General features: G+C 62.7%; 53 protein-coding genes, 2 tRNA genes and 2 pseudogenes (1 of these 57 running past the window's edge). 34 read left to right on the top strand and 23 right to left on the bottom strand.

Annotated features, from left to right (window positions below; genetic code table 11):
• The 7 genes from gltB to BLS13_RS17295 all read right to left on the bottom strand — a co-directional run.
• A protein-coding gene (gltB, locus tag BLS13_RS17325) for a glutamate synthase large subunit (protein ID WP_093453998.1) crosses the window boundary here: on the bottom strand, positions 1–1817 show its 5' end (the start). The gene continues 2719 nt to the left of window position 1, outside the view; only the first 1817 of its 4536 coding nucleotides appear in the window; it begins with the start codon at positions 1815–1817; the stop codon falls past the left edge of the window.
• Positions 1818–1843: 26 nt separating this feature from the next.
• On the bottom strand, positions 1844–2320 hold the full coding sequence (locus BLS13_RS17320) for a hypothetical protein (protein WP_093453996.1): 477 nt from the start codon (positions 2318–2320) through the stop codon (positions 1844–1846).
• A complete protein-coding gene (locus tag BLS13_RS17315; RefSeq protein WP_093453995.1) occupies positions 2317–2616 on the bottom strand; it encodes a nucleotidyltransferase domain-containing protein in 300 nt (99 codons plus the stop codon). Before BLS13_RS17315 ends, BLS13_RS17320 begins: the two co-directional genes overlap by 4 nt.
• A 136-nt stretch (positions 2617–2752) precedes the next feature.
• Complete coding sequence (locus BLS13_RS17310) at positions 2753–3244, bottom strand: hypothetical protein (protein WP_093453993.1); 492 nt, start codon at positions 3242–3244, stop codon at positions 2753–2755.
• Positions 3244–4683, bottom strand: coding sequence for an NAD(P)-dependent oxidoreductase (locus BLS13_RS17305; RefSeq protein WP_093454040.1), 1440 nt, complete (start codon positions 4681–4683; stop codon positions 3244–3246). Before BLS13_RS17305 ends, BLS13_RS17310 begins: the two co-directional genes overlap by 1 nt.
• 161 nt (positions 4684–4844) lie before the next feature.
• Entirely contained in the window at positions 4845–5642 is a 798-nt protein-coding gene (locus BLS13_RS17300; RefSeq protein ID WP_093453992.1) for an undecaprenyl-diphosphate phosphatase, read from the bottom strand.
• Between the two features lie 3 nt (positions 5643–5645).
• Complete coding sequence (locus BLS13_RS17295) at positions 5646–6587, bottom strand: complex I NDUFA9 subunit family protein (protein ID WP_093454039.1); 942 nt, start codon at positions 6585–6587, stop codon at positions 5646–5648.
• A gap of 100 nt (positions 6588–6687) precedes the next feature.
• Here BLS13_RS17295 and BLS13_RS17290 point away from each other — a divergent pair.
• The 4 genes and pseudogenes from BLS13_RS17290 to BLS13_RS21255 all read left to right on the top strand — a co-directional run bounded on the left by BLS13_RS17290 (position 6688) and on the right by BLS13_RS21255 (position 7606).
• Positions 6688–6774: transfer RNA gene (locus BLS13_RS17290), tRNA-Leu, on the top strand.
• Positions 6775–7103: 329 nt separating this feature from the next.
• Positions 7104–7280 (top strand): annotated as a pseudogene (locus BLS13_RS21265) (Arm DNA-binding domain-containing protein); the annotation flags it as partial.
• On the top strand, positions 7243–7515 hold the full coding sequence (locus BLS13_RS21260; RefSeq protein WP_371128222.1) for a tyrosine-type recombinase/integrase: 273 nt from the start codon (positions 7243–7245) through the stop codon (positions 7513–7515). The pseudogene BLS13_RS21265 and the gene BLS13_RS21260, both read left to right, overlap by 38 nt.
• The gene (locus BLS13_RS21255; protein ID WP_093453990.1) at positions 7487–7606 is read left to right on the top strand and encodes a helix-turn-helix domain-containing protein; all 120 of its coding nucleotides are present in this window, start codon (positions 7487–7489) and stop codon (positions 7604–7606) included. The genes BLS13_RS21260 and BLS13_RS21255 overlap by 29 nt, the downstream gene beginning before the upstream one ends.
• Here the strand turns inward: BLS13_RS21255 and BLS13_RS21120 are convergent.
• Together BLS13_RS21120 and BLS13_RS21250 are read right to left on the bottom strand one after the other, a co-directional pair.
• Entirely contained in the window at positions 7603–7938 is a 336-nt protein-coding gene (locus BLS13_RS21120) for a type IV toxin-antitoxin system AbiEi family antitoxin domain-containing protein (RefSeq protein ID WP_256325950.1), read from the bottom strand. The two genes, BLS13_RS21255 and BLS13_RS21120, sit on opposite strands and share 4 nt — an antisense overlap.
• Positions 7939–7963: 25 nt before the next feature.
• A pseudogene (locus tag BLS13_RS21250) lies at positions 7964–8122 on the bottom strand (type IV toxin-antitoxin system AbiEi family antitoxin domain-containing protein); the annotation flags it as partial.
• A gap of 80 nt (positions 8123–8202) precedes the next feature.
• Between BLS13_RS21250 and BLS13_RS21245 the strand changes: the two are divergent.
• Both BLS13_RS21245 and BLS13_RS17265 read left to right on the top strand, forming a co-directional pair.
• Positions 8203–8535: a helix-turn-helix transcriptional regulator gene (locus tag BLS13_RS21245; RefSeq protein WP_371128221.1), complete on the top strand. Its 333-nt coding sequence runs from the start codon at positions 8203–8205 to the stop codon at positions 8533–8535.
• Positions 8532–9785 carry a type II toxin-antitoxin system HipA family toxin gene (locus BLS13_RS17265; RefSeq protein WP_093453987.1) on the top strand — a complete coding sequence of 418 codons (1254 nt, stop codon included), beginning with the start codon at positions 8532–8534 and terminating at the stop codon, positions 9783–9785. The genes BLS13_RS21245 and BLS13_RS17265 overlap by 4 nt, the downstream gene beginning before the upstream one ends.
• Positions 9786–10325: 540 nt before the next feature.
• On the opposite strand, the gene BLS13_RS17260 is transcribed toward BLS13_RS17265, so the two are convergent.
• Positions 10326–10838 carry a VOC family protein gene (locus BLS13_RS17260; RefSeq protein ID WP_093453986.1) on the bottom strand — a complete coding sequence of 171 codons (513 nt, stop codon included), beginning with the start codon at positions 10836–10838 and terminating at the stop codon, positions 10326–10328.
• 188 nt (positions 10839–11026) lie between these two features.
• Here BLS13_RS17260 and BLS13_RS17255 point away from each other — a divergent pair, with 188 nt between their 5' ends.
• The gene (locus BLS13_RS17255; RefSeq protein ID WP_093453984.1) at positions 11027–11488 is read left to right on the top strand and encodes a cupin domain-containing protein; all 462 of its coding nucleotides are present in this window, start codon (positions 11027–11029) and stop codon (positions 11486–11488) included.
• 119 nt (positions 11489–11607) lie between these two features.
• Here the strand turns inward: BLS13_RS17255 and BLS13_RS17250 are convergent, their stop codons facing one another.
• On the bottom strand, positions 11608–12147 hold the full coding sequence (locus BLS13_RS17250; protein WP_256325949.1) for a TetR/AcrR family transcriptional regulator: 540 nt from the start codon (positions 12145–12147) through the stop codon (positions 11608–11610).
• A gap of 173 nt (positions 12148–12320) precedes the next feature.
• Here BLS13_RS17250 and BLS13_RS17245 point away from each other — a divergent pair, with 173 nt between their 5' ends.
• The 9 genes from BLS13_RS17245 (at position 12321) to BLS13_RS17205 (ending at position 24463) form a co-directional block, all read left to right on the top strand.
• Positions 12321–13610 carry a cytochrome P450 gene (locus tag BLS13_RS17245; RefSeq protein WP_093453981.1) on the top strand — a complete coding sequence of 430 codons (1290 nt, stop codon included), beginning with the start codon at positions 12321–12323 and terminating at the stop codon, positions 13608–13610.
• 654 nt (positions 13611–14264) lie between these two features.
• A complete protein-coding gene (locus tag BLS13_RS17240; RefSeq protein ID WP_176943656.1) occupies positions 14265–14909 on the top strand; it encodes a TetR/AcrR family transcriptional regulator in 645 nt (214 codons plus the stop codon).
• 203 nt (positions 14910–15112) lie between these two features.
• A complete protein-coding gene (locus BLS13_RS17235) occupies positions 15113–16918 on the top strand; it encodes a flavin-containing monooxygenase (protein ID WP_093453978.1) in 1806 nt (601 codons plus the stop codon).
• A gap of 206 nt (positions 16919–17124) precedes the next feature.
• On the top strand, positions 17125–17730 hold the full coding sequence (locus BLS13_RS17230; RefSeq protein ID WP_093453977.1) for a TetR/AcrR family transcriptional regulator: 606 nt from the start codon (positions 17125–17127) through the stop codon (positions 17728–17730).
• Entirely contained in the window at positions 17730–19145 is a 1416-nt protein-coding gene (locus BLS13_RS17225; protein ID WP_176943655.1) for an efflux transporter outer membrane subunit, read from the top strand. The genes BLS13_RS17230 and BLS13_RS17225 overlap by 1 nt, the downstream gene beginning before the upstream one ends.
• Before the next feature lie 2 nt (positions 19146–19147).
• Positions 19148–20227: an efflux RND transporter periplasmic adaptor subunit gene (locus BLS13_RS17220; RefSeq protein WP_256325948.1), complete on the top strand. Its 1080-nt coding sequence runs from the start codon at positions 19148–19150 to the stop codon at positions 20225–20227.
• A complete protein-coding gene (locus BLS13_RS17215) occupies positions 20224–23313 on the top strand; it encodes an efflux RND transporter permease subunit (protein WP_093453972.1) in 3090 nt (1029 codons plus the stop codon). Before BLS13_RS17220 ends, BLS13_RS17215 begins: the two co-directional genes overlap by 4 nt.
• 61 nt (positions 23314–23374) lie before the next feature.
• Entirely contained in the window at positions 23375–24205 is an 831-nt protein-coding gene (locus BLS13_RS17210) for an HTD2 family dehydratase (RefSeq protein WP_093453970.1), read from the top strand.
• Positions 24206–24386: 181 nt separating this feature from the next.
• Positions 24387–24463 (top strand) — tRNA-Arg (locus BLS13_RS17205).
• 55 nt (positions 24464–24518) lie between these two features.
• On the opposite strand, the gene BLS13_RS17200 is transcribed toward BLS13_RS17205, so the two are convergent.
• From BLS13_RS17200 to BLS13_RS17190, 3 genes are read right to left on the bottom strand one after another with little or no spacing between them, the layout of a single operon-like run.
• Positions 24519–25067 (bottom strand): hypothetical protein, encoded by a 549-nt coding sequence (locus tag BLS13_RS17200; protein ID WP_143011998.1) that lies wholly within the window; start codon positions 25065–25067, stop codon positions 24519–24521.
• Positions 25068–25092: 25 nt separating this feature from the next.
• Complete coding sequence (locus BLS13_RS17195) at positions 25093–25758, bottom strand: hypothetical protein (protein ID WP_143011997.1); 666 nt, start codon at positions 25756–25758, stop codon at positions 25093–25095.
• Positions 25759–25783: 25 nt separating this feature from the next.
• On the bottom strand, positions 25784–26194 hold the full coding sequence (locus BLS13_RS17190; protein WP_176943654.1) for a hypothetical protein: 411 nt from the start codon (positions 26192–26194) through the stop codon (positions 25784–25786).
• A gap of 345 nt (positions 26195–26539) precedes the next feature.
• Here BLS13_RS17190 and BLS13_RS17185 point away from each other — a divergent pair, with 345 nt between their 5' ends.
• From BLS13_RS17185 to BLS13_RS17165, 5 genes are all read left to right on the top strand, one after another.
• Positions 26540–27424 (top strand): SMP-30/gluconolactonase/LRE family protein, encoded by an 885-nt coding sequence (locus BLS13_RS17185; protein WP_093453966.1) that lies wholly within the window; start codon positions 26540–26542, stop codon positions 27422–27424.
• 238 nt (positions 27425–27662) lie between these two features.
• On the top strand, positions 27663–30041 hold the full coding sequence (locus tag BLS13_RS17180) for a TonB-dependent receptor (RefSeq protein ID WP_093453965.1): 2379 nt from the start codon (positions 27663–27665) through the stop codon (positions 30039–30041).
• Positions 30042–30098: 57 nt separating this feature from the next.
• Complete coding sequence (locus BLS13_RS17175; RefSeq protein WP_256325947.1) at positions 30099–31421, top strand: aromatic ring-hydroxylating oxygenase subunit alpha; 1323 nt, start codon at positions 30099–30101, stop codon at positions 31419–31421.
• Between the two features lie 2 nt (positions 31422–31423).
• Positions 31424–33085 carry an FAD-dependent oxidoreductase gene (locus tag BLS13_RS17170; RefSeq protein ID WP_256325946.1) on the top strand — a complete coding sequence of 554 codons (1662 nt, stop codon included), beginning with the start codon at positions 31424–31426 and terminating at the stop codon, positions 33083–33085.
• Positions 33086–33177: 92 nt separating this feature from the next.
• A complete protein-coding gene (locus tag BLS13_RS17165) occupies positions 33178–33864 on the top strand; it encodes a FadR/GntR family transcriptional regulator (protein WP_176943653.1) in 687 nt (228 codons plus the stop codon).
• 40 nt (positions 33865–33904) lie between these two features.
• On the opposite strand, the gene BLS13_RS17160 is transcribed toward BLS13_RS17165, so the two are convergent.
• Both BLS13_RS17160 and BLS13_RS17155 read right to left on the bottom strand, forming a co-directional pair.
• A complete protein-coding gene (locus BLS13_RS17160; protein WP_093453961.1) occupies positions 33905–34711 on the bottom strand; it encodes an SDR family oxidoreductase in 807 nt (268 codons plus the stop codon).
• 197 nt (positions 34712–34908) lie between these two features.
• Positions 34909–35328 (bottom strand): DUF2383 domain-containing protein, encoded by a 420-nt coding sequence (locus BLS13_RS17155; protein ID WP_176943652.1) that lies wholly within the window; start codon positions 35326–35328, stop codon positions 34909–34911.
• 269 nt (positions 35329–35597) lie between these two features.
• Here BLS13_RS17155 and BLS13_RS17150 point away from each other — a divergent pair, with 269 nt between their 5' ends.
• The 3 genes from BLS13_RS17150 (at position 35598) to BLS13_RS17140 (ending at position 38182) form a co-directional block, all read left to right on the top strand.
• Positions 35598–36572, top strand: a complete 975-nt coding sequence (locus tag BLS13_RS17150) for an ABC transporter ATP-binding protein (protein WP_093453959.1) — start codon at positions 35598–35600, stop codon at positions 36570–36572.
• Positions 36569–37330, top strand: a complete 762-nt coding sequence (locus tag BLS13_RS17145) for an ABC transporter permease (protein ID WP_093453957.1) — start codon at positions 36569–36571, stop codon at positions 37328–37330. The genes BLS13_RS17150 and BLS13_RS17145 overlap by 4 nt, the downstream gene beginning before the upstream one ends.
• Positions 37331–37486: 156 nt before the next feature.
• The gene (locus BLS13_RS17140; protein WP_093453955.1) at positions 37487–38182 is read left to right on the top strand and encodes a CAP domain-containing protein; all 696 of its coding nucleotides are present in this window, start codon (positions 37487–37489) and stop codon (positions 38180–38182) included.
• A gap of 19 nt (positions 38183–38201) precedes the next feature.
• Here BLS13_RS17140 and BLS13_RS17135 read toward each other — a convergent pair whose 3' ends face one another.
• Together BLS13_RS17135 and BLS13_RS20775 are read right to left on the bottom strand one after the other, a co-directional pair.
• Positions 38202–38960, bottom strand: coding sequence for a proteasome-type protease (locus tag BLS13_RS17135; RefSeq protein WP_093453954.1), 759 nt, complete (start codon positions 38958–38960; stop codon positions 38202–38204).
• 133 nt (positions 38961–39093) lie between these two features.
• Positions 39094–39258 (bottom strand): DUF5818 domain-containing protein, encoded by a 165-nt coding sequence (locus BLS13_RS20775; protein ID WP_156083961.1) that lies wholly within the window; start codon positions 39256–39258, stop codon positions 39094–39096.
• Positions 39259–39953: 695 nt separating this feature from the next.
• Here BLS13_RS20775 and BLS13_RS17130 point away from each other — a divergent pair.
• The 3 genes from BLS13_RS17130 to BLS13_RS17120 all read left to right on the top strand — a co-directional run bounded on the left by BLS13_RS17130 (position 39954) and on the right by BLS13_RS17120 (position 42997).
• A complete protein-coding gene (locus BLS13_RS17130) occupies positions 39954–41816 on the top strand; it encodes a M3 family oligoendopeptidase (RefSeq protein ID WP_093453952.1) in 1863 nt (620 codons plus the stop codon).
• Positions 41817–41917: 101 nt separating this feature from the next.
• Positions 41918–42160 (top strand): DUF2171 domain-containing protein, encoded by a 243-nt coding sequence (locus BLS13_RS17125; protein ID WP_093453951.1) that lies wholly within the window; start codon positions 41918–41920, stop codon positions 42158–42160.
• Positions 42161–42292: 132 nt separating this feature from the next.
• A complete protein-coding gene (locus BLS13_RS17120; RefSeq protein ID WP_093454034.1) occupies positions 42293–42997 on the top strand; it encodes a glutathione S-transferase N-terminal domain-containing protein in 705 nt (234 codons plus the stop codon).
• A 178-nt stretch (positions 42998–43175) separates the two neighbouring features.
• On the opposite strand, the gene BLS13_RS17115 is transcribed toward BLS13_RS17120, so the two are convergent.
• Together BLS13_RS17115 and BLS13_RS17110 are read right to left on the bottom strand one after the other, a co-directional pair.
• A complete protein-coding gene (locus BLS13_RS17115) occupies positions 43176–43937 on the bottom strand; it encodes an SDR family NAD(P)-dependent oxidoreductase (protein WP_093453949.1) in 762 nt (253 codons plus the stop codon).
• A 166-nt stretch (positions 43938–44103) separates the two neighbouring features.
• Entirely contained in the window at positions 44104–45288 is a 1185-nt protein-coding gene (locus BLS13_RS17110) for an acetyl-CoA C-acyltransferase (RefSeq protein WP_093454033.1), read from the bottom strand.
• Positions 45289–45418: 130 nt separating this feature from the next.
• Between BLS13_RS17110 and BLS13_RS17105 the strand changes: the two genes are divergently transcribed.
• The 5 genes from BLS13_RS17105 (at position 45419) to BLS13_RS17085 (ending at position 52528) form a co-directional block, all read left to right on the top strand.
• Complete coding sequence (locus BLS13_RS17105; RefSeq protein WP_093453948.1) at positions 45419–46075, top strand: TetR/AcrR family transcriptional regulator; 657 nt, start codon at positions 45419–45421, stop codon at positions 46073–46075.
• A 128-nt stretch (positions 46076–46203) separates the two neighbouring features.
• The gene (locus tag BLS13_RS17100; protein ID WP_093453946.1) at positions 46204–47571 is read left to right on the top strand and encodes a TolC family protein; all 1368 of its coding nucleotides are present in this window, start codon (positions 46204–46206) and stop codon (positions 47569–47571) included.
• Between the two features lie 140 nt (positions 47572–47711).
• Positions 47712–48506 carry an efflux RND transporter periplasmic adaptor subunit gene (locus tag BLS13_RS20770; RefSeq protein ID WP_176943651.1) on the top strand — a complete coding sequence of 265 codons (795 nt, stop codon included), beginning with the start codon at positions 47712–47714 and terminating at the stop codon, positions 48504–48506.
• A gap of 8 nt (positions 48507–48514) precedes the next feature.
• Positions 48515–51592 (top strand): efflux RND transporter permease subunit, encoded by a 3078-nt coding sequence (locus BLS13_RS17090; protein ID WP_093453943.1) that lies wholly within the window; start codon positions 48515–48517, stop codon positions 51590–51592.
• Positions 51593–51655: 63 nt separating this feature from the next.
• Complete coding sequence (locus BLS13_RS17085) at positions 51656–52528, top strand: KPN_02809 family neutral zinc metallopeptidase (RefSeq protein ID WP_093453942.1); 873 nt, start codon at positions 51656–51658, stop codon at positions 52526–52528.
• 54 nt (positions 52529–52582) lie between these two features.
• On the opposite strand, the gene BLS13_RS17080 is transcribed toward BLS13_RS17085, so the two are convergent.
• Positions 52583–53023, bottom strand: a complete 441-nt coding sequence (locus BLS13_RS17080) for a hypothetical protein (RefSeq protein WP_093453940.1) — start codon at positions 53021–53023, stop codon at positions 52583–52585.
• Between the two features lie 481 nt (positions 53024–53504).
• Between BLS13_RS17080 and BLS13_RS17075 the strand changes: the two genes are divergently transcribed.
• Together BLS13_RS17075 and BLS13_RS17070 are read left to right on the top strand one after the other, a co-directional pair.
• Positions 53505–54080: a DUF4331 family protein gene (locus BLS13_RS17075; RefSeq protein WP_176943650.1), complete on the top strand. Its 576-nt coding sequence runs from the start codon at positions 53505–53507 to the stop codon at positions 54078–54080.
• Positions 54080–54787 (top strand): DUF4331 family protein, encoded by a 708-nt coding sequence (locus tag BLS13_RS17070; protein WP_093453937.1) that lies wholly within the window; start codon positions 54080–54082, stop codon positions 54785–54787. Before BLS13_RS17075 ends, BLS13_RS17070 begins: the two co-directional genes overlap by 1 nt.
• 4 nt (positions 54788–54791) lie before the next feature.
• On the opposite strand, the gene BLS13_RS17065 is transcribed toward BLS13_RS17070, so the two are convergent.
• Positions 54792–56051, bottom strand: a complete 1260-nt coding sequence (locus BLS13_RS17065; protein ID WP_176943649.1) for a HupE/UreJ family protein — start codon at positions 56049–56051, stop codon at positions 54792–54794.
• Complete coding sequence (locus tag BLS13_RS20765; protein ID WP_176943648.1) at positions 56048–57514, bottom strand: tetratricopeptide repeat protein; 1467 nt, start codon at positions 57512–57514, stop codon at positions 56048–56050. Before BLS13_RS20765 ends, BLS13_RS17065 begins: the two co-directional genes overlap by 4 nt.
• Between the last annotated feature and the right edge of the window lie 157 nt (positions 57515–57671).

Here is a 57671-nt window from a genome sequence, read left to right as displayed (position 1 = left end):
CCATTGGCGTCGAAGGTGCAATCGATCTCGGCGGTCTGCGACCCATAATAGGCCTTGAGCGTATGCCAGTCGCGGCTGTGCAGCACCGGACTGTCGAGCATCAGCACGCCGGTCTGCTGCGCCCCGGTGTCGAGGATGTTGGCGAGGTTGCCGAACCGCGTCGTCAGGCTCATCACGCGGGTTTCGCGCAAGCTGTCGATCGGCGGGTTGGTGACCTGACTGAAATTCTGGCGGAAGAAATGGCTGATCAGGCGCGGCTTGTCCGAAATAACGGCCAGAGGCGCGTCATCGCCCATCGATCCGATCGCTTCCTTGGCATCCTCGATCTGCGGGGACAGGATCAGCTCCATATCCTCCATCGTTTGCCCCGCCGCGACCTGACGGCGCAGCAGCTCAGCCCGCTCCCAGCGCGGCACCATGTCCTCGGCCGGTGCCGGCAGATCGCGCAGATGGATGAAGTCCTTCACCCATTCGGCATAAGGCTGTTCGGCGGCGATCCGATCCTTGATCTCCTCATCGCTGTAGAGCTTGCCCTCCTCCAGATCGATCGCGATCATCTGGCCCGGGCCCATCCGGCCCTTGGCGACGATGGTGCTTTCGGGCACCACCACCATGCCGGTTTCGGAGCCGACGATCAGCAGATTGTCCGCCGTCCGCGTCGTGCGCAGCGGCCGCAGCGCGTTGCGATCGACCCCGGCCACCACCCAGCGGCCATCGGTCATCGCGAGCGCCGCCGGCCCGTCCCACGGCTCCATCACCGAGGCGAGATAGCTATACATCGCGCGGCGCGGCGCGGGCATGTCGGTGCTGTTCTGCCAGGCTTCGGGCACCAGCATCAGCTTGGCGGTCGGCGCGTCGCGGCCCGAACGGCAGATCGCCTCGAACACCGCGTCGAGCGCGGCCGTGTCCGACGCGCCGGCCGGGATCAATGGCTTGATCTCTTCCGAATGCTCGCCGAAGGCGAGGCTCGCCATCTTGATCTCGTGGCTCTTCATCCAGTTCTTGTTGCCGCGGATCGTGTTGATTTCGCCGTTATGCGCGAGGTTGCGGAACGGCTGCGCCAGCCACCATTGCGGAAAGGTGTTGGTCGAATAGCGCTGATGGAAGATCGCGACCCGGCTGACGAAGCGCTCGTCCTTGAGATCGGGGTAGAAGACCGACAATTCCTCGGCGAGGAACAGTCCCTTGTAGATGATCGAGCGCGCCGACAACGAACAGATATAGAAACCCTGGATCTGCGCCGCGACCACCTTGCGCTCGATGCGCCGGCGGATGAGGTAAAGATTCTTCTCAAACTCCTCGATCGACATCTGATCGGGCATCGGCCCGGCGATCATGATCTGCTCGATCTCGGGCCGCGTCAGCAAGGCCTTCTCGCCGATCACCGATACGTCGACCGGCACCTGCCGCCAGCCATAGATGGTATAGCCGAAATCGATAATCTCGCTCTCGACGATCGTCCGGCACGTCTCCTGCGCGCTGAGATCGGTGCGCGGCAGGAAGATCATGCCCACCGCGAGCCGGTTCGGCCGCGGCTTATGCCCGGCATATTCGATCGCATCGTCGAAGAAGCGCGCTGGCAGATCGACATGGATGCCGGCGCCATCGCCGGTCTTGCCATCGGCATCGACCGCGCCGCGATGCCACACCGCCTTCAGCGCATCGATCGCCGCGGCGACCACACGCCGCGAGGCCTTGCCGTCTGTGGCAGCCACGAGGCCGACGCCGCAGGCATCGCCTTCATATTCGGGGCGATACATGCCCTCGCGGGCGAGGCGTTCGTGCTCGGGGGTGGGGAATGCGAAATCGTCGGTCATGTCAGGAGACCTTTCGTGCGAATATGTCATTGGGATGCGAGCCCCTTTTGCTGAAGCCACGCATCGAAGGCGGTGAGGATCCCGTGCAATAAAGGCATCAGCCCCCAGCACTCATTCAACCGGCGGACCTGTTCGCCCTCATCGACCGGATATTCATGCGCAAGCCGATTACGCAGCCTGACGGCGACCATCCACTCTTCCGCCTTGTCGAGCAGCGCGCGCTTTTCGAGCCAGTCACCGATATCGCGATGGGTCAGAGATGTCGCGTCCACACCCTCCCAACTCGCACTCGCCCGTGCAAGCCGCGCGATCAGATCCTGCAACTGTTCGAAACGCTTGATGAACGCAACCGCAGCGGTGCGCTCGATCAGCGGCAAGGCCGATACGTCCGCACCCTGATACGGCATGACTCCACCCAGCATCGGCATCAGTTCCGTCGCACCGGCCGCAACGCGCCGGCAACGCAGCAACGCCTGCGCGATGACCAGTTCGACATCGCTCATGACAGCAACACCGCCTCACGCGCGACCATTTGCGCGAACGCCGACGGTGGGCTGCCGCGAACCATGAACAGAAGATCGACCTTACGCTCGTCGATCCGCGCAAACAGCGCATCAAGGAACCGCGATTCATGCACGATATCCTGCTGTCCGTCTTCGACCTCGACGATCAGATCGATATCGCCGCCACGTTTGCTGTCATCGACCCGGCTGCCGAACAGGCGAACGACGGCATCCGGCCCGAACGCTTCGCGCGCGGCGGCGTTGATCGCGTCGACCTCATCCGGCTTCAGCCGCATTGGCAGTTGTCCTTTCTGGCCGGCACTGTCCAAATGCCGCCGATGCCGATGGTGTGACGGCCATATTCAGATCTGCACATGTCCTCGCCGGCGAAGCACTCATGCTCGGATTCCATGCCTGACAAATAGGAGCTGCTCACTTGGCGGCTCCTTTCCCAACCTGCTCAAAAGCGGCCGCGAGCGCTTCTGTCGCAGCCTTTTTCAAGAGCGGCTCCGTCTTGGCCTGCATTATGGGCCCAACTTTCATCATCAGCGGCATTATTGCGGCGCGATCACGGTTCAGAAATGCCTGTTTGGCGGCTTGGAGTTCCTGGGGTGTCAGAGCTGCCTGATAAGAAGAGGCCAGGTTCTCAGCCCATTCCGGACCATAGCGATCGACGACTTTGCCGGTTTCGTCGCGGATGAGAGAAGCCGCCTTCTCTTGTCCAATCTGCTTTACGATAATGGCGGCTGTCGTGGATTGCGAAATCGCCGCCAACACCATCGCGCGCATCTGCTCTCGCGGCGCCATCGACGCAGAAACTTCATGAGCTAAGTCTGCCGTCGTAGGATTAGGTTTTTCGTCTGTAGCTGCAAGCGACGGAGCGCCTGCCACAAAAAGCAGCGAACCGATCAGAATAAATCGCATCACGCCGCCACCTTCTGCTTCGCCTTGGCCTTCAGATAGGCATACATCCGATCGGCCACGTCGCGCCCGTCGCGGATCGCCCACACCACCAGCGAAGCGCCGCGCACGATATCGCCCGCCGCGAACACGCCGTCGAGGCTGGTCTGCATCGTCTTGTGATCGACCCTGAGCGTTCCCCAGCGCGTCACCGACAGTTCGGGCGCGCCGAACATGCCGGGCAGATCCTCGGGATCGAAGCCCAAAGCCTTGATCACCAGATCGGCATCGAGCCGGAATTCGGTGCCGGGATCGGGCTCGGGCGCGCGCCTGCCCGAGGCATCGGGCTGGCCGAGCCGCATCTTGATCGCGCGCACGCCGCTCACGCCTTCGGTGCCATCGAACGCTTCAGGCGCGGACAGCCAGACGAATTCGACGCCCTCCTCTTCCGCATTCTTGGTTTCGCGTTGCGAGCCCGGCATATTGGCGCGGTCGCGGCGATAGAGGCACTTCACCGATGTCGCGCCCTGCCGCACGGCGGTGCGCACGCAATCCATCGCGGTGTCGCCGCCGCCGATCACGACGACATTCTTGCCCTCGGCATTGAGCGAACCATCGTCGAACGCGGCCACGGCGTCACCGAAGCCCTTGCGGTTCGATGCGGTCAGATAGACCAGCGCATCGATCACCCCCGGCGCGCCGACGCCGGGCGCCTTGATCGCACGCGGCTTATACACGCCGGTTGCGATCAGCAGCGCGTCATGCTTTGCGCGCAGCTGCTCGAGCGTCGCATCCTTGCCGACCTCGAAACCGTGATGGAAGACGATGCCGGCGTCCTTCAGCCGATCGACCCGCCGCATCACGACGGGCTTTTCGAGCTTGAACCCCGGAATGCCATAGGTCAGCAGCCCGCCCGCGCGATCGTGCCGATCATAGATGTGCACCTCATAACCGCGCGCGCGCATCAACTCCGCGGTGGTGAGCCCCGCCGGCCCTGCCCCGATCACGCCGACCGACTGGCCGCGCGCCGGGCCGACCTTGACCGGCTCGACCCAGCCCTGCTCCCACGCCGTATCGGTGATATATTTCTCGACCGATCCGATCGTGACCGCGCCGTGCCCCGAAAATTCGATGACGCAATTGCCCTCGCACAGCCGGTCCTGCGGGCAGATGCGGCCGCAAATCTCGGGCATCGTCGAGGTGGCGTTGGACAGCTCATAGGCCTCGCGCAGCCGCCCCTCGGTGGTCAGCTTCAGCCAGTCCGGAATATGGTTGTGCAACGGGCAATGCGTCGAGCAATAAGGCACGCCGCATTGCGAGCAGCGCGACGCCTGCTCCTCGGCCTTGGCATCGGCATAGCGGGCGGAGATTTCGCCGAAATCGTCGGTGCGCGCATCGGGCGCGCGCTTGGCAGGATAGTCCTGCCCCAGCCCCACGAATTTCAGCATCGGTTCGTTCGCCATCGAAATGCCCTCCGTCATGGAGGATATTTCACGAAAAACGCCCGGAGTCACGCGCTTTCAGCAATATAGGTAAGCTATAATGACCTATATGTTGCGCCGCCCACCGTAAGTCGTTGCCAAATAACGATGAGCCGCAAATCAATGGTTCCGTATCGGACCTATCACATGAGCAGCCATAGCATCGCAACCCCGCCGACGATGATTCGATACCAGGCAAACGGCGCGAATCCGTGGCGCATCACCACATTCATGAACCAGCGAATCACCAGCATTGCGACAAGGAACGAAACGAGAAATCCGATCGCGATATCGGATAGCTGGCTGTCGCCCAGATTGTGCCGCGCCTTCCATAGCGCCAGCGCCGTCGCACCCAGCATCGTCGGAACCGCCAGGAAAAAACTGTACTCCGCTGCCGTCTTGCGTTCGACGCCAAGCGCCAGCGCGCCCATGATCGTCGCACCCGACCGGCTAACCCCTGGGATCATCGCAAGGCACTGAAACACACCGATCCCGAACGCCGTGTTCAGCGGCATCGCCTCCACACTGTGCACCGAAAAGCGGCGCGCCATTCGTTCGATCATCAGAATGGCGACGCCGCCGACGATCAGCGCGACCGCCACCACCATGGGCTGGGTGAGCAATGCCTTGATCATGCGATAGGCAATCGCGCCGACCAGGGCGGCGGGCAGAAAGCCGATCAGCACGTTGCAGGTGAAGCGGATCGCCTGCTTATCACGCGCAAACAAGCCTGCCAGAACGGCGGCAAACTTGTGACGATAGAGTACGACCACCGCCAGGATCGCGCCGAGCTGGATCACGATATCGAAGGTTTCGCTTCCTTCGGGCACCTTCATGATCTCGCCGGCGAGGATCAGGTGCCCGGTCGACGACACCGGCAAAAACTCGGTCACCCCCTCGACGACGCCGAGGAGGATCACCGACAGCAACGACATAGCCATCGCTTATTGCACCGCCGATTTCGTGTTCACGGTGAAACGGCCGTGCAGGCGATATTGCACCAGCCAGGCGGGCGCGACGGCCTCCATCGGCGTCGGCGCGATCCCGAACGCCTCCAGCCCGGCCGCGCCCGGCGCCACGACGTTGTCGGTCAGCAGCATCTGCCACTGATCGCCGGTGATCGGCGCGCCCGGCACAAAGGATCCGATCGCCGCGATGATCGCGCCTACCGCATCGGGCACGGGCACGAAATTGGGTTTGCGCCCTGTCGCTTTGGCGATCCACTCGTTCAGCCCCTGCATCGTCACGACCTCGGGCCCGCCGAGCTCGAAGGTATTGCGCGCATAAAGGTCGGGCTCGAGTGCCGCCGCCGCGATAGCCTTGGCGACATCGGATGCCCACACCGGCTGCAGCTTCGCGTTCCCGCGCAACACCGGCACGAACGGCATCATCTGCATCTTGGCAAAGCGATTGATGAAGCCGTCTTCCTGCCCGAAGATCACCGAGGGCCGCACGATCGTCGCCGCGGGGAATGCGCTTTTCACCGCCGCTTCGCCGGCCGCCTTGCTGCGGCCATAAGCCGAACCCGATTCGGCATCGGCGCCGATCGCCGACACCTGCACGAAGGTGGTCGACCCCGCCGCCTTCGCCGCCTTGGCGACATTGGCCGCGCCGACATGATGGATCCGATCGAAATCGCCCTTCAATATACCGACGAGATTGACGACGCTGTCCGATCCATGGACCGCCCTGGCCACGCTGGCCGGCTTGGTCACGTCGGCCGCCACGAACTGCGTCTGCCCCAGCCCGCCCAGCGGCTTCAGGAACCATGCGTCGGAAGGGTCGCGCTCGGCGATGCGCACGCGAGCCCCCGCCTTCAGCAGTTCCTGCGCGACATAACGGCCCAGAAATCCGCCACCGCCAAACAATGTCACCAGCCGGCCCATCGCCAAATCCTTCATATTTTCGATGAAGCCGCATTGCCCTGCACGGAAGCGGTTGACAAGACACAAGCCTCGCCGCTATCCGCCCGGCCTCACTCCTGATGCCCAGGTGGTGGAATTGGTAGACGCGCTGGCTTCAGGTGCCAGTGACCGCAAGGTCGTGGAGGTTCGAGTCCTCTTCTGGGCACCATTTGTTCTCCTGGGCACGTCCAGGGACATCCAGCAAGCGGCTGGTTTCACAGCATTTTTTCGGTGAGAATCGCCGGCAACCGTCCGGGGCGATCCACCCGAATCCGGCACAAGACCACCACATTTGTTGGTGTTTTTGTTGGTGCTGGATCGACCCGGCAAAGCTGGGACCAACACGATGCTGACTCACATCCAAATCACTTCCGCCAAGCCCACGGCGAAGCCCTTTAACCTCTCGGATTCGCAGGGCCTTTTCCTGACCGTCCAGCCAACGGCTCGAAACTATGGCGGCTTAGCTATCGCTACCTCGGTCGGCAGAAGACCCTTCACCTCGGACCCTGGCCCGAGGTGAGCCTGGCCGACGCCCGCGTTCGCCGGGACGAGGCACGCAAGCAGATCGCGGCCGGGCTGGATCCCGCCCAGGAGAAGACTCACGGCGATTGCGCTCAGGTTGTCACCGCATCTTTTCGTGCGGCCAGGCGAACTGCGCCAAGCCGAATGGACTGAATTCGACATCAGTGGTGCAATCTGGTCGCTGCCACCCGAGAAGATGAAGATGCGCCGGCCGCATCGGGTGCCGCTTTCGCGCCAGGTGCTCGCCATGCTGGAGGAGTTGCGTCCGCTTACGGGAGACGGCCGATTCCTCTTTCCGTCATTTCGGTCGCCCCGGCAGTGCATGTCCGAGAACACCATAAATGCTGCGCTGAGGCGCCTTGGTTATCGGCCGTTCGACCCTGTATGAGCTTATCCAATCCGGCGAGATCGAAACCGTCAAGATCGGGCGATCCACGTTCATCCCCTACCGATGCATCAAGCGATTGGTAGAGCGCTAGCAGGTGAGAGCTTCCAGATAAGGCCGCATGATACGCCATGCGCCGCCGGCGATGGCCGCTTGCGCGATCACGCCCGGGGTCGCTCTGCGCTGGGCAAGGGCCGCGCGCAGCCCCTCCACCGCAATGGAGCGTTCGACCAGCCTGGAGTTTCGAAACAGATCGGCGAGCGTTTTCGGAACCGAGTAGACCGGGACGCTAACGCCCGAGATCATGTGATGCTCGACGCCTTGATGGAGATATTTCTCGCTGAGCCGGATAATCCGCGTGGGAGGATAGAAAGCGACGGGCGACCAGTCTCCGCGGCCGATCGCAACCCACACTCTGCGCGGCATCAATCGGCGCGTCCGGGCGCTGATAAAGTCCACGCGCGACCCGCTCGATCTCGCCGGCCTTCACCGCACGCGCGATCGTTTCCGAGGCTATTCCGGCGCTGCGAAGTTCCCGAGCACGCAGAAGGGCGCTGCATTGGAGCAAGCGCGTCAGGCGATCACGCTGGTTCGCGGTGTCGGTGGCCATGTGACAATTCCTATGATAAAATTAAAATATATCAAGGTTTTGTCACATGGCTTTTCCCGGGCTGATTTCGTAGAGTTGCCATGAAATTCCCGATCGGGAATAATTCGGCCCTTCGAAGATCCGTTCGTCAGAAAATTTCCCGATCGGGAATAATTGCCTTGTTTAGGCGGGCGGGATCGATTATATTCCCGCTCGGGAAAATGGATAGCAACGCACTCGGCAGGATCGTTCGGGAAGAACGGAAGGCGCAAGGGTTGCGGCAGCAAGAGCTCGCCGCAGCTTGCGGTGTCGGAGTGCGCTTCATCGTCGACCTGGAGGCAGGCAAGCCGACGCTGCAATTGGGCAAGGCATTGCAGGTTCTTGCGGCCCTCGGCTGCGATGTTTCCATTGCAACGCCGGCACGCATCAAATGAGCAAGCAGCTTTCCATATGGTGGGGCGGTAAGGTCGCCGGATTCCTGCACCTCAACGACTATGGCGACATGGGGTTCAGCTACGCACCCGAATGGCTCGAAGACACCGATGCACCAGCGCTGTCTTTCTCGTTGCCAAAGCAGGTGGAGCCGTTCAGCAGACGGGTATGTCATTCCTTCTTCGGCGGTATTCTGCCGGAAGAGGGGCAGCGTAGCGCCATCGCCAGGGCATTAGGCGTTTCGGCCGGGAATGAATTCCAGTTGCTGGAGCATCTCGGCGGCGAAATCGCCGGCGCACTGATGCTGTTACCGGAAGGTCAGCTCCCACCAGCACCTGCGAGCGGAGCGCCCGACATTCTTGATGATGAGCATTTGCTGCAACTACTGCAGCATCTGCCGATGAGACCCATGCTCGCTGGTGAAGGCGGTCTGCGCCTATCCCTGGCGGGCGCGCAGTCCAAGCTGCCCGTCCTGCTGATCGACGATCATATCGCGCTCCCGGCACCGGGGCAGCCCACCAGCCATATTCTCAAGCCACCGATCGCGCGGTTCGAGCAGACGACCGAGAACGAATATTACTGCATGACCTTGGCCCGAGAGATCGGGCTGGACGTGGCATCGGTCACCATGCGGCGGGTCCGGGATCAATCCTTCCTGCTGATCGAGCGTTACGACCGAACTCGGGACGCCGACGGCCGATTGGTTCGCCTTCATCAGGAAGATTTTGCCCAGGCGTTGGGCGTCCCGTCACAGCGCAAATATGCCAGCGAAGGCGGCCCCACGTTCAAGGACAGCTTCGCTCTGCTACGCCAGGCCGCCACCCGCCCCGCGCGCGACATATTGAAGATGGCGGATGCGGCCATCTTCAATTTGATCATCGGCAATGCCGATGCGCACGCCAAGAATTTCAGCCTGCTGCACATCGATGGGGCAATCCGGCTGGCGCCGCTCTATGACCTACTTTCCACGGTCCCCTATCGCGATCTGTCGCCCAAGCTGGCGATGAAAATTGCGAAGAAGGCGACGCTGGAAGAGATCGAATCGCGCCACTGGGATCAGTTCGCGGAGGACGTCAACATAGGTGCCCCTTATCTTCGGCGTCGCATACGGCAGTTGTGCGAAGCGACCTTGGCGCAATTGGATGCGCCCGACAGCAGCCTGAAACAGAGGCTGCCAGGCAGTGAGAACTTTGCCAGGTTTGCCGATCTGATTGCTGATCGAGCCAGGCGCTTGCTCATCAAGGCGGGATGACTCGGCCAGCCTCTGGGCTTGGGTCGAGACGCCCCGAGCGTTCGGATTTTAGGTTATTGTGCTGCGCGGAAATTAGGTTTTCGTGCCGATCAACGCCTGGAGCGAATCACGCGGCTGACGGACTCAATTTCGCGCTTGAACATGCTCCGAGGGACTCGAACCTCCGAAGCAAAAAGTCCCAGGGTATCGATTATGGTATCGACCCACACCAATCATAGTAAAATATTGAATTATAATGATAAATATGCCATTTTCGAGTCCCTCTTCTACCATTTTCTTCTTAAAGCCTTGAAAATGCTTTAAGAACTGCAAGTGACAAACAGCCTAATGCTCCGAAGGTACAAAAGGTAGTACAAACGCCTGTGTCCTGAGTTCTCGTGACTGGGAACGAGCTAAAACACTCGCCGAGGCCCAACCCTTCGATGCTCCCGGCGCCATGGCGCGCCACCAGGCCGACGGCAGATCACCCCCGAAGTATCACCTCGGCATCGGATCAAAATAATCATTTGAGAAAATGCACGTGCTCCCGGTTTCCTGGAATCACAATGGTCGCGCGGGCGCCGGCCAGCCCGGTACGTTCTGAGGCATGTGGGGCATCCTCACGGTGTCAGGGTCGGGGAAATAGAGATATTCGAGGTAGTGGCCGAGGTCCTCTCGAGCGTCGAGATAGCGAGCCATGGTGCCCATCACGGTCAGGGAAAGCGCCAATTTCAATCCGTTGGCCTGACCCTCCGCCAATTTTGACTGCATCTCCTTCTCGGTCTCGACGTGGATACCCATGTGGTGGAACTTCATGGCGAAGCCTCTGTCCGTCGGCAGCCATTCCCGCCAAAGCGCGTCCGCGCCACCCTTCGGCTGGATGAGTTCCAGCCAGATCGGCCCGACCCAGGCGTGGGCATTATGCAGAACGACGTTGGAGCCATCATCGAGGGACATCGTCTGTGGGTTCGGGCGCCAGAACTGGTTGACGCCGAAGCGCCGGCCCATCACCCGGCACGCCTCGTCGATGTCGTTGGTGACATAGGCATGCTGGAGTACATCGCCCAGGATCATGGATGCCTCTCCTTTTCGGCTTTTCCCAGCCTACAGGATCGAGCGGGGACCGTACAATCCCGAAGGCCTGAATGAACTGGGTATCGGAAGAATTGCGCGCGGCAGAAGGGTGAAGTGCGCCGCGCTGGACGAATGGCGTCTTCCCGTACATCCTGCCGCGATAAACGGCTGAACAGGGAGATGGGCCTATGCGCCGTATAGTTGTCGGCAAGGACGCCAGCGGCCGTTCCTGCGTGCTGGAGGCGAGCGAGGTAAAGCCGGCTGAGGTGCGCGGTTCGCTGCGGATCTCCGCGACCGCACTCTTCGCCATAGCGCAAAGCCCGCCGCCGCCCTGCGATCCGGGAACCAGCCATTATGGGCCCAGGAGCGTCGGGCCCGGCCACTTCAATATGGTCCTGATCGAACACGCCGCCTACGATCCGGCGACCGAGCCAGCCCCCACGCCGGACCTGCACTGGCGCGACACGATCGATATCGTCCATGTGCTGGAGGGAGGGGGTGCCATGCTGTTGGGCGACGGCGAGTTTCCCCTCGGCATCGGCGACACGATCTACATGCCCGGAAGCGACCACAAGTTCCTGCCCGGCCCGCGCGGCGCAAAGCTGATTGCCTTTTCGGTCGGGACGCCGCCTGCCCTCGGAATTCCTTGACGATACACTCGACCGGTCAGGGCTCGGCAATTTAACCATCCTGCGCACCGAACCTGATCCGACCGTCGATCACGGAATTACGGCCCGTGGCTTGCGCGCAATCGTTGCCACCTTCTGGCTCACGCACCTTCGGCGGGGGCTCGCGACGCGATAGACGTCATCACGAGGCGATGAATGATCTCGGCAACGGCATCAGGGAGCCAGTTGCCCCTGTCCTGCCGCAGCCACCATGAGATCGTTTCCACGATCAGGCTGGTCGTGCAGATCGTGCCCAACTCGGCCGGCAGCCAGCTGTTCGTTGGCGCCGGGCCCGTGACCTTCCGTGTGACGCGCAGCCACTCGGCGCGCATGGTCTCGCCGGCACCGCCGTTGAGCAGCACCGACCAAAGCGTGCGGTGATCCTCGACGTAAAGACAAAGGGCCAGGATCGAGCCGCGATCGTCGCCCGATTCCTTGATGGGCACGGTCAGCGCGACCAGCCGGGCAATCTGATCCGCGGCAACATCGTCGAGCAGCGCTTCCTTGCCGCCATAGTGGCGAAAGAACGTAGCATAATGGACGCCCGCCTCGGCGCAGATATCGCGCACCGTCAGTTGCTCGAACGTCGTACGCTCGAGCAGCCGGAACAGCGCCTCGCGCAGCGCAGTGCCCGAGCGCACGGCACGCGCATCCTTCGGGGTTGACCCGCCCGCCGCCGACATACTATGCGCTATGGTGTCGCACAAATCCGGAGATGGTGTCGTCGTCGCGTTCATCGTTGCAGTGAAAGCAGCAGCAGGGCCTTGATGGCAAGCCAATTAACGATCCGGACAACGCAATCGGAGTGAGAGACATGCAGGCACTGGCTGATCGCGATTATTACACCGATTACGACATCCTGAAGGATCCTTACGGCTATTTCGCCGCGGCGCGCGCGCAGGGGCCCATCTACAAGCCGGCCGGCCAAGACTATTACATCGTCACCGGCTTCGAGGAAGCGCTGGCGATCATGCGCAACCATGATGCGTTCTCGGCAATCATCAATCTGCAAGGCGCCGGCATGCCGCTGCCCTTCACCCCAGAAGGCTCCGACATCAACGACCAGATCAGCGCGCACCGCAAGGAGTTCGTCGGCTGGGATCTGGTCTCCAACATGGACGACGATCGCCACACCAAGCTGCGGGCGCTGATCAACACGCTGTTCGTCCCGTCGCGACTCAAGGCGAGCGAGGAATTCATCAACCGCTATTGCGACGACATGGTGGGCAAGGCCGTCGCTGACGGCAAGGTCGAGCTGATCAAAGAGATCGCCACGCCGTTCGTGACGATGGTCGTGGCGGATCTGCTCGGGGTGCCGATGGAAGACCGCAAGATCTTCATGGACGCCATCGCCGCCGCACCGCCGCCGGGTAGCATCGACGGCAAAAAGACGGGCGATCCGGAGCATAGCCCGTTTACGGTGATGGCCAAGTACTTCTGGGAGTATATCGCCGACCGCCGCGCCAATCCGCAAAAGGATATCCTCACCGAATTTGCCTTCGCCAAATATAACGATGGCTCCATCCCGGAGCCGTCCGATCTCGTCCAGCTTGGCATGTTCATGTTCGGCGCGGGCCAGGATACGAGCGCCAAGCTGCTGGGAACCGCGGTCAAGTTCCTCATTTCCCAACCCGGCCTCCAGGACCGGCTGCGCGCCGACCCCAAGCTGATCCCCGATTTCCTTGAAGAGGTGCTGCGCCTCGAAGGCTCGACCAAGCAGGAAGGCCGGCTCGCACGCAAGGACGCCGTGGTAGGCGGCATCCACATCCCGGCGGGATCGAAGATCATGATCTCGATCTCGGGCGCCAACCGCGATCCGCGCCGCTGGGAAAGTCCGGACGAACTCAAGCTTGGCCGCCCCAAGATCGCGGAACACGTCGCTTTCGGACGCGGCAAGCACACCTGCGCCGGCGCCCCGCTGGCGCGCGCCGAAGTGCGGATCATCATGGAGAAGCTGCTGGCGTCGACGTCCAGGATCGATATCGACCTGGAGCAGCACCCCGACGGCGTGGCGAATTTGACCTATGAGCAGAGCTACATCATCCACGGCCTTTCCGCGCTGCACCTGAAGCTGACCCCGCCGACCGGCACTTCTCCTTCATAGGTGATGCGCGCATTGGGTGATCGGCCGGCCGGCTGCGGCCGATACACCGCGAATGGTTCAGGCCGGTGTCGTCTGCGCCTATATTCTCGTCAACGGAGCCAGGGCCTGCGATAAGGATGCCTGCTCGACATGCTGCTCCAGCGTAATCCGGGATCACCGCGTATAGGTGATCCCGGATTACGACGCGGTGCCGGAATGGCGGGTGGCGACCTTAAGACCATCGATATAGCGGGCCATCTCGGCATCCCGCCGGCCAGGCCGCGCCGTGTAGCTCATCTATGCACATCAAGTCGTTGGTTCGCATCGGCTGCCACGCGGTCGCCAAGCCGCTCCGCGACCGTCGCGGCCGAGTGTCCGCCGCACGCTCGATCAGGCGGGCATCTGGGACAATTGTGCCCATGCAAGCCTCAGGTAGGGGCGCTTAAGAGATGACACCGGTGCAAAGGATCATTCGTTTCATCGGGTGCGCCGCGACATAACAAGAACAACGCGGCCCGCGGGGGGCTTCGCTTTCAAGCCCAACGATGGCTTTCCATGCAAATCGGAAAATGCTCGCGCCGAAATCGGCGGATTGGCCCGCCTATATAAATAGGGCGTATTAAATTAATTGCATCGACTCTACTTTTTTGCGATCAACGTCTCATGCATGGGCAATTGAAATTCGAGCGTGAGTCGGCACCAAGCGAAGGGCTGCGCTCGCGGAAAAAAGCCAAGACGCGCGAGGTGATCGAGGATGCCGCGCTCACCCTTTTTGCCGAACAAGGCTACGACACCACGACTCTCGAGCAAATCGCGGAACGCGCCGATATATCGACGGCGACCTTCTTCCATTATTTTCGCGGCAAGGCCGACGTCGTTCTCAGCGGATATGCCTACCAGATGGCACCGCTGTGTCAGGCGATCCTCGAGCGCCCCTCTTTGGAAAACGATCTGACCGCGGTACGGAACGCGCTTCTGGAGACGTGGATCGCCAACGTCGATCTCGAACGGACTGCCCGCACGGTGCGTGCCGTTGCAAGTTCAGCCATCTTGCAAGGAATGAGCCATCAGATTGGCCTCTCCTGGCTTGCCGCCATCAGCCAGGCATTGGCTGGCCGCCAGGGTCGGAGCGTCGTGCCTGAGCGGTGCGTTTTGGTGGCGCATGTGGTCCTTGCCGTCTTTGCCGACGCGATTGAAAGGTGGATTGCCAGCGAATGTCGCGCGGATCTGACGACGGAGATCAAGAAAAGTTTCGATTTCATGACCGGGGTGAGCGTGGATTGGTCCAGGCCTGACGGAGCGCAGCCCGCAAATGGCTAGACGCGCGACATCATGGACAAAGAAACCGGATCAGAGCCTCGAGCATGGATTTGAAGGGCCGAATGCGAGGCTGAGGCTGATCGGACGGTCGAAGTCGGGAGCCGGCAAGCCAGCTGTCGCTGACGGCTTTCCACACCGCAAATAACACCAATGCATCTGCACCAGCAGACATTGCTGATACCAGATACCAGGAGAGAATTCACATGCCCCAAGCTGTAGCCGGTTTTGATTTCGACCCTGCCGCTCTGAGAAAGAAGTATGACGAGGAGCGCGACAAGCGCCTCAAGTTACGCCCTGAAGGCCTCGCGCAATTCGTCGCGACCAAGGGTGAGTTCGAACATTACAAGACGGATCCCTACGTCAAGTTCGAGGAACGCGAACCGAAGGCGGAAGACGTCGATGTCGTTATCATTGGCGGGGGGTTTGCCGGTATGCTCGCAGCCGTCCGGCTGATCGAGAAGGGCATCGACAACATCCGCATCTTCGAGCGCGGCGGCGATTTCGGCGGGACGTGGTACTGGAATCGCTATCCCGGCGCAGCTTGCGACGTCGAATCCTACAGCTACCTGCCGCTGCTCGAGGAAATGGGCTATATGCCCAGCGCGAAATACGCGAAGGCGCCCGAGATTCTCGAATATTCCCGGAGCATAGCCAGGAAATACGGCCTCTACGAACGGGGCTACCTTCAGACCAGGATCGAGGAGGCGCGCTACGACGCAGCGACTTCGCGCTGGAACATTTCGACGGATCGGGGCGACCGGATCACCGCGAAATTCGTCATCATTGCATCCGGTCACTATCGCGAACCGAAGCTCCCGGGCATCCCCGGGATCGAGACGTTCAAGCAGCACAGTTTTCACACCAGCCGCTGGGACTATGATTATACCGGCGGGAGCCCGGACAGTCCGATGGTCAACCTCAAGGACAAAGTCGTCGGCATCATCGGCACCGGTGCCACCGCAATCCAGTGCGTCCCCCATCTCGCGAAATCGGCGAAGCACTTATACGTGTTCCAGCGCACGCCCTCCTCGGTGGAAGCTCGTAACGACCATCCTACCGACCCGGAATGGTTCAAGTCCCAAAAACCCGGCTGGCATGAGGAGCGGATGCTCAATTTCGTGCTGGTTACCCGCGGCCTTGCCGAAGTGGATTTGATCCAGGATGGCTGGAGCAAGATGACCACGCTCGTCAAGGAACTGGCGAGGCCCAATATGACCGCTGCCGACTTCGCGGAGATTGCTCAGACGGCCAACTACATGATCATGGAGGATGTGCGCGCGCGCGTCGATGAAGTCGTGAAGGATCCCGCCACCGCCGAAGGTTTGAAGCCGTGGTACAACTGGCTGTGCAAGCGGCCATGCTATCACGATGATTATCTTGCGTCCTTCAACCGGCCGAACGTGACCCTGGTCGATACGCAGGGGCGCGGGGTCGAACGTGTTTTAGAAGACGCCGTTTTCGCCAACGGCCAGGAATTCAAGCTGGATTGCCTCGTCTACGCAACCGGCTTCGATCTCTCTCCTTATGAAAAGGGCACGGCGATTCCGGTCATCGGTCGCGATGGTGCAACGATGGCCGAAAAATGGAAGGACGGCGCCATGACCATGCATGGCATCCATGTCCATGGCTTCCCCAACTTCTTCATTTCGGGAACGCGGCAAGGCTCATGGGACAATAACTTCCCCTACTCGCAGGAGATGGTCGCGACCCATGTTGCCTACATCATCCGCGAAGCGCTCGACCGCCATCTCGATGAGGTCGAGGTAACGGCCGAGGCGGAAGCCGAATGGGTGGCGTACCACGAATCGAAAGGCGCGCAGTGGATGACCATGTGGCGCGATTGCACGCCCAGCTATTTCAACAGCGAAGGCATGAACAACCAGTCCAACCTGCGCGACGGCAATTTTGGCGGCGGCGTTCTCGAATTTCGCGATACCCTGAAGAGCTGGCGAGAATCCGGCGAACTTCCGGGGATGATACAAAAGCGGAAGCCGGAAGGCGACGCCTGAGGCGTACCCACCGGCGTTTGGCCTGGGAGTCGCTGAGACATCAAAAGGTCGCTTAGCCTCCAGCGTCATACCGGCGAAGGCCGGTATGACGCGAGTGGCCTTGCGCCGCATCACTATGCGAATGGCGGGATACGTAGCTTTTTCGAACAAGCCTCTGGACATGAACCGGCCGATAAGCGTACCCACGGGTACTGAAAAGGCGGCCCATGCGCATCAAGACCGAAGCAAAGCGTCGCGAGATCCTGGATGCGGCGGCGGTCGAATTCCGTCAGCGCGGCTATCACGAGACCACGATTTCGCATGTCGCCACGCGCATGCGCAGTTCGAAAGCCACCATTTACAACTATTTCCGATCTAAGGGCGATTTGTTCGGCTCGATGCTGGCGCAGGCAGCAGCGCCGGTGACCGAAACGCTGCTTCAGACCCTCAATACGGAAATGCCGCTGCCTGACAGACTGGCTGCATTCGCCCGCGCCTATCTCCGGTTGCATTGCAGCGAACGATCGATAGCCGTCCAGCGGCTCATTCTCGTAGAGAAGACGGAGCTGCGGTCTATCACTCAGCCATTATTGAATAATTCCGAGATCAATATATGGCCGTACCTGACGGAAATATTGCGCGATGCCCAAGGACGGGAATTGTTGCAATGCGGAAATTGTGAGGAAATGGCTAGGCATTTGCGGGCGCTCCTCTACGGAAACCTGCCGACGCGGTTGTTGTTTGGCGAACGCGATAGCTTCACCGACGTGGAAATGGATGCCTCGGCCGATTCGGCGGTACGCATGTTTCTCGCAGCTTATGGATCCCGATGATGGCGCGTTTCGTCCTGCCGCTGCTGTCTGCGTCGTTGCTCGCCGGCTGCGTATCCAATCGCCTGCCAGAACCCCAGGTCGCCGTTCCGGCCCGTTTTGAAACGCCGCAGCCGGCCCCTGTCCCCGCTTCCGCGCTGCCGATCGATCGCTGGTGGCAGGCGTTCAACGATCCGCAACTGACGGCGCTGATTGACCAATCCTTGGTGTCGGCGCCCGACGCGCGCACCGCATTTGCCCGACTGCGCGAGGCGGAGGCCGTACGCCGCGGCGCGCTGACCCCCTATGATCTGCAAGGCAATCCGAACGGTTCGATCAGCCACGGCGACACAAGCATCGATGGCCTGCCGGCGGCCGAAGCGACGGCCCTGGGCGCCGGCAAGGCCGATGTCGCCAGCGGCGCCTTCAATATCAGCTGGGAGGTCGATCTGTTCGGCCGCCGCGCCGCCGCCAAGCGCACTGCCGACGCCGATTTGGCCGCGATCCGCTTCGACTATGAAGCGACGCGCCTCAGCCTCGCCGCCAGCGTTGCATCGCAATTGTTCGGCACGCGCGGACTGGCGGCACAAATCGCCGAAGCCGAACAAACCCTGCGGATCGCCGAGGATCTCGCCCGCGTCGGCCGGTTGCGGGTCTCGAGCGGAATCGGATCGGAATCGGATTCGGCGCGGCTCGACACCCAATTGGCCAATGCGCAGTCCGATCTGCTGAACCTGCGCGCGCGCTTCGCCAATGCCCGCCGGACATTGCTCGTTCTTCTCGGCCGCGGGACCGATCCGCTCGAGAGCCTGTCCATCGACACCGCGCTGCCGGTGCCGCCTCGCCCACCCACGCTGACACCGGGCGAGGTGATGGCCCGCCGCCCCGATGTCCGCGAGGCCGAACAGCGGCTGCAATCGGCGGCAGGGACGCTGCGGCTGAACCAGCTCGCCTTGTTCCCCCGCCTCACTTTGCAGCCCGGCGCTTCGATCACGCGCGTGCTGAACCCTCTCGGCTATACCGAAACCGCCTGGACGCTGGCCGCCGGCCTGTTCGTCCCCGTGCTCGATCGCGCGCGGCTGCTGGCGCAGATCGGCGTGCAGACAGCACGGGACGAACAGGCGGTGATCGCCTATGAACATGCCGTGCAATCCGCTTATGGCGATGCCGAAAAGAGCCTGACCAGCCTCAGCGCGGATCTCGAACGGCTCGATCGGCTGAATTTCGCCGAGCAACGCGCGGGCTTCGCCTTCAGCGCGCAGCAGCGCGGCTACAAGGCCGGCTTCGTCAGCCTCGATACCTTGTTGCAAACCGAACAGGCGTGGCGCGCCGCGCGCATCGCGCTGGTCGCCGTCAAGACCGATACGCTCACCGATGCCGTTACCGCGTTCAAGGCGCTGGGCGGCGGCTGGGCCCCTGATCAGATCAAAGGGAACTGACCTTGCGCCACATCCTTCTTCCGCTGCTGGCGTTTCCGCTCCTGCTGGCTGGCTGCTCCAGCCAGAACAAGCAGGATGCCGATGCGACGCGCGCAGCATCGGCGCCGCGTGCCGTCAGCGCGGCCCTGGTCACAGCCCGGTCGATGAGCAACGATCTCGCGCTTTCCGGCGTGCTGGTGTCGCGCGAGGAGGCCGCGGTCGCGAGCCAGCTTTCCGGCTATCCGGTGGCGCAGGTGTTCGTCGATCAGGACGATCAGGTCCGCAAGGGACAGCCCCTCGCCCGCCTCGACGATATATTGCTGCGCGCCGATATTGCCCAGCAGCGCGCGGTACTGGCCCAACAGCGCATCGCATCCGACAAGGCCCGCGCGGAGGCCGCTCGCGTCGCGGGTCTCGAGCAATCAGGCATCCTGTCGGCAGAAGCGATTGCCGAACGCGGCCTGGCCGCCCGCACCGCCGAGGCAAATGTCGCGCAGGCCAAGGCGGCGCTCCAGTCGCTGATGGTCAAGCAGGATCTGATGACGATCCGCGCGCCGGTCGCCGGCCGGGTCCTGTCGCGCGCCGTCCGGCCCGGCGACATCGCCGCGCCTGCCACGATCATGTTCCGGATCGAACGCGACAATCTGGTCGAGGTCGATGCCGAAGTCCCGGAACGATCGATGCCGCTCATCCGCCCCGGCATGCGCGCTACGGTGATCCTGGCATCCGGCCGCGAGGTTTCGGCCAGGGTGCGGCTGGTAAGCGCCGAGATTGATCCGCAGACCAAGCTCGGGCGAACGCGCGTACTGATGGCCCCCGATCGCGATCTGCGCCCCGGCGGCTTTGCCAATGTGCGGCTTGCGGTGGCGCAGCACGACACACCCGCTGTCCCGGAAGCCGCAATCCGCTACGATGCATCGGGGGCAAGCCTGATGGCGCTCGACAAGGCCGATCGCGTCCACGTCACGCCGGTCAAGGTCGGGATACGTTCGGGCGGATGGATCGCGCTCGAGGCCGGCCCCTCGGTCGGCACCCGCATCCTCACCGGCGGCCAGGGCTTCGTGCTCGAAGGCGATACGGTGAAACCGCAGGTGGCCCGATGACGATCCGCGTCTCCGCCTGGGCGATCCGCAACCCCACGCCTGTCGTCCTGATCATCATTGCACTGACCCTGGCGGGGCTGGTCTCATATTTGAAGCTGCCCATCAAACAATATCCGAACGTGGAATTTCCGATCGTCCTGGTATCGGTGACGCAAAGCGGAGCGGCGCCGGCGGAGGTGGAATCGCAGATCACCCGCCCGATCGAGGATGCGCTCGCGGGCATTGCGGGGCTGCGCCACATATCGTCGACCGTGTCGTTGGGGACGTCGAGCACGACCGCCGAGTTCGAACTCGGAACCGACCTGCAGAAGGCGACCGACGACGTCCGCACCGCCGTGGAGCAGGCGCGTGTGCAGCTGCCCGCAGGGATCGATCCCCCGACGACACGGCGGCTCGATATCGCCGCGCTGCCGATCACGACCTATGCGATATCGGCGCCGGCGATGACGACGGCCCAACTCTCCTGGTTCGTCGACAACACCGTCGCCCGCGCGCTGCAGGCGCAATCCGGCGTATCGCAGGTCGCCCGGGTCGGCGGCATATCCCGCGAGATCAACGTCACGCTCGATCCGGCCCGGCTCGCGGCGTTTAAGATCACCGCGGCGCAGGTCAACACCGCGCTTACCGCGACCAACCTCAACGACACCGGCGGCCGCGCCAATCTCGGCGGCGCGGAACAGACAATCCGCGTACTCGGCGAAGCCACTGACGTCGCCGCGATCGCCGCCACCACGATCCCGATCGCGACCGGCGGTTATGTCCGGCTCAGCGACATCGCCACGATCGACGATGGCGCCAGCGAGCAACGCTCGTTCGCGCGCCTTGACGGCCGGCCCGTCGTCGCGTTCCAGGTCAGCAAGACCAAGGCCGCCAGCGATGTCAGCACCGAAGATCGGGTGAAGAAGGCCGTCGCCGCGCTCGAGGCCGCGAATCCCGGCATCACCTTCACCAAGATCGTCTCCACCGTCGATTATACGCGCCGCAATTTCGCCGCGACGATGCAGGTGCTGATCGAGGGCATGCTGCTTGCCGCATTGATCGTCTATCTGTTCCTGCGAAGCTGGCGCGCGACGATCATCGCCGCACTCGCCATGCCTTTGTCGTTGGTGCCGACGTTCGCGGCCATGGTGATGTTCGGCTTCAGCCTCAACAACGTCACCCTGCTGGGCCTGACCCTGGTGATCGGCATCCTGGTCGATGACGCGATCGTCGAAATCGAGAATATCGAGAAGCGGATCGAAGCGGGCGCCAGCCCCTATCGCGCGGCGCTGATCGGTGCCGACTCGATCGGCCTCGCGGTGATCGCGACCACCGCCACCATCGTCGCCGTGTTCGCGCCCGTATCGTTCATGCCCGGCGAAATGGGGCAGTTCTTCCGCGAATTCGGCCTCACAGTCTCGATGGCGGTGCTGTTCTCGCTGGTGGTCGCCCGCTTCCTCACGCCTGTGCTCGCCGCTTATTTCCTGACGGCGAAACCATCGCAGCCGCATCGGCCGGTGCCGCGCTTCTATGAAAAGGCGCTCGACTGGAATCTGGCGCATCCCTGGCCGGCGCTGGGCGTGGGCACGGCGATGCTGGCCGGATCGCTGGCGCTGGCGACGACCTTGCCGACCGGCTTCAATCCGATCGGCAACACCGGTATCGCCTATCTGTCGGTCGAAGGTCCGCAGGGCGCGACGCTGGCACAGATGGAACGCGCCATTGATCAGGTCACGAAATCGATCGAGGCGCAGCCGGACGTCGAACGCGTCTTTGCGCAGGTCGGTGCGGAAGGGTCGCTCTTCTCAGGCCATATGACCGTGATCCTCAAGCATCAGCGCTCGATGACCACAGATCAATTCCAGCGATCGCTGACCGGCCTGCTGCGGGCCGTACCCGATGTCCGTATCGCCACCGAAGGCGGCGGATTGGGCCAAGTCGGTCTGGAGGTCGTGCTGACGGGCAATGACAGCGCCGCGCTGGCGCACGCGCAGCTCGAACTGGTGCGCCAGATGCGGGGCCTTCCGCAGGTTCTCGAACCCCGCCCCGCCCCGCCGCCGGCCGCTCCCGAACTGGTGATCCGCCCGCGGCCCGGCGAAGCCGCCCGCCTGCAGGTTTCGGCACGGACGATCGCACAGGCGATGCGCGTTGCCACGATCGGCGATATCGATGCGAACGTCGCGAAATTCTCCACGCAGGAACGGCGCATTCCGATCCGCATCCGCCTGTCGCAGCCCGATCGCGAAAATCCCGATGTGATTTCCAGCCTGCGCCTGCCGACCCTCAGCGGCAAGACCACCACGCTGGGTAGCGTTGCCGATATGTCGCTGGGAGAAGGCCCCGGCCAGATCGTCCGTTATGATCGCGAACGGCGCGTTTCGGTGAAGGCAGATCTCAACAATGTCACGCTCGGCCAGGCGCTCAAGGAGGTCAACAAGCTGCCGATCATGCGCCACCTGCCGCCGGGCGTGCACCTCGCCCAAACCGGCGATACCGAGGCGATGACGGAGCTGTTCGGCAACATCATCATCACGATGCTGTCGGGCATCGGCCTGATCTACGGCGTGCTGGTGTTGCTGTTCCGCAGCTTCTTCAAGCCGATCACGATCATCTCTGCGCTGCCGCTAACCCTGATCGGCGCGTTTATCGCGCTCAAGTTGATGGGGCTCGCGATCACCTTGCCCGTGCTGATCGGCATGCTGATGCTGCTGGGCCTTGCCGCCAAGAATTCGATCCTGCTCGTCGAATTTGCGATCGAGGACGAACGGGCCGGCCAGTCGCAGCGCGATGCCATCATCAACGCCTGCCGCGTGCGTGCGCGCCCGATCGTGATGACCTCGGTCGCGATGGCCGCGGGCATGCTGCCGACGGCAATCGGCCTGGGTGAGGGATCGAGCTTCCGCCAGCCGATGGCGGTGGCGGTGATCGGTGGCCTGCTCAGCTCGACCGTGCTGGCCTTGCTGCTCGTGCCTGTGGTGTATGAACTGATCGAGCGTATCGAATGCCGCCTGCGCCCCCGCCTCGCCCGCTTCGCTACGCCGCGCGCACCTGGCGACGACGATCCGATCGACCCGACCGAAGAAGGTGTTGTGAGCGCGCATCCATAGCGATAGGCCGTGCCACAAACCACCCGGCGCGCGACCGGCACATTGGAGATCGAGATCGGCGATGAGCGAAGATTTTTCCGCCTGGGTTGGCCGTGAAGAGACGGCCAGCGATGTCCTCGAACCGGCGCGGACCAACGCGCTGCGGACCGCGCTTGGCGAAACCGTTCCGCTGGCGCCGGGCGCGCCGCTGCCCCTGCTCCACCACTGGCTCTATTTCTGGGACGTGCGCCCGCCAGCGGGTGTCGGCGTCGACGGCCATCCCGCGCGTGGCGGTTTCCTGCCCCCGGTGTCGCTCCCGAGGCGGATGTGGGCCGGCGGCCGGCTCCAATTCCTGCAGCCGCTGCTCGTCGGCGAGACGGTAACCCGTGTCTCGACGATAATGAAGGTCGAGGCCAAGAGCGGCCGCAGCGGCAATCTTGTGTTCGTCACCGTCCGCCATGCGCTGTCGGGCGCCGGTGGCTCTGCCGTGATCGAGGAGCAGGATATCGTCTATCGCGATGCCGCGGCGCCCGGATCGATGAGCCTTCCGCGCGGCGATGCCGGGACGCCGAGCCCTTGCTGGCGGCGCGATATCATGCCGGACACGCTACTGCTGTTCCGTTACTCCGCGCTCACGATGAACGGGCATCGCATCCATTATGACCGGCCTTATGCGATGGACGAGGAAGCCTATCCGGCTCTGGTCGTCCACGGCCCGCTCCAGGCCACGCTGATGGCCGATCTCGCCGCCCGCCACCTCGACAGGCCCATAACAGGCTTCGAATTTCGCGGGGCACAGCCGGCGTTCGACGGCACATTGCTCCACATATGCGGCGAGCCGACCGACACCGGCGCGAACCTGTGGACCGAACAAGGCGGCGGGCGGAACATGGCGGCGACGATAAGCTGCTGACCGGGGCCGGCATCGGGCCTTTCCCGCGTCTACGCGAAAATCTAACACCTCTCCCGCTTGCGGGAGAGGTTGGGTGAGGGTCTTCTTCTCTTTCCCATCGGCCCTCGGACGAGGGCGCCCCTGATCGGCACGCCTCACCCGATTGACCCGCCCCGCGCGGCACCGTAGGAGCAGCGCGGTTGCCCCGATAGCTCAGCAGGACAGAGCAACGGTTTCCTAAACCGCAGGTCGGGAGTTCGAGTCTCTCTCGGGGCACCATTTCGCCGATCGTCAATGATCGCAACCACCTCGCAATGCCCGTAACGGTAAGCCGCTATCGGCTTGAGATGGCGGCAACCTTCGCGGGCTCGATCGGCAGATCGTGCTGCACATAGCCGATCATAAGAGACCCGGCAGGCAGCACCGCGCTTTTGCCCGTCACGAAGGGAGCGAAAGCATAGGCAAAGGCGGTGGTAGCCACGCTGTCGGCAACCGCCCCACGTCCGGAGGCACCGGCGCGGCCATCGAGGCGAATGCGCGCGGAACCCACATCGACGTAGAGGAGCATGAATTCCATTCTTCCCGATTCGCCGAGCGACGAACGTGGCATAAGCCGCGCAATCTCACCTATCGCGCGGCTGCCTTTAGGGATCACCGTCCAAGGGCCAGCCTGGACATCCTCAGCAACCATCAGCGCGAAGCGATCGCCCTGATGATTGGTGCGCGTATCGAGCGAAACGAGCGTCTGCAACGGCACTGCTGTGCCGGCGCGCAGGATGTGATTGCCCGTTGCGGCTGCGACGACCGGCGCACCACTTGGCGCCGCCACCACCCCTCCTGCCTGCGCGGCGATCGTTGCCAGCATAGCCAGCACGGGGGGCATCAACTGCTGCACTAACGTGCGCGGATCATTTGTTGACGACCGTCGCCACGGGAGCATCCGTGGCGGCGGCTGCCGGCATGTTGAGGAAATTATGGGCGACCGGATCGAAAATCATGTCCTCGGCGACATATCCGTTGAAGATTTGCCCTGCTTTTAGCTTCGCGTTGGTGCCGCGCGTGAACAGGCCGAAGACACCGAGTCCGACCACCGCCAAAACCGTCGCACCGGTTCCTCCGGGGCCACTGTCGGCCTGTTCACCCCGAAGCGGCAGCCGGCCATCAGGAAGATCGACATAGAGCAGCCGGGCGGTCAGCTTCCCGGCCTTGCCGACTGCGCCACTCTCTTCCGCACCGAGAACCTCACCCCAGGCCTTCGCACCGACGGGCACGATTTTGATCCCGCCGATCTCGAGATCCTCATCGACCCGCAGGACGAAGCGGTCCCCGGCCCGGGCGACTTTGGTGGATACTTCGTTCACCACCATCAGCCGAACGATCGTATCGCGTTCGACCAGAACGGTGCCCGGAACCGGAGAAGCGCGCGCAACGATGGTTGCTGAAGGATGGTTCTGTGGCGGCACGGCTACAGCTACCGATGCTGGAACGGGATTGGCGACCTGCGCACCAGCCATTCCACCGGGTGCGACGGCACATAGCGCAACAGCACATGCGGCCGAGACGATATTCCTCATATGCGCGCTTCGCCCTGGCGAAATGCTATTTTGCGGCGCTGGCGGGCGCCACTGCGGGTTCTGTCGATGGGGCATCGATAAATTTGACTGCAATGCCGGTCGCGTCGGTCTTGCCCCAGCTAAACGCCGAAACATGGGAATCCCCGTAGGAAGCCTTGATTACCGCATCGGCGCCCAACTTCTCGGCGCGCTCCCAAAGTTCGCGATAGATCTTCGCCTGGCTCGCTTCCGCGCTGAACACGGTTGCCTTCCGCACACCGGCCTTCACCTCGCCCAGCACTGTATAAGGACGGTCGGTAATGTCATACGGGAAGACCGGCACCCCAACCGCTTCGTTGACGATCTTGTAGCTCTTGGGCGCATCCTTCGACGCTGCAGGCGACGAGAACGCGAGGCTTGCCAGGACAACAGCCACGGCGAACATGTTGAATTTCATTTTACAATCCTCCCCCATCCCTCTGAAATGCCGTACGTTGGCGGAACAGGTCAAGAGCCGATACATCCGAATTGGCAGGAATGGCGAAGCCGCGCCGACTACGGGGACGCTCCATGACCTCGGTCGAAAACCCGACCGCCGTCGAAGCACCGGAGCGAACTGCCCGCGCGTTTCCCAACCGAACGCCTCGTCGGCCAATGGCGCTTGCGATCGCGCAAATGCGCAGACTAAGCTGTGCCGACTTGAGGCGCCGGAACAGCGAAACCATGATTGCGCCATCTGCGCGGCGGCCATCAGCGATTGACGGGAAACGTCATGGCATGAAGATAAAGAGAGGGAGCGACAATGGCGGGATTTCAGGTTCGGCATGTTCTGGATATCAAGGCGGCACTTGGCGAGGGGCCGCTTTGGTCGCAGGAGCAGGACGCGCTGTACTGGCTCGATCAGCGCAGCCAGACGCTCAACCGGTTTGATCCGGTCAGCGGGGCGAACCGCGACTGGCACCTCGATGCACGGCCGGGATCCTTCTCGTTATGCGATGGGGGGCTGCTCATTGCCGCGAACCTTGGCTTCTATCGCTTCGATTTTGCGAAGGAGGTGTTCGAGTTCATCTGCGACGCGCCGTTCGATCCCGCGATATTCCGGTTCAACGATGGCAAGGCGGATCGGCAGGGGCGCTTCTGGGTCGGCTCGATCCTCGTCAAGTTCGAGCATCATGGCGTGCCGCGGGGAAGCTATTATTGCTACGATGCCGGGCAAATCACGGCCGGCATCACCGGAGTCCAGACCCCCAATGGCACCGGTTTCAGCCCGGATGGAACGATCATGTACCGTGCGGAATCGATGCGGCGAGCCGTCCTCGCCCATGATTATGACCCGCTGACCGCGACACCATCGAACGAGCGCGTCATTGCCGAAATGCCCGAAGGGTTCGGCATTCCCGATGGCGGAACCGTGGATGACGAGGGGGGATTGTGGTTTGCGGTCCCCTTCGGCGAAACCGGGAAGATCGCCCGCTTCACGCCCGATGGCCGGCTCGACCTGCATTTCGACGTGCCCGTTCTGGCCCCGACGATGGTCGCCTTCGGCGGGCCGGATATGGCAACTTTGTTCATCACCTCGGGCCGGATCGAGGATCTGATGGATCGCCCCCACTCGCCACTGGGCGGAGACATATTTGCGGTCGAAACGGGATTTCGTGGCATAGCCGAAGCCATCACCAAAGTGTGAAGCCGAACGCTCCGATGCCCTGACAAAGTACGATGGTGGGGAATGCCGGGCTTCGGCCCGACGGGCCGGGCGGCATTCGTCATCGCCGCGTGGCGCGCGCGCACCGTCATCGTGTCCGGCACGATGTGGCCTTGCCCTGTCGAATTTGACAGCAATTTGGTTGAAGGATACGCAGGAGCGATAAGTAGGATGATATAGATGATCATACCTGCATGCATCTCTGGAGAGGGCGGCAAAGATGAGGATGAGGATTCATTTGCTCCGGCAATGCCTGTCGTGCATTGCCCTGGCTTCATTTGCAGCATCCGCGCAGGCGCAGGACAATGGCTCGCCGCCAAAGGACAGCCGCGCTTCCGACGAGAAGGAGGTCGGCGCAGGCGAGATTGTGGTTACCGCTCAGCGTCGCGAACAACGGCTGACCGAGGTTCCCATTTCGGTTCAGGCCGTCACTTCGGAAACACTTGGGCGATCGGTCGTGATCAGTTCTCAGGACGTGCTCAAACTGACACCCTCGGTCAATTTCACCGGCGGCTATGCCGCCACAGCGAGCAGCGTCGCGATCCGGGGGATCAATTCGGCCGCAGTCACCGGCGAAGTCCAGCCGTCGACGGCAGTCCTCGTGGACGATGTCGCCCTGTCCAGGCAGGCCGAATTCGTTGCGGATTTCAACGATATCGAACGCGTCGAAGTTCTCCGCGGCCCTCAGGGCACCTTGTTTGGCAAAAACGCCACTGCCGGCGTTATCAACATTACCACCAAACGTCCCACCAGTACCTATGACGCAAGCTTTGAGGCCGGATATACGACGGACAACCAGTTGCTCCTTCGCGGCATGGCCAATATCCCGCTATCAGACACGGTGCGAACTCGCTTCAACGTTTATCGCAACACATTGTCGCCGATCGCCCCAAACAAGGATCCGAACCATCTCGGCGATTGGAATCGAGGGTTCGGCGCCATCGACAATTGGGGGGCTGCCGGAAAGATCGCGATCGATTTCGCCGAAGGCGTGAATCTCCTTGTATCCGGCGACTATGCAAAAAGCCGCGACAGTTTCGGTTCGACGGTCATTCTGGCACCGGATACGAATCCATTTCTTGGCGCGATCCAGACGGCGGCCGGCGTAGTGGCAACCCGAAACCATCCCTTCGTCAATGTCGAAACCGTGTTCGACGGGCGTGCCACGGCTTGGGGCCTGTCCGCCAATCTGGGCATCAAACTGACCGATGATCTGACGCTCCGATCGATTACAGGCCATCGCGATTTCTATTATGACACCTTTGGCGATTTCGACAGCGGCCCGTGGGGCGCCGTCCAGGGCGTTGGCATGCTTCCCAATCCGCTGGGATATCCGATTCAGACGGTTACGCTGGCCAATGGCGGCTTTCCCTACAAGCCGACGTCATCGCGTTACACCTCGGAAGAAGTGCGCCTGAACTACAGTTCCGGCCCGTTGGACATTGTCGGTGGCGGATATGCGCAATGGTACACCGGTCGCAACATCAATACGCAGGTTACATTCATTGCGAATTTCGGCGCTGGCCCCGGATATTTTTCAAACTTTATCACGACCAAACTGAACGATGATATCTATTCGCTATATGGCGATGCGACCTACAAGCTCTTCGACAATATTTCGCTGTTCGGCGGACTGCGCTACTCTGTCGAGAAGATCGACTTTGACTATGATCGCAAAAGTTGGGCGGGGGCTCCGTTCGATCCGCTGACCTTCGCGCCAACCACCGGCCCGAGTTCGACGCTCGCCTTCAGTACAAGCGATACGCGCCACAACCTGTCGGGGCGCGCAGGGTTGCGCTATGCGCCCAATGCGGATCACAGCTATTATGTATCGTTCAATCGCGGCTATAAGGGGCCGGCCGTGGATACGACCTCGGCATCCACCGCAGCTACCGCCATTCTCAAGCCCGAAATCGCCACCGCCTACGAAGTCGGCATGAAGCACGCCTTCTTCGACAACAAGTTATACGCGAACCTTGCGGTCTATTATCAGCGGGTCAAAGACATCCAGCAGGGCCAGTTGCCACCTGGCGGGATTACCACACTGCTTTTGAACGCGGGCGATATCCGCTCTTACGGGGTTGAATTCGATTTCATCGCCAAACCGACCCCTGCATTCCGGATCGAGGGCGGTGGCGCTTATACCAACGCGGTCTACCGCAACTTCACCAATTCCTGCTATCCGGGGCAAACTGCCGCACAGGGCTGCATCGCCGGTCGCCAGGACTTGGACGGAACACAGGCGCTAGGGCAGCCGAAATGGTCGCTCAACATTGCCGGAACCTATGATGTCACGCTCCCGGATTCGATCCCTTTCAACGCCTTTCTGCGTGCAAGCTATGGCTGGCAGAGCCATGTGATCTATGGCCTGACCAACGATCCGATGCGCGTCGATCCCGGTCACGGCATGCTCGATGCCACGCTGGGTCTCGTCGGCAAGAAAAATCATTGGCAACTTCTGCTCTATGGGAAGAACCTGACCAACGAGATATATTACACGTACCTCAATGAATCGGACAATTTCATCGGGCGTGTTTCCGGGAATATCGCACGGGATGCCTTCCGTTATGGCGGCGTGATGCTCAAGGTGTCGATGTAAGGCCGGACCATCGACGGGTCCAGCCGGATGTCCGCCCGGAGAAATGAAGGAGTGGAGATGCAGACAGGCAAGCCGTCCGGCGAAGTTCGCGATGATTTCATCCCCGCGTCCGACTATATCGATCCTGCATTTGCCGCAGTCGAAGCCGAGAAGCTGTGGCCGTTTGTGTGGCAGATGGCGTGCCGTGAGGAAGAGCTGGCAAGACCCGGTGATTTCATAACCTACGATATTCTCGGTGAATCGATCATCGTGCTGCGCTCGAACGATACTGAAATTCGCGCTTTCTATAATGTCTGCCCGCATCGCGGCCGCCGCCTGACCAAAGGCTGTGGCCATATTACGCGCTTTACCTGCCCCTATCATGGTTGGCGCTGGAACCTTGATGGCTCGTCACATGACATCGTCGACCAAAAGGACTGGGAGGGACTTCTCGCCGCCGATGATGTCGCATTGAGCCAGGTCCGCACGGGCCGCTGGGGCGGCTGGGTGTTCATCTGCATGGATCCCGAAGCTCCTGCCCTCACCGCATTTCTGCAGCCGGCAAAAGACTATTTGGACGCTTACGAGTTCGAAAAGATGCGCTACAAATGGCGGCGTCAGGCGATCCTCCCCGCCAATTGGAAAGTGGCGCTGGAAGCGTTCAACGAAGCCTATCATGTGCAGACCACGCACCGCCAGCTACTTCAATATTATCAGGACTATACCTATAGCGAAGCCGTGGGCATGCACGGGATGTTCGGTTCGGCCGAAAGCGGCTACCCGTTCCTTCCCTCGCGACGCCTGGGGCGGCCGGAGCCGACCGACTTGCGACCGCTGGCCGCCGGCTTTTACGCCGACATCAAGAACACGCTAGATGCGATGCTGACCGATGGCATGATCGCCGCTGCGCAGCGCGTAGCCGAAATGCCCGAAAATACCTCGCCCGATGAAATGCTGGGCGCGCTGTTCACCTATATGGTCGAGGAAGAGGAGAAAAGCGGGCGAGGTTGGCCCGCGATCACCCCCGAACAAATGGGCAAGGCCGGCGCTGACTGGCACATTTTTCCCAACATGATCTTCCTGCAGCAGCCTACCAGCCTGCTCGGCTATCGCGCGCGGCCCATGCCGGGCGATCCCGACCGGTGCATCTTCGATATCTATGCGCTGGAACGCTACGCGCCCGGCACCGAACCGCGCGACGTTCCCGTGCAGACATGCGAGGATCTCCTCAGCGTCGAAGACTGGGGGCTGATCCTGGTGCAGGACTTCGGCAACATGGCGGCGATCCAGAGCGGCATGAAATCGCGCGGATTTCGCGGGGCGCGGCCCAACCCCAAGCAGGAAAAGGCCGTGTCCAACTTTCATCGCGCCCTGCACCGCTTCATGGGGCTGGAGAACTGATCGTGGCGGATTGGGACGAGAGCGCCGACTTCGTCATCATCGGCAGCGGTGGCGGCTCGCTGTGCGCGGCCATGGCGATGATCGATGCAGGCCTCAAACCACTGGTGCTGGAGAAGCAATCGCGCGTCGGCGGTTCGACGGCAATGTCGGGCGGCGTGCTCTGGATTCCCGCCAATCCCCTGCTCGCGCGCGACGGCATATCCGACAGTCTCGAACAGGCACACCACTACCTCGATGCCGTGTTGGGCGACGCGCCCGATCCCGGCTCGACCCCGGCGCGCAGGGATGCCTATCTCGAAACCGGGCCCCGCCTGATCGAATATCTGCAAGCCAAGGGCATTCCGTTCATTCGGTGCGAAGGCTGGTCCGATTATTATGACGACGTCGATGGCGGGCTTGCGGAGGGCCGCTCGCTCGGCGTCGAACTGTTCGATCTGCGCAGGCTGGGCGAATGGGCCGACAAGTTCCAGACTGGTCCCATGGTCATGCCGCTCACCGCGAACGAGGCCGCAGATGCGAGCCTCGCAATGCGGACGCTGGGCGGATTGCTCACCGTGGCCAAGCTCTATTTCCGCATGGCCAAAGCGAGGCTTTCGGGCGCGCGGATCTGCGGTTTCGGCGCGGCACTTCAGGGCCGGATGCTCGAAGCGGCTTTACGCCAGGGGGTGGATCTGCGCTGCGAGACACCGGTTGAATCGCTGCTGTCCGAGGATGGGAAAGTGGTCGGCGTGGAGGCGCAAACGCCCGGTGGGCCGCGGCGCATCCGGGCGACAAAGGGCGTCCTGATCAACGCAGGCGGCTTTGCACGGAACCAGTCGCTGCGCGAACGCTATCATGGCTTCCCCACCGATACCCGGTGGAGCATTTCGAATCCTGGCGACACCGGCGAAATGATCGAAGCGGCCACAGGCCTTGGCGCGGCCTTGCACGGCCTTGATCGCGGCATCTGGCTACCCGGTTCGCAGGCACCCGATCGTCCGGGGCCGTTCGTGCATTCGTTCGATTCAGCCAAACCGCACTGCATCTTCGTCGATCAGGACGGCGAACGCTTCACCGACGAATCCGGATCCTATATGGAGATCGGATGCCGGATGAACGCACGCCATAGCGCGAAGGGCGAACCCTCGACCTGGGCGATCATCGATTCGACCCATCGGCGGCGCTATTTCTGGGGCGATCAACCGCCGGGCAAGGTGCCCGATCGCTGGCTTGAGTCGGGCTTTTTCATTCGCGCCGACACGATCGAGGAACTTGCCGCGAAAACCGGCCTTCCGGCCGATCGGCTTGGCGAAACCGTGGATCGCTTCAACCGCTTCGCCCGCGCTGGCGTCGATCCCGATTTTGGTCGCGGCGCGAGAGCATATGATCGCTTCCTCGGCGATCCACGCAACAAGCCCAATGCCTCACTCGGGGAAATCGCCGCGCCGCCATTCTATGCGATCAAACTGTTCACCGGCGACGTCGGAACTTTTGGCGGCCTTGTAACCGATGAGCATGGCCGCGTTCTCACCGCCGACGGTGCCGTGATCGAAGGGCTATATGCCACGGGAAATTCGACGGCCTCGGTCTTTGGAGGGATTTACCCAGGCGCTGGCGGCAGTATCGGGGCGTCATTCGTGTTCGGGCTGAGGGCCGCGGAACATGCGATAGGACCGAAAGCATGAGACAAACCGTGAGTAAAGATGAGCTGGCCTCAGCCGAACGGGCATCGGGAAGCCCGACGCGGGTATTGCGCAGTCATCGCATTGCCGAACTGATGGCGGCCGACATCCGAAAACGTATTCTGGATCGCGATCTTCTGGTGACGCACACACTTCCGCCGGAAGCGGAACTGATGGTGCAATATGGCGTGTCGCGGCCCACCTTGCGCGAAGCATTGCGACTGCTTGAGGCCGAGCAACTGATCGTGATACGCCGTGGCGGCAAGGGCGGCGCGATCATCCAGCAACCCAGTCTTGACGGCGCGGCCCGCCAATTTGGCTTCCTCCTCAACTATCGCGGGGTTACCCTGGGCGATCTTCATCACGCCCGGACGATCATCGAGCCGCCGGCGCTGGCCAGTCTAGCGCTCACGGCAAAGCCCGATCAGCTTGTCGAACTCAAACGGGAATTGAATGAAGCGACCCACGCCATCGGCGACCAGAACCGCCATCGTTCGGTGCTCGGTGCGATACGCGAGCGCATGGTCGAACTCACCGGCACCACCACAACCACGATGATCATGCGGCTTTTGCAGCATGTGCAGGATCATCAGACAACGGGATTCCCGACCGATCGTAACGGCAAGCTGCAAGTCCTCAGCCAAAAGGCCCATGAACGGATGGTGGACCTGATTGCCACCGGAGATGCCGCGGTTGCCGAATCCTATTGGCGCGGACATCTTTTGGAAGGGCGTCAGTATTTCGGGCAACGGAACGCGAAACAACTGGTTGCCGGGATCTGACGCCAACACCGCTGTCAGATCCCGGCGGCCAGTGCAGGAATTACTCGACCCGCTCTGCAGCCGAAAAAGCACCCGCCAGCGCCTGCCAACGTACCTCGATTTCCGGCCAGGCATCGGGGTGCGTGATGATATAGGGCAGATTGCGCGCGATGCCGTCGATGGTGATTTCGCCGACTTCGGCGGGATCCATTCCCCCCTGCGGCGCGCCTGCCGGCCGGCCGGTTTCGAGCTTCGCTTTGCGCGCTGGCATGCCGAGTCGCGTGGTATTGCGGCCGAGATTCGACGTTACCAGCCCCGGGCAAAGCGTCGATACGCCGATACCATGCGGCTCCATCTCGGTACGCAGCCCCTCCCCCAACGCAACGATCGCGAATTTCGAAGCGGTATAGGTACCGATCCGCGGCACCTGGCCGGTGACGAGACCGGTCACCGATGCGGTGATGACGATATGGCCCGTTCCGCGCGCGCGCATGTCCCCGGCAAAGGCCGATATGGCATTGAAAACGCCGCCGACGTTGATTGCCATGATAAGATCGAATGTTTCGGGCCTGGCATCCGCGAGCAACTCGCCGTCCGGGCCGATCCCGGCATTGGCCACCAATATGTCCACCGGCCCGAACGCCGCCTCGGCCTTCGCCTTTGCAAAGCTCCAGGCCGAACGGTCGCGCACGTCCAGCACCTGCCCGCGTGCGCCGGGCCGCGCGGCAACGACCGCCTGGAGAGCCTCTTCGTCGACATCGGTAATCGTGACGGGAATACCGCGCTTCAGCAGTGCATCCGCTATCCCCAGGCCGATCCCGCTCGCACCGCCCGTAACAAAGGCATGCCTCGCCCCCGACACATCCATGGTCGCTCTCCCTGATCTTGTTTTCACACATCTTCTAGCGCCCATCGTGCAGGTCGCAACCTCATAAGCCGCGAGGATCGGGCAAATGTGAACGCCGCCACCCGATTGCGCATTGCTGCAGATTTGTTCAGGGCTGACATGGCGGAAAGGGCGCTTTTCAGGCCGGAAAGACACCGTAAGTTTTGCCGGCGTTGCCGCTACCAATCGCCGCCGAGATTGCGATGAGTAAGTTCAGCCTCCAATTCCTGAAACATGATGTAGCCATCGCTCACGGACTTATATTCGTGCTCGATCACCGCTCTGGTCCGCTCGCTGATGTCGCGATGGTTCAGCAGTTCTTCGAACGAAGCGACGGACTTTTCCTCGGCGCGATTGAACAGGCCGATGATGATCGCCTCATTGGCGAAAAGGCGGTGAAGAATACGGCCGATTACGCGCCTTGCCAGCGCCATAAAAGTGCCCCGGAGCGGAGGTCGATGCCCGAGCGACCGCAATAAGCTCTGGAAACGGGTTGCGACCAATCTCCGCTCGCTCGCCCGCTGCTCGAGCACGGCGTAATAGGAAAAATTGCGCGCTTCGCTCGCGGCCACCTCGAAGGCGATCGCGCTATCGATCATCTTCCTGGTTACCCCGATTAGGAGACCAATCACCGCAGGATGCTCGCGTTGCTCGCCCATATCGTTGGAAACCTCTCCTCGCGTTCATATTAAATTCCCGGAGGCCAACAAATATGGTGTTTCCCGATCTGGACATTCGGGTGAGCGATGAAGAACCAGAGTGACACGGAGGGCTCTTCATAGAGGCAACCAGCGACGATCATGCGCCGCGTGCACGATGCACCAGCTTCCCACTGGCAAAATCGCCGTGACATGCCCATCATGGCAGAATGGCATCATCAACATCCGAAGCGTCGGTCCCTGAATCCGCCGCCCCCGACTCCATTGTTTCGATCACCGGGCTCGAAAAGACCTACAAGGGCGGCCACCATGCGCTCAAGTCGGTGGATCTCGAGATCCGGCGTGGCGAGATCTTCGCGCTGCTCGGCCCCAACGGCGCGGGCAAGACCACGTTGATCGGTATCGTCTGCGGCCTGGTCCGCGCCAGTGCCGGTACGGTGATCGCCGACGGCCACGACATCGCCCATGATTATCGCGCCGCACGCGCGAAAATCGGGCTGGTGCCGCAGGAACTCTCCACCGACATGTTCGAAACCGTGTGGCATTCGGTCAACTTCAGCCGCGGGCTGTTCGGCAAACCCCGCGACCATGCCCGCGTCGAACAGGTGCTGCGCGCGCTTTCGCTGTGGGAGAAGCGCAACAGCAAGATCGGCACGCTTTCGGGCGGCATGAAGCGGCGCGTGCTGATCGCCAAGGCGCTGTCGCACGATCCGACGATCCTGTTCCTCGACGAACCGACCGCCGGCGTCGATGTCGAATTGCGCCGCGACATGTGGGAAATGGTCCGCGCTTTGCGCGACCAGGGGGTCACCATCATCCTCACCACGCACTATATCGAGGAGGCAGAGGAGATGGCCGATCGCATCGGCGTGATCGACGAAGGCAAACTTATCCTCGTCGAGGAAAAGGCGATATTGATGCGGAAGTTCGGCCGCACGCGCGTCACGATCGGCCTAAAAGAGCCGCTCGCTGTCCTGCCGCCCGAACTCGTCGACAGCAGGGTGAAGCTGGCGGACGATGGCCATTCGCTGCTGATCACCCTGATGGGCGAAGGCGATGGCCAGGCCGGCGCCGCCGATTTCGTCAAGAAGCTCGGCGCCTCGGGAATTGATTTTCGTTCGATCGAAACCGCGCGATCGTCGCTCGAGGATATTTTCGTAGGGCTGGTGGGCAAACGGCCATGAACATGCACGCTGTACGGGCCATCTACGCGGCCGAACTCGGCCGCTCGCTCCGGACCCTGTTCCAGAGCCTTGCATCGCCGGTCATCTCCACCTCGCTCTATTTTATCGTGTTCGGATCGGCAATCGGATCGCGGATGCAGACGATCGACGGCGTACCCTACGGTGCCTTCATCGTGCCGGGCCTGATCATGCTCGCCTTGCTCACAGAAAGCACCGCCAACGCCTCGTTCGGTATCTACATGCCGCGCTTTTCTGGGACGATCTATGAACTGCTGTCGGCGCCGGTCTCGGCGATCGAGGCGCTGATGGGCTATGTCGGCGCGGCGGCGACGAAATCGGTGATCCTCGGCCTGATCATCCTCGGCACCGCGCGGCTGTTCGTACCGTTCGAAATATTGCATCCGGTATGGGCGGCAGCCTTCCTGATCCTGATCTCGATCAGTTTCAGCCTGTTCGGCTTCATCCTGGGGCTATGGGCCGACGGCTTCGAAAAGCTTCAGATCGTGCCGATCATGATCATCACGCCGCTGACCTTTCTGGGCGGCACCTTCTATTCGATCACGATGCTGCCGGCGACATGGCAGGCGATCGCGATGTTCAATCCGATCGTGTATCTGGTGAACGGGTTTCGCTGGGCGTTTTACGGGCAGTCCGATGTCGGCGTGATGCTGAGTCTGGGGATGATCCTGCTGTTCATGGCAGTGTGCGTGGCGATCATTACCTGGGTCTTCAAAACGGGATGGCGGTTGCGGACCTGAGGGGGCTGCGCCACCGTCGACCGCATGTTGCGCACGCTTCGTCAGCGAGCGCAACATGAAGCGCTTCGGGCCTCGTCCTAGGCCCTATCCGTTCATCCCCTGCTCATCAAAAACCCGTCACGCCCGGCGGCATTCTCCCTTCCCCGCCGAGGCCCGATGCCGCACCGCCTGTCGCTTCCTTTTCTGGCGGTCTCCGTTCTGGTCGCGCCCCAGACCGCCATCGCCCAATCGCGCGACACGGAAGTGCTCGATGAGATCAACTACGCGCGCACTCATCCGCAGGATTATGCCGACGAACTTCGCCAGTATCGCGACATGTTCGAAGGCAGGATTGCCTATCTGCCCGGCGAACCTGATGGGCGGACGACGCGTGAGGGTGTGCGGGCGGTCGATGAGGCGATCGCCTTCCTCGAACGGCAGCCCCCGCTACCCCCGCTCGATCCGGCCGACCTGCTGGCGCAGGCGGCCGCCGATCAGGCCGATGATCAGGGGCGCAGCGGGCGGATCGGCCATGTCGGATCGGGCGGACGCACCATCGGCCAGCGCGTGCAGCGGCGCGGCGGCGGCATCTACGTGTCCGAAACGATTTCCTACGGCTATAGCGATCCACGCGATGTCGTCCGGCAGCTGATCGTCGACGATGGCGTGGCGACCCGCGGCCACCGCGCGATCCTGTTTGCGTCCTGGTTGCGATATGCCGGCGTCGGCTGCGGCCAACATCCGGTCTATACCTATATGTGCGTCGTCGATTTCAGCCAGACACAGGACGGCCGACCAATCGCTCCGCTGTCACACGACGCGGACGAACGATATGATCCGCGCGCCGGCGGCACGGGCGCATCGCCGCGCTGAAGCCCGCTCCCAGCCGGCCTCAGCCGTCGGCCGACGCGGTCATGAATGGCGGATCGGGGATCGCCGCCCGGCTTTCGTTGAGCAGCATCGACCAGCGCGACGACAGATTCTGGAAATAAGGATCGTCCACCTCGATCCGCCGACGGATGACGAGCGCCTTGGGATCCGCCGGCATCACCATGATGTCGAACGGCAGCCCCACCGACAGATCCGATCGAATCGTCGAATCGAACGAGAGCAGACCCACTTTCACCGCCTCGTCGAGCGAGGATTCATAGGTCATCGTCCGGTCGAGGATCGGCTTGCCATATTGAGTGGCGCCAATCTGGAAGAAGGGGCTGTCAGGCTGGCATTCGATGAAATTGCCGGCATCGTAAACCAGGAACAACTTGATCGGCCCCGTGCCGATGCGGCCGGCGACCAGCAGCGAGATGCCGGCGCTGACCCCGGCCGCATATAGCGCCGGCTTGATCTCCCGCCCCGCACTCATCACCGCCTCGCCTACCAGTTGCGCCACGCGGAACATCGTCGGCATATGTTCCACCTTGCGGGGCTGCTCATCGTCGCCGACCGGCGGCAAACCTTCGTGGAGCATGCCGAGCACCGATTGGGTGACCGAAAGATTGCCCGCGCTTGCCGCGAAGATCAGCCGATCCTCGGTATCGGCCAGTACGTGAAGCTTGCGATAGGTGGAGATATTGTCGATCCCCGCATTGGTTCGGGTATCGCAGATCATGATCAGGCCGGCGCGCAGCGATATGCCGATACAATAGGTCATCCCGGTTCCTTTCCCCCCGCCGGCTCTGATCCGGTCGGTTCACGCATGTTACCGGTGACGGGATAGGCCCGTGACAGGGCGCCCGTCCAGCCTTTCGCCCCGATCAAAAATACGGAGGAAAGCGGCAGGGTCGTCAGGCGGGGCCGACCGCCTCGACCGAGATGAAGTCGGGCTGAAAACGCACCCCCTGAACGCGCACCTGCGCTTCGATCAGGTGCATGGGAATCCGGTCCATTTCGAGCCAGATATCGCAGCCGTCGCTTTGACGCAGCGCGAAGCATCCGCTCTTGTTGATCAAACGGCCTTCCGCAACGCAACGAGCGGGCACGGCCGCGAGGGGCGATGGTATAGCGGAAACTGAAATGCTCTCGATCACGGACGGCCTCCAAGTCTTCGCTTCAGCGCCATCCCCTCCTGCCATCACGATAACCATAAGACGGCGTTAGGCAATGGCTTTGTTTGGCCGGCCGCCATTTCATCGGCCCCGCGCGCGATCATTTGCTCACCACTGCCGAGCGAACTGGACTTGCCACCTATGATCGCGATCGCCCGATCTTCTGTCAAAATACGGGAAAATTCACTGCGATCATCCCCGAACGATTATTTCGACTCTTATTTGCACGTGCAGCAAATATGCCATGTAATATATTGCACTGCAACGATTGTCTTCTGATTTTATAGTTGAACGTAACTGTAATTATGCTGTATATTGATTTGGCTGCGGTCGAAACAAGTTCCAAGGAATTGGGCAGGCCGGAGAGTGATGTTTTGGTGAGGAGCCAGACGTGCTCGTCGATCGCAGCACCAGCCGGTAGCCTTTCAGGGGCGCGTATTTCCCCCATCGCGCCCCTGATCTTGCAGCAAGCGAACATGCATCCTCTCTGCTATGAGTCTATTAGGCGGCAAATCGATGGCACATCGCCAAACAGACTCTGACGCTTTCTCCCCGCGGCGATCATGCGTATGAACGGCGCAACACGGGGAGAAGAGGATATGATCGATATGAGCCGGCGTGACGTTATGCTTTCCACAGCCGCCATGGGCGCGGTTGCGCTTGCGGGCGATGCAGCCAAAGCGGCGGATGCCACCCCTGCCGGCGCCGCCTGGGATCTGACCGACCTCTATCCGAACGATGCCGCCTGGACGGCGGAGCGCGACGCCATCACGGCGCGCCTGCCTGCGCTGGCGCAGTGGCAGGGCAAGCTTGGCGAGAGCGCCGCGATCCTGAAGGCCGCGTTCCAGGCGGTTTCCGATCTCGGGCTGAAGATGGCGCGGCTCTACAGCTATGCCAGCCTCAAGGCCGATGAAGATCTGAAGATCGCCCCCAATCAGGAACGGCGCCAGCTTGCGCAGGATCTCTATACGAAGTTCGGCGAAAGCACGGCCTGGATCAATCCCGAGATCCTGACGGTCGGCAAGGCGAAGATCGAAACCTTCCTGGCCGCCGATCCCGGCCTTGCCCGCTTCCGATTCCAGCTTGAAGATACGCTTCGCCAGGCGCCCCACACGCTGTCGGCCGATGGCGAGGCCCTGCTTGCCGGCACCGCCGCACCGCTCGCTGGCCCGGGCGATATTCGCTCGCAGCTGGTCGCATCGGATATTCCACGGCCCGAAGTGACATTGTCCGACGGCCGCAAGGTCCGACTCGATGATCAGGGCTATACGCTCCACCGCGCGGCGCCCAACCGCGACGATCGCAAACTGGTATTCGACAAATTCTGGGGCAGTTATCACAGCTTCGAAAGCTCGCTGGGCGCGGCCTTGCTGTCGCAGGTCAAGGGCGAGATGTTCACCGCCAGGGCCCGCAAATTCCCAAGCGCGCTGGCATCGGCGCTGAGCGGCCCCAACCTGCCTGAATCCGTCTATCGCACCCTGATCGCCGAAACCAATCACGGCCTACCGGTGTTGCACCGCTATTTCGAATTGCGGCGCAAGATGCTCAAGCTGCCCGATATCGCTTATTACGACATCTATCCCTCACTGGTGAGCCTCGACCGCAGCTTCTCGCTCGACGAAATGCGAGCGCTCACGATCGAGGCGGTCAAGCCGCTAGGCAAGGCTTATGGCGCGGCCTTCGCGAAGGCGACCGGCGCGAAGTGGATGGACCCGCGCCCACGGCCGGGCAAGGCATCGGGCGCCTATATGAACGGCTCGGTCTATGACGTGCATCCCTATCTCCTGCTCAATCTGTCGGACAAATATGACGGGATGAGCACCTATGCGCATGAATGGGGCCATGCGATGCACACCCTGCTCGCCAATGCCGCTCAGCCTTTCGAAACCGCCGGCTATCCCACATTCACGGCGGAGATCGCCTCGACCTGCCAAGAGCTGCTGCTCGCCAAATATATGCTGGCCCATGCGAAGACGAAGGAGGAAAAGCTCTTCTACCTCGGCCAGATGATGGAAAATTATCGCGGCACCTTCTTCCGCCAGGCGATGTTCGCCGAATTCCAGCTCGCGATCCACGATCTGGCCGAAAAAGGCGAAGGCCTGTCCGGCGAACGCTTTACCGCCATCTATCTCGATGTGCTGAAGAAATATCATGGGCCGAAGATGATCGTCGATCCGGCCTATGCGATCGAATGGGCCTATATCCCGCACTTCTTTTATGGCTTCTACGTGTTCCAATATGCTACTTCGATCACCTCGGCGGTCTATTTCGCGGACAAGGTGCTGCACGGCACCGCCGCGGACCGGGAAAATTATCTGTCAGTGCTCAAGGCCGGCGGATCGGACTATGGCTATGATATTTTGAAGCATGCCGGCCTCGATATGGCGGCGGCGGGTCCCTATCAGGTGCTTGTTGCCGATTTCGCAAGCGTCCTCGACCAGGCCGAAGCGCTGATCGGCTGAAATCACTCGGTTCATCCTGTTCGGGCCGATGGCTCCGACCTCGCTGCGACTTATCCCGCCGCGCCGCGTTGGCCACCCGTAACCCGAACAGGAGATGAATCATGGCCGATACTTCGCAGATCAAGGAACATATGGACGTCATCGGTGCGGATGGCGTCCATGTTGGCACGGTCGATCATATCGATGGCAATCGGATCAAGCTCACAAAAGCGGATAGCGGGCAAGGCAGCCACAAGGGCCACCATCACTATATATCCTCGGGCCTGATCGCCGAGGTCGAAGGTGACAAGGTCCGCCTCTCGGCTAATGCCGATGTCGCGATCACGTTCGAGGAAGAGAAATAACCCTCGCCCGATAACGGATCGGGAGCCGCCGCGGCTTATCGTGGCGACTCCCGGCTCGCAATATCACCTGCCGGACGTTGTGCGGCGCGCACGCGCGCCTATGTGATCGGCAACGCCATCACGGAGCCGACGATGTCCACCCTTGCTGCCTTCCCGATCACGAAACGCTGGCCGGCCCAACACCCCGATCGGCTCCAGCTCTATTCGCTCAACACCCCCAACGGCGTGAAGGCGTCGATCATGCTGGAGGAGGTCGGACTGCCCTACGAACCGCACTTGATCGACATCATGAAGAACGAAAGCTGGCTCCCCGAATATCTGGCGCTCAATCCGAACGGCAAGATCCCGGCGATCATCGATCCCGATGGCCCCGGTGGAAAGCCATTCTGCCTGTTTGAATCCGGCGCTATCCTGCTCTATCTGGCGGAAAAGACCGGCAAGCTGCTGCCCGCCGATCCGGCGCTCCGTTATGAGACGATCCAGTGGGTGTTCTTCCAGATGGCAGCGGTTGGCCCGATGTTCGGGCAGGTCGGCTTCTTCCACAAATTCGCCGGCCGCGACTATGAGGACAAGCGCCCGCGCGATCGTTACGCCACGGAATCGAAGCGGCTGCTGGGTGTGCTGGAGGGGCGGCTCGACGGGCGGACATGGATGATGGGCGAAGACTATACGATCGCCGACATCTCGCTGCTGGGCTGGGTGCGCAACCTCGTCGGCTTTTACGAGGCCGCCGAACTCGTCGACTATGCCGCGCTCAGCAACGTCCCCGCCTGGCTGGACCGTTGCCTCTTGCGGCCCGCCGTCCAGCGCGGGCTGGAGATTCCGTCGCGGGGGTGATCAAATTCCTCCCAGAGCTTGCTCGGGGAGGTGGCAGCGCGAAGCGCTGACGGAGGGGTCGGCGGGACAATTCAATATCTACAACGTCGGGGATGATAGTTCGGGACTACCCCTCCACCACCCGCTGCGCGGGCGGTCCCCCTCCCCGAGCAAGCTCGAGGAGGGATTTTTAGAACTCTTACCGCGGCGCCATCCGGATCGCGCCGTCCAGGCGGATCACCTCGCCGTTGAGCATCGGGTTGCGCAGGATGCTGTCGACCAGCATCGCATATTCGCTGGGATCGCCGAGCCGGCTCGGATGCGGCACCTGCTGGCCGAGCGAATCCTGCGCCGCCTGTGGCAGACCCTTCATCATCGGCGTCATGAAGATGCCGGGCGCGATCGTCATCACCCGGATCTTGTGCTGGGCGAGGTCGCGCGCTGCGCACAAAGTGAGGCCGACGACACCCGCCTTGGACGAGGCATAGGCCGCCTGCCCGACCTGGCCGTCATACGCCGCGACCGACGCGGTGTTGACGATCACCCCGCGCTCCTCGCCCACCAGTTCGGACGGAATCAGCCGTGCGGCGAACTTGGACAGGACGTTGAACGTGCCGATCAGGTTGATCTCGATCACCTTGCGGTAAAGATCGAGCGAGTGCGGCTGCCCATCCTTGCCGACGACGCGGGCGGGCGGGGCGATACCGGCGCAATTGACGAGGATGCGTGCAACGCCGTGCCGGCTTTCGGCTTCTTCAAGCCCCGCGGCAACGCTCGCATCATCGGCGACATTGACCGACACAAAATGGCCGCCGATCGCCTGCGCCGTTGCGGTGCCTGTTGCTTCATTGAGATCAAAAATCGTCACCTTCGCGCCCTGCGCCGCCAGCATCGTCGCGGTGGCCTCCCCCAGACCCGAAGCCCCGCCGGTAACAATAGCGGCCAAACCATTGATTTTCATATGATGTCCCTTTCAGGTTCGTTAGAGCCAGCGCTGCCCCCACCCACATCGTCACCCTGAACTTGTTTCAGGGTCCACTGTCCCACTAGCGCAGCGGCTTGTGGCCTGGTGGATGCTGAAACAAGTTCAGCATGACGGGTGTGTGGAAGCTGCCCGCGGCCAAACTTCAGACCAGTTCGACCGCCATCGCCGTTGCTTCGCCGCCGCCGATGCAGAGGCTGGCCACACCGCGTTTCAGTCCACGCGCCTCCAGCGCCCCCAGCAACGTCGCAATGATCCGCACACCCGACGCGCCGATCGGATGGCCGAGAGCGGTTGCGCCACCGTTGACGTTGAGTTTCTCGGCCGGAATGCCAAGCTCCCTGGCCGCAATCATCGCGACGACCGCGAACGCCTCGTTGACCTCGAACAGATCGACATCGGCAACGCTCCATCCCGCCTTGTCGAGCAGTTTGCGGATCGCCGGCACAGGCGCGGTGGTGAACAGGTTCGGCTCATGCGCATGCGCGCTGCACGCTACGACCTTCGCCACCACCGACATGCCCAGCTTCTCGGCCACGCTCGCGCGCGTCATCACCAGAGCCGCCGCACCGTCCGAGATCGACGAAGCGTTGGCGGCCGTCACAGTGCCGCCGGTCACGAAGGCCGGCTTGAGCGTGGGGATTTTCTCCGGGCGCGCCTTGCCCGGCTGCTCATCGGTATCGATCACGACATCGCCACCGCGGCCCGCTATCGTGACCGGCGCGATCTCGCGGACGAACGCGCCGCTGGCGATCGCCGCCTTGGCACGGCCGAGCGATGCCAGCGCATATTCGTCCTGCTCGGCGCGGGTGAACTGATAATCCTGCGCGCTCTGATCGGCAAACACGCCCATCAGTTTGCCGGGATCATAGGCATCCTCAAGCCCGTCGAGATACATCGAATCCTTGATCACATCATGGCCCATGCGCGCGCCGCCGCGATGCTTCGGCATCAGATAGGGCGCGTTGGTCATGCTCTCCATGCCACCGGCGACGACGACGTCGACCGCGCCCGATGCCAGAGCTTCGCTCGCCATGATCGCCGCCTGCATGGCCGATCCGCACATCTTGTTGACTGTCGTCGCCTCGACCGACAGCGGCAGCCCGGCGCCGAGCGCGGCCTGCCGTGCCGGCGCCTGGCCGAGGCCACCGGGCAGCACGCAGCCCATATAGATGCGATCGATGTTCACACCGTCGCCACCGGCACGGTCAACGGCTGCGCGGACCGCGGTCGCGCCGAGATGGACCGCAGAAACATTGGCGAAATCGCCCTGAAAGCCACCCATCGGTGTACGAGCATAAGAAGCAATTACAACAGGATCTTCCATGATCTTCATATCCTTGCAAAGCATGGGCGATCACCACGCGCTGCCGCTTGGTGAGGGCCATCTAACCCATCAGTTAATATCTTACCGATGAGTAGTTGTCGTCGACACCGGCCTATGTCAAGCTGTCCGGGCAATGAAAGCTGCCACCCACGCCGCCACATCACCCTCCCCCTTCCGAACGGCCCAGGAGCGTTCCGAGGATCGCGAAGCCAAGCGGCAGGCATTGCTGGTGGCGGCGGTGCGGATGTTCAACCTGCGCGGCTTTCATGCGACGTCGCTCGACGATGTCGCCGCCAGCCTGGGGGTGACCAAACCGGTCATCTACCATTATCTCGGCAATAAGGATCGGGTGCTACTCGAGTGCGTCCGCATCGGGCTCGATCAATTGCACGCCGAAGCCGATGCGGCGCATGCGCGCGACGGAACCGGGCTCGATCGGCTCAAGATCTTCCTGCGCCGCTACGCCGAAGTGACCATGCACGATTTCGGGCGCTGCATGGTGCGAACCGGCGACGAGGCGCTGTCCGAAGACAGCCGGCGCCAGTTCCGCGCGATGAAACGCCGGATCGATCAGGCGTTGCGCGGCTTGCTTGAAGATGCGGTCGCCGACGGATCGGCGCGGATCGAAGATGTGCGCCTGACCGCCTTCACCATCGCGGGTGCGCTCAACTGGCCGGCACGCTGGTATGATGAGGGTGGACCGCAGTCGGCCGAAGTGATCGCGGCGAAGATGGTCGATATTCTGTGCGCCGGCATCGCCTCGGATCGGGATTGCCCGGGCGGCGATTGAACGCTGGCACATGACTGTTGTTTCGCTATCGGCATGCCGTCATAGCTCTGTCGCAAATCCGCTGTAATGCGCCGCCACGGTTCGAACGAACAAGACGGCCGCATTATAGCATTTCACGCGCAGGCCGAATGTCCCCAGCTTATCGCCGCCATTGCCTGATCGCCGTGCCGCTGCTGTTCAGCGTGGCGGGGTGCGTACATTATCGGCCGCAGCCGCTCGCGCCAGCCGACATCGCCGAAGCGATCGATCGCCGCACCATGCCGCCACTGCCGGGCGGTATCGCCAACGAATCCAGCCTGCTCGCGGTCGCCCTGATCCACGCGCCCTCGCTCCGCGATGCGGCCGGCGCGTATCGGAACGCGGTCGCGGCGGCGAGGGCGTCGCGCGTGCGCCCGCTCGGCACGCTCACCTTGTCGGCCGAATATTCGCACCAGGACAATCCCCGCAAGCCGTGGCTCGGCGGCACGGTACTCGATCTGCCGCTCGATATCGGCGGCCGGCGATCGACGCGCATCGATGCCGCCGATCTCGCGATCATGCAGGCCCGCTACGATTATCTCGAAGCACTGTGGCAGACCCGCTCGGCGATCCACCGCGCGCTGGTCGATTGGCGGGCGGCCGATGCCGAAACCGCGCTTGATGAAGAAGCGGTTGCTATCCGGCGCGAGCGCGAGGCAAGGCTCGTCCGGCGCGTGGCGGCCGGCGAAGATCCGCAATCGATCGCCCTCGCCGCCCGCACCGATCGCATCGCCAGCGAACGCCGCGTTGCCGACGTGCAGGCACGCAGGAAGCAGACGATCGGCAGCCTCGCCAGAGCGATCGGCATGCCGCCTACCGCCGTCGGCACGATGATCATTGCTCCCGAAGCCGATCTGCCGCCCCCTGCCCCCGCCGCGATTGCCGAATGGCGCCGCGACGCCGCCTTAGCCCGTCCGGACGTGCTGCGCGCGATCGTCGACTATGATCTGGCCGAAGGCACGGTGAAGACCGAAATCGCCAAACAATATCCCGAAATTCATATCGGGCCGGGCTATATTTACGAGCGCGGACTCACCAAGCTGCCGTTCAACATTGGCCTCGTGCTGCCGCCATCCGATTTCAATCGCGCCGCGATCCGCGAGGCGGAGGCGCGCCGCGCCGCCGCGGGAACACGGATCGAAGGAATTCAAGCCGGCATATTGGCCGATGTCGACAAGGCCTCGACCGCGCTGCAGGGCGCGTTCGATGAGGTACGCCGGGCCGAGCAACAGGATCTCCCGATTGCCGAGCGCAGTCTCGATCAGGCGCAGCGCGGGTTCAGGGCCGGCGAAACCGATCGTACCGACGAACTCGCCGCGCGCGGCGCGCTGGTCGACACCCGCATCGCCATCGCCGAGGCCCGGCGACAGGCGCGGATCGCCCGCGCCGATCTGGACGATGCCGCCCGTCCGCCGCTCGACCCGGCGGAATCCGCTCTCTTCACACAGGCGATGCATGCGCTGGAGACGTCACAATGATCCGCTTCAGACGATCGGGTAAGCCCCGTATTCTAACATCGCCGCTCCTGCTTCTCCTGGCCATTGCCGCCCCTGCCTCCGCCATCACGCTCGATCCCGCGATACAGCGTCGTCTCGGTATCCTTACGACTTCTCTCAAAATGACTAAGCAAGACTCTGACTTATCAAGCTTTGCGCATGTCATCGATCCGGTGCCGCTGGTCACGCTCGACAGCGATCTCGCGACCGCCGCCGCCAATGCCGCGGCCTCGCAGGCCGAAGCGGCCCGCACCCGCACATTGGCCGCCGCGGATGCCACGGTCGCGCGGAAGGTCTCCGAAGCCGCGACAGCGCAGGCGCGGGGTGACGCGGCCAAAGTCGCGCTGCTGCGGCGTCGGCTTGCCCTTGAATGGGGCAGCGGCATAGCCCGGAGCTCGGACGGCGAACGGCACCGGTTGATCGAGGGCATCGTCGCTGGTCGTACCGCCTTGCTGCGCATCGATAGCCCGGATGCGGTCGGGTGGCGGAACGTGCGCGCCGCGATGCTCGATCTCGGAACCATGGGCACCGTGCCGGTCCGGATGCTCGGGCCGGCCCGGATCGTCGATCCCGGACAAGCCGCGGCGGGGCGGATCGCGCTCGTCAGCGGGCGCGCTGCGGCCGAACTCGCGGTTGGCATGACGATTCCGGTGGAGTTGAAGACCGGCGATGCGCCTGCAGGGGTGACGATCCCCGCGGCCGCGATCCTCCGGTCCGGCGGGGCTAGCTGGGCCTATGTCCGCAGCGGCACCAACCGCTTCGATCGACGGAGGCTGGTGGCGCCGATCGCCACCCAAGGCGGCCTGTTCGTGACGCAGGGCTTTGCCGCCGGCGAAGCGGTCGTCATCCGCGGCGGCGCTCAGCTTTTCACCGCCGAACATGCCACCGCCAAGTCCGCAGCCGGCGACACGGACTGATCGCGGTCATGCTCACCGCCCTCGTCCGCTGGTCGCTTTCCTATCCCCGCCTGCTGGTGTTCGCCGGACTGCTTTTCCTCGCTTATGGCGGCATCAAACTCGCGGATGCGCGGTTCGACGTGTTCCCCGAATTCGTGCCGGCGCAGGCCGATGTGCAGACCGAGGCGCCGGGGCTTACCGCCGAGCAGGTCGAGCAACTGGTGACGCGGCCGATCGAACAGGCCGTCAACGGCGCGGCCGGGGTGGCAATGGTCCGATCGGAATCGATCCAGGGCCTGTCGGTCGTCAATATCAGCTTCGCCGAGGGCGCCGATCCGTTTCGCGCGCGGCAGGTGGTCAGCGAGAGCCTGGCCGAAGTGGCGGCCACCCTCCCCGCCGGGGTCGACGCGCCGAAAGTCGCGCCGCTCACCTCGTCGACGATGGATCTGCTCAAGGTCGGCTTCACGAGTGACAGGCTCAGCCCGGCCGCACTGCGCGACACCATCCAATATGTCGTGCGTCCGCGGATGCTCGCCGTGCCGGGCGTCGCGCGGGCCACGCTCTACGGCGGCGTCATCTCGCGGATCGAGGTCAGGGTCGATCCGCGCGCACTGGCGGCGCGCGGGATCGGCTTTGCCGACGTCATCGCCGCGGTGAAGAGCGCGACCGGCGTGATCGGCGGCGGCTATATCGATACGCCGCAACAGCGCATCCTGATCGAGACCCGCGGGCAGGCGCGCGGCCCCGCCGACATCGCCGCCACCCAGGTGGCCAATCATGCCGGCACGATCACGCGGATCGGCGATATCGCTTCGGTGATGGCGGGCCCTTCCCCCGATATTGGCGGCGCGATCATCATGGGCAAGCCCGGCGTGCTGATCAGCATGTCCAGCCAATATGGCGCCAACACGCTGGCGACGACCCATGCTGTCGAACGCGCGCTGGCCGAACTGGAGCCGGCGCTCGCGGCGCGCGGAGTTAACGTCCAGCATGGCCTTCATCGGCCCGCCAATTTCATCGAAACGGCGCTGATCAACATTGCCTGGGATCTGCTGATCGGTGCGCTGCTGATCGCCATCGTCCTGTTCCTGTTCATGCGCGATCTGCGGACCGTATTGATCTCCTTCATCAGCATCCCCTTGTCGCTGGTGGCGGCGGTCACGGTGCTGAGCGGGCTCGGCTATACGATCAACACGATGACGCTGGGCGGCCTTGCCGTCGCGCTGGGCGTGATCGTCGACGATGCGGTGATCGACGTCGAAAATATCGTTCGCCGGCTGCGCGGCGCCGCGGCAGGCGTGCCGCCGGTCCGTACGATCCTGCTGGCGTCGATCGAGGTGCGCGCGCCGGTGATCTACGCGACGCTGGTGGTGGCGGCCGTCCTCGTGCCGGTACTGCTGCTGCACGGCCTGCAAGGCGCGTTCTTCAGTCCCTTGGCCGCGGCCTTCATCCTCGCAACCATGGCGTCGCTATGTGTTGCGATCATCGTCACACCGGCGCTCAGCCTGCTGCTGCTCGGCAAAGTCGAGCTTCCACCCGAACCCGCGCTGCTGGGTCGCGCCAAGAACGCCCACGCCCAGTGGCTCCGCCGAGTCTGCGAGCGCCCCCGCGCGGCTTTCGCGATCTCCGGCGCCGCCATACTCGCCGCGCTCATCGGGTTGCTACTGTTCGGCGGCGAACTGCTGCCCGCCTTCAAGGAAGGCCATTTCGTGCTAGCTGTCTCCGCCCAGCCCGGCACGTCGCTCCGCGTGATGGAAGATTATGGCCGGAATATCACCCGCGACCTGCTGGCAATCCCCGGCGTCGACACTGTCGAGCAGCAGGTCGGCCGCGCGCAGGGGGGCGAGGACAATTGGGGCACCGAGCGCAGCGAATTCCATGTCGAACTGAAAGCCGGCCTGTCGGGCAGCGAGCAGGATCGTATCGAGGCGAACATCCATACCGTGCTCGACAGCTATCCGGGGCTCAACACCGAAGTGCTGACCTTCCTCGGCGATCGCATCGGCGAATCGCTGACCGGCGAAACCGCCGCATTGGCGATCGGCATTTATGGCGCCGATCTCGACACGCTCGATCGGGTCGCGGGCGAGGTTGCAGTTGTGCTCAAGACGATCCCCGGGGCCACCGACGTCCAGCTCAAGACCCCGCCGAGTACGCCGGTCGTCCGCGTCGATCTCGATCTGCCGAAGCTCGCGCAATTTGGCCTGTCCGCCACCGAGGCGCTGGCGACCGTCCAGACCGCCTATCAGGGCGCGGCCACCACCCAGATCTACACCGATGATCGCGCGACCGACGTTGCCGTGACGATCCCGCCCGAACTGCGCGGCAGCCCCGAAAGTGTCGGCCGGCTGCTGCTACGCTCGTCGGCGGGCATCACAGTCGCGCTCGGCCGGGTCGCGCACGTCTATCTGGCCGAGGGACGAACCAGCATCGCCCATGTCGGGGGCCGCGCGCAGCAGACGGTAACGGCCAACCCCGATCCGTCGCAGGTCGCCCGCGTCACCGATGCCGCGCGGCAATCGATCGCGGCGAAGGTCAAGCTGCCGCCGGGCGTCTATCTCGAATTTAGCGGCACCGCGGAGGGCGCGGTCGCCGCGCGCAACGACATCCTCGCCAATGGTGCGATGGCCGCGGCCGGCGTCATCGCGCTTCTGGTCATCGCGTTCGGCAACGGTCGCTCGGCGGCGTTGATCATGGGCGCGGCTCCCATGGCGCTGGTCGGCGGCGTGGCGGCGGTGGCGCTGACCGGTGCGACGCTGTCGCTCGGTGCGCTGGTGGGCTTCGTCACGCTGTTCGGCATCGCCGCCCGCAACGCGATCCTGCTGGTCGCCCATGTCGAACAGCTCGTTTCGGAAGAGGGGCGGCCCTGGTCCCTCGATACGCTGTTGCTGGCAACGCGCGAGCGGGTGACGCCGATCCTGATGACCGCGCTCGTCACCGCGCTCGGCCTGCTGCCGCTGGCGATCGGCACGGGCGAAACCGGGCGCGAGATCCAGGGGCCGATGTCGATCGTCATCCTCGGTGGCCTGATCAGTTCGACCGCGATGAGCCTGCTGGTATTGCCGCCGCTGATGTGGCGCTATTGGCGGCCGCAAACGACGGCCTGATCGCCAGACAGGGCAACCAATGCCCGACAAATGCATTGTCTCCCGACAAGCCCGGAGCAGCAGATGCGGTTGGATGACGAACAGGAAAGCAGCAATTTCGAGGTTCGCTCCGGCGAAGGTGGCGGCGGGTTCGGCCTTCCGATCGGCATGGCGTTCGGCCGCGGCGGTATCGGCTGCGGCGGAATCATCATCGTCGCGATCCTCGGCCTGATTTTCGGAGTCAATCCGCTGCAGCTTTTCGGCGGAACCGACAATGGATCGCCGGGCGGATTTCAGGGGCCCGCCCCGACCGAACAGGCCGACCGCACGTTGAGCCCGGTCGAACATACATCGCTCAAAGTGCTCGGCTCTACCGAGCGGGTGTGGGGCGCGCTGTTTGAGCAGGCCGGTTCGCATTATGCACCGACGACCTTGGTATTTTATCCCGGCGGCACGCGATCGGGCTGTGGCTTCGCCAAATCGGCGATGGGTCCATTTTACTGCCCGAACGACGACCGCATCTTTCTCGACACGAGCTTTTTCGACGAACTCAAAACGCGCTTCGGCGCGCCCGGAGACTTTGCCCAGGCCTATGTGATCGCCCATGAAGTCGGCCACCATGTCCAAGATCTCAACGGCCTGCTCGACAAGGTTCGCGCTCAGGAGGCGGGGCTCGACGAGCGTGGCGCCAATGCGCTGCAGGTGAACGTGGAGCTACAAGCCGATTGCTACGCTGGCGTCTGGGCCGCCAACGACAAGAACCTCCTCGAGCCTGGAGATGCCGAGGCCGGTCTGCGCGCGGCCGCGGCTGTGGGGGATGACACGATACAGAAGGCCAGCCAGGGCTATGTCGTACCCGAAGGCTTCACCCATGGTTCCGCGGCGCAGCGACAGCACTGGCTCAAAGTCGGCCTCGACAGCGGCGACCCTGCGAAATGCGATACATTTGGCGATTGAGCGCGTGCCTTGAATCGCGCGAATGAGCGCTCTCAAACGACACTCTCAACTACATCAGCCTTTGGCCGCCGCCGCTGCAGCCTTCTTTGCCTGATCCGCTGCCTTCTTGAGACGGATTGCCGAGAGGCCGGAGAGCTTCAAGGCCGCTTCATTTTCAGGATCGATCGCAAGAACCGCATCGAACGATTCCTTGGCCGACGCTATATTCTCGTCCTTCAAATCCGCCCGCCCTTTGGCCAGGAGTGCCTTGATCTCGGGCGAAATAGGAGCGGGTTTGGAAGACGGCGCGGTAGCGGCCGGCGAGACTGGCTCCGCCACCACCGGCTTGGGAGTCGCAGCAGGCTCCGCAGCCTTGGGAACTGGCGCGAAAGCCTTTGGCGCCGTCGGCACCGGGGTGGGCTTGCTGGCGGGTGGGGCGACTGTCGCTCCGGAAAGGCCCAGCATCGATTTAATTCGCTGAATCAGGCTCATATTCATTCCTTCGCCATCGATCATGCCGGAACTGCAGCAGCAGTTCCGCACTGCCACTCTTATCGTCGATATGTTGACGCATCGCAACATAAGCGAAACCCGCGCGCCACTGTAGCCGAGGAAGAACCTTCGCACGTCGCCATTGGGTCCAACGAGGCGGCGGATACGGGCCACGCCGGGCTTTAAGAGGGCGTCCCGAAGAGGGCGTCCCGGTAAATTTTACCGACCACGGACGAGACTTCACCTCAATAAGCGGCATTCGCGGCGGCGGCTCTCCAAAAAATGTAGATTTGAAGCGATTGTTGCTTCTATGTCATGCAATCAAGATTGCTCGATCTGTCATCATTCTCGTCGATTGTGACAAGAATCACGGTTGATGGGGTTGATACCGTGTAGTTTGGCGGAAAATCCGGGAGATGTTATGCCACGACTATACCAGGGATTCTTACTCGGCGGCGTTGTTGCGCTATCATTGGCATCCGGATTATTGGTAGGCGGACGACAGGTGCGGGCGGCCGATCACCTCGATCCACCGGCGCGAACCGATCCCGCGGTCGATCTGACCCCCGACAAGGCAGCGGACATCACCGACGTCTATGCCTGGCACACCGATACCAGCCTTATCATCGCTCTGAACTTTGCGGGGCCGCAGGCCACCAATCTGCCGGGCGCCTATGATCGCGACGTCTTGTACACGATCAATATTTCCAACGATGCCAATCCGACGACCTCCGAATTCCCGATCGAAATCCGTTTCGGGCAGGATGGCACCTCGACCGGCGTGCAGATCAAGGGCGCGCCGGGCACGACCGGTCCGATTGTCGGCCCCGTCGAGACCGATCTGCAGAAGGATGGCGTCCTCGCTCATGCCGGGCTCCTCGACGACCCCTTCTTTTTCGATCTGCAAGGCTTCCGGGCAACAAAATCGACCGGAAAATTGTCGTTCGACAATACGCGGAATTTCTTCGCCGGACAGAATCTGACCTCGGTCGTGCTGCAAATCCCGCGCGCTGCCGTGGAGAATGGCACGAATCCGATCCGGATCTGGGCAACCAGCGCGCGCTTCGGAGGGCAACTCTGATGGCTACCAAGATTCGCACGCTCTCCGCGGGCATCACCCTGGGCGCGATGGTGTTGTTGACCGGATGCGGGGGCGGCGACTCGCCGGCCTCTTCATCGCAAAGCAGCAGTGCCGTGAGCGCTACGCCGGTTGGCGGCACGACCGTCACCACCGAGGAGTTCAACGTTCAACGCTGCCTGCAGCAGCAGGTGGCGCCGGGTGTCACTGTCGCCAACCTCGTCGTGCCCGACACGCTGACGATCCACCTCGATCAGCCATCGGGTTTCCCGAACGGGCGCCGCCTCACGGATCCGGTGATCGATCTCACGCTGGCGGCGATCCTGCTCGATCTCACCAAGCAACCGGTAACCACTCTGGTCGATCTTCAGTTGAATCCCGAAGCGAACGATTTGCCGTTCCGCACGACGTTCCCTTATCTGGCGGCGGCGCAGGGCAACCCGCCAACGACATCGGGACCGGGGCGCAACTATAATTTCCGGACCGATCCGGCATCGGCCTATGTCCGGGTCGATCGGATGGGCATGCCGGCGGTCGCGACGGCGTTGATCCGTTCCGCGCAGAAGACCGCCTATAACGATGCCAGCCCCTCCGACGACGTGAACTTCAAATTCCTCGCCGAAATCACGGCGGACCTGACCGAGTTCACCGATCAGATCGGCGACCAGTTGACGGCGAAGGGCCTGTCGCTCTGCGCGACAAAGAACTGATGGGTTAGGCGGCCGCCATTGTGCGGCGGTCGCCGACCACCATCGCCAGCGTCAGCACGATCAGCCCGCCCAACACCCATAAGGCGTGGCCCAGCCCCGAATCGATCGCGCGCCCGACGAAATTGTCGACCCCGAACACCCGCTCGACGATCCAGGCCAGCGCCGCGATACCCGCCAGCGCAGCGCAGGTCGCGCGAAAGATCGGATAGAATCGCGTTCTGGCCATCACGATCAGCGCCGGCGAGACGATCGCGACGACCATGATCTGCACCAGCTCGATCCCGATATTGAACCCCAGGATCGACTGCGTCTTCTGGATCGGCTCAAGCCCGAACCGGCCGATCAGGGTGGCGAAGGCCAGCCCGTGCACCAATCCGAAGCTGCCGGCGATCAGCGACTCGCGGCCCGCGAAGATCGGCCGCCATGCGTGAAAGGCCGACACCAGAATCGAAACGGCGATCATCACCTCGACCGGCTGAGCTGGCAATTTCCAGCCGAAGAATGCGCCACCGATCAGGGTCAGCGAATGGCCTACGGTAAAGGCGCTCACCACGGCCAGCAGGCGATATGCGGTGCGACGGAGCCCGCCATAGCCGCCCCAGCGCCGCCCGACCGCGATCACCGGCGCCGGCAGCAACAGCGCGAACAGGAACAGCAGATGATCGTGCCCCCGTGCGATATGGTGCACACCCAGGCCGATCGCCGACACGAAGCCCCGCCATGCACTGCCAGGGCCACGATCGATGCGAATCGCCATATTGCCTTGCTGCAACGCGCCCAGCATTTCCGGTCGGTCGCTGAGATGGCCGCTATCGGAATCGGTACGTACCAGCAGCAGCACGAAATGGTTGGGGATACGGTCGATGATACCGGAATATCGCAGATCGAAGCGCCGCAACGGGGCCAGCGCTGGTGGCGTGAGGGTGATTTGCGCGACAATGTCGGTCGATGATCCGTCATGCGACAAGCCGATTTGATCGATCCTGACCGACCATCCCCGCCCGTCCGGCGCCCGCACCGCCAGATGCGCGGCGAGATAGGCCGACAGCATCTTCACTTCGGCCCCACCCAGCCCGCCGTCGGGATGCGCAAGCGCGATCCCGGTCGCATAACTCAACTCGCTCGCCGGCATGACCAGATCGGCCACGACTTTCGTTCGCCCAAAGGCCAGCCCGATTTCCGAATTGGGCGTGAAATGGGCAGATGCGACACTTGCCCCGAAGGCCAGCAGCAACCCCGCAATGGCGGCACGAAGCGCGATCAATGCCCGAACCAGATCAGCGCCGCCTCGCGATCGAAGCTGCGGGGGTTGATCGCCAGCGCTTTTTGTCGTTCGGCATCGGCATCCTCGGTCTGTCCCAGCAGCAAATGGGCCTGCGCGGCCACGATATGCTGGTCCGCCGATACCCATGCCGATCGCAGGACCGGATCGATGATCCGCAGCGCATCGGCCGGGCGATTGGCCCCGATATAGGCCCAGGCAAGCGCGATCGCGGTGACGCCATAGGGTCGGGCTTTGTAATCCAACCGGGCAAGCTCCAGCGCGCGATCCGGATTGCCGAACGCCAGCTCATGTTCGACGGCATGGCCATAAGCGGCCTCCGGCAACTGGTCGAGCCTGCGCGCCCAGATCTGCCCGGCCTGATCGGCCCAGAAGGTGGCGCGTGCGGCATCGCCCTGCGCGCGATAGAGGCCGGCCAATGCATCCATCACTTCGGGCACGCTGCTGCGGCGCGCAATCGCCTCATATTGCCGGGCCGCCTGTTCGCGTTTCCCCGCCATCGCCAGCATCTGCGCAAGATGCGCCTGGATCAGCCAGGATCCCGGAAAGATTGCATCGGCCCGCCGGAAATAGTCCGTCGCCTTGCCCCATTCGCCGCGCTGCAATTCGATCGATCCGCGCAGCAAGGCGAGGTTTGAGAGAACCTGGGCGGTCGGGAACTTGATGCCAGCTTCCATGCTATCGATCGCCGCGAGCGCCTCGTCCGGCGCACCCGTCCTCGACAGATAGACCGCCATCCGGAACGAGCCTTCGGCAAAGCCCCTTCCCTGCCGATAAAGGCGCAGCGCTTCAGCATATTGGCCCCGGTAGAAAGCCAGATCGCCGCGCATCGCGACCGCCTCGTCATGGACCTCATGCTGACCCATGACCGAATAATGATCGATCGCATCCAGCGCGGCGCTGGTCTGCGCCAGCCGGTGCAGATTGAAGGCGAGCACGGCCTGAGTCAGGTGCGGGCCGGTGCCCGGTGCCGCCGTCGCGAACGCCTTGTCCAGCGCGGCTTGTGCCGTGGCATAATCGTCGAACGAGCCTGTCAACCGCGCTCGGCCGATATAGGCGTTGGCAAGCCGTTCCTGCATCAGCCATTCGCCGCCCCGGGCATCCGCCAGCCCCCGATCGCCCGCGATGATCAGGTCAATATCATGCAGCGCTGCCTTATAGCTTTGCGGCGCACCGCTGCTGGCGACAACGGGGCGATGGCGATGAAGCGATGCAAGCTTCGGCGCGAACTGATCGAGCAAGGCAACGATCAGGATCGCTATCAGCGCAAGACCGAGCCAATATATTCGTCGCCTGGAAAAAGCCCGCGCCTGAATATCGCCCTCCCCGGTCCGCCTATTCGGCTTCTGCCTTAAGCGAACCGCCGCCTCAAGGCCATGCCATTGCCAGGCGAGGGCTCGTACCCGACCGTTGCCCATTCCCCACAGCCGACCACTGTCTGGCATCGCATCGCTACAAAGCGACGATAGCATATCGACAGACGCAGCCAGATATGGTGCGAAGGCGAATGACCGATCGCCCTGTCACCCCATTGCTCGACACCATATCCGTTCCGGCGGATCTGCGGATGCTCAAGGCATCGCAGTTGCGGCAGCTGGCGGA

It is taken from the genome of Sphingomonas sp. YR710, assembly GCF_900101455.1.
GTDB lineage: Bacteria > Pseudomonadota > Alphaproteobacteria > Sphingomonadales > Sphingomonadaceae > Rhizorhabdus.
Note: the sequence above shows the minus strand (reverse complement) of the source record. Positions and strands in the feature narration are given on the sequence as shown.

Coding starts and splice junctions, on each gene's coding strand:
- BLS13_RS17140 (WP_093453955.1), top strand. CDS start 37,487: ATGCCGCACCGCCTGTCGCTTCCTTTTCTGGCGGTCTCCGTTCTGGTC.
- BLS13_RS17185 (WP_093453966.1), top strand. CDS start 26,540: ATGGCGGGATTTCAGGTTCGGCATGTTCTGGATATCAAGGCGGCACTT.
- BLS13_RS17160 (WP_093453961.1), bottom strand. CDS start 34,711: ATGGATGTGTCGGGGGCGAGGCATGCCTTTGTTACGGGCGGTGCGAGC.
- BLS13_RS17225 (WP_176943655.1), top strand. CDS start 17,730: ATGGCGCGTTTCGTCCTGCCGCTGCTGTCTGCGTCGTTGCTCGCCGGC.
- BLS13_RS17165 (WP_176943653.1), top strand. CDS start 33,178: ATGGCGGCCGACATCCGAAAACGTATTCTGGATCGCGATCTTCTGGTG.
- BLS13_RS20765 (WP_176943648.1), bottom strand. CDS start 57,514: ATGCCAGACAGTGGTCGGCTGTGGGGAATGGGCAACGGTCGGGTACGA.
- BLS13_RS17215 (WP_093453972.1), top strand. CDS start 20,224: ATGACGATCCGCGTCTCCGCCTGGGCGATCCGCAACCCCACGCCTGTC.
- BLS13_RS20770 (WP_176943651.1), top strand. CDS start 47,712: ATGACTAAGCAAGACTCTGACTTATCAAGCTTTGCGCATGTCATCGAT.
- BLS13_RS17150 (WP_093453959.1), top strand. CDS start 35,598: ATGGCATCATCAACATCCGAAGCGTCGGTCCCTGAATCCGCCGCCCCC.
- BLS13_RS21120 (WP_256325950.1), bottom strand. CDS start 7,938: ATGCCGCGCAGAGTGTGGGTTGCGATCGGCCGCGGAGACTGGTCGCCC.
- BLS13_RS17210 (WP_093453970.1), top strand. CDS start 23,375: ATGAGCGAAGATTTTTCCGCCTGGGTTGGCCGTGAAGAGACGGCCAGC.
- BLS13_RS17180 (WP_093453965.1), top strand. CDS start 27,663: ATGAGGATGAGGATTCATTTGCTCCGGCAATGCCTGTCGTGCATTGCC.
- BLS13_RS17315 (WP_093453995.1), bottom strand. CDS start 2,616: ATGCGGCTGAAGCCGGATGAGGTCGACGCGATCAACGCCGCCGCGCGC.
- BLS13_RS17300 (WP_093453992.1), bottom strand. CDS start 5,642: ATGGCTATGTCGTTGCTGTCGGTGATCCTCCTCGGCGTCGTCGAGGGG.
- BLS13_RS17265 (WP_093453987.1), top strand. CDS start 8,532: ATGAGCAAGCAGCTTTCCATATGGTGGGGCGGTAAGGTCGCCGGATTC.
- BLS13_RS17190 (WP_176943654.1), bottom strand. CDS start 26,194: ATGAAATTCAACATGTTCGCCGTGGCTGTTGTCCTGGCAAGCCTCGCG.
- BLS13_RS17175 (WP_256325947.1), top strand. CDS start 30,099: ATGCAGACAGGCAAGCCGTCCGGCGAAGTTCGCGATGATTTCATCCCC.
- BLS13_RS17235 (WP_093453978.1), top strand. CDS start 15,113: ATGCCCCAAGCTGTAGCCGGTTTTGATTTCGACCCTGCCGCTCTGAGA.
- BLS13_RS17080 (WP_093453940.1), bottom strand. CDS start 53,023: ATGATCGATGGCGAAGGAATGAATATGAGCCTGATTCAGCGAATTAAA.
- BLS13_RS17155 (WP_176943652.1), bottom strand. CDS start 35,328: ATGATCGATAGCGCGATCGCCTTCGAGGTGGCCGCGAGCGAAGCGCGC.
- BLS13_RS17145 (WP_093453957.1), top strand. CDS start 36,569: ATGAACATGCACGCTGTACGGGCCATCTACGCGGCCGAACTCGGCCGC.
- BLS13_RS17120 (WP_093454034.1), top strand. CDS start 42,293: ATGTCCACCCTTGCTGCCTTCCCGATCACGAAACGCTGGCCGGCCCAA.
- BLS13_RS17130 (WP_093453952.1), top strand. CDS start 39,954: ATGATCGATATGAGCCGGCGTGACGTTATGCTTTCCACAGCCGCCATG.
- BLS13_RS17310 (WP_093453993.1), bottom strand. CDS start 3,244: ATGCGATTTATTCTGATCGGTTCGCTGCTTTTTGTGGCAGGCGCTCCG.
- BLS13_RS17090 (WP_093453943.1), top strand. CDS start 48,515: ATGCTCACCGCCCTCGTCCGCTGGTCGCTTTCCTATCCCCGCCTGCTG.
- BLS13_RS17255 (WP_093453984.1), top strand. CDS start 11,027: ATGCGCCGTATAGTTGTCGGCAAGGACGCCAGCGGCCGTTCCTGCGTG.
- BLS13_RS17070 (WP_093453937.1), top strand. CDS start 54,080: ATGGCTACCAAGATTCGCACGCTCTCCGCGGGCATCACCCTGGGCGCG.
- BLS13_RS17105 (WP_093453948.1), top strand. CDS start 45,419: ATGAAAGCTGCCACCCACGCCGCCACATCACCCTCCCCCTTCCGAACG.
- BLS13_RS17115 (WP_093453949.1), bottom strand. CDS start 43,937: ATGAAAATCAATGGTTTGGCCGCTATTGTTACCGGCGGGGCTTCGGGT.
- BLS13_RS17100 (WP_093453946.1), top strand. CDS start 46,204: ATGTCCCCAGCTTATCGCCGCCATTGCCTGATCGCCGTGCCGCTGCTG.
- BLS13_RS17305 (WP_093454040.1), bottom strand. CDS start 4,683: ATGGCGAACGAACCGATGCTGAAATTCGTGGGGCTGGGGCAGGACTAT.
- BLS13_RS17230 (WP_093453977.1), top strand. CDS start 17,125: ATGCGCATCAAGACCGAAGCAAAGCGTCGCGAGATCCTGGATGCGGCG.
- BLS13_RS17125 (WP_093453951.1), top strand. CDS start 41,918: ATGGCCGATACTTCGCAGATCAAGGAACATATGGACGTCATCGGTGCG.
- BLS13_RS17320 (WP_093453996.1), bottom strand. CDS start 2,320: ATGAGCGATGTCGAACTGGTCATCGCGCAGGCGTTGCTGCGTTGCCGG.
- BLS13_RS17260 (WP_093453986.1), bottom strand. CDS start 10,838: ATGATCCTGGGCGATGTACTCCAGCATGCCTATGTCACCAACGACATC.
- BLS13_RS17085 (WP_093453942.1), top strand. CDS start 51,656: ATGCGGTTGGATGACGAACAGGAAAGCAGCAATTTCGAGGTTCGCTCC.
- BLS13_RS21245 (WP_371128221.1), top strand. CDS start 8,203: ATGAAATTCCCGATCGGGAATAATTCGGCCCTTCGAAGATCCGTTCGT.
- BLS13_RS17200 (WP_143011998.1), bottom strand. CDS start 25,067: ATGCCCCCCGTGCTGGCTATGCTGGCAACGATCGCCGCGCAGGCAGGA.
- BLS13_RS17295 (WP_093454039.1), bottom strand. CDS start 6,587: ATGGGCCGGCTGGTGACATTGTTTGGCGGTGGCGGATTTCTGGGCCGT.
- BLS13_RS17245 (WP_093453981.1), top strand. CDS start 12,321: ATGCAGGCACTGGCTGATCGCGATTATTACACCGATTACGACATCCTG.
- BLS13_RS17195 (WP_143011997.1), bottom strand. CDS start 25,758: ATGAGGAATATCGTCTCGGCCGCATGTGCTGTTGCGCTATGTGCCGTC.
- BLS13_RS17135 (WP_093453954.1), bottom strand. CDS start 38,960: ATGACCTATTGTATCGGCATATCGCTGCGCGCCGGCCTGATCATGATC.